Source organism: Blastococcus sp. TF02-09 (assembly GCF_003319105.1).
Taxonomy (GTDB): domain Bacteria; phylum Actinomycetota; class Actinomycetes; order Mycobacteriales; family Geodermatophilaceae; genus Blastococcus.
In genome coordinates this window covers 1-57,035 of record NZ_QOHH01000001.1, presented here as the reverse complement: position 1 = coordinate 57,035, position 57,035 = coordinate 1, and the positions used below count along the sequence as shown (strand labels likewise).

General features: G+C 73.0%; 52 protein-coding genes and 2 pseudogenes (1 of these 54 running past the window's edge). 20 read left to right on the top strand and 34 right to left on the bottom strand.

Annotated features, from left to right (window positions below; all coding sequences use genetic code 11):
- Window positions 1–337, top strand: the 3' portion of a protein-coding gene (locus tag DQ239_RS00265) for an MmcQ/YjbR family DNA-binding protein (protein WP_113832275.1). 164 nt of this gene lie to the left of the window's left edge; 337 of the gene's 501 nt are visible here — the last part of the coding sequence; the start codon falls outside the window, past its left edge; the stop codon is at window positions 335–337.
- 206 nt (window positions 338–543) lie between these two features.
- On the opposite strand, the gene DQ239_RS00260 is transcribed toward DQ239_RS00265, so the two are convergent.
- The 3 genes from DQ239_RS00260 to DQ239_RS00250 all read right to left on the bottom strand — a co-directional run bounded on the left by DQ239_RS00260 (window position 544) and on the right by DQ239_RS00250 (window position 2,566).
- Complete coding sequence (locus DQ239_RS00260; RefSeq protein ID WP_113832274.1) at window positions 544–1,164, bottom strand: gamma carbonic anhydrase family protein; 621 nt, start codon at window positions 1,162–1,164, stop codon at window positions 544–546.
- A gap of 314 nt (window positions 1,165–1,478) precedes the next feature.
- Window positions 1,479–1,925 (bottom strand): GNAT family N-acetyltransferase, encoded by a 447-nt coding sequence (locus DQ239_RS00255; protein ID WP_233488580.1) that lies wholly within the window; start codon window positions 1,923–1,925, stop codon window positions 1,479–1,481.
- A gap of 188 nt (window positions 1,926–2,113) precedes the next feature.
- Window positions 2,114–2,566 (bottom strand): GNAT family N-acetyltransferase, encoded by a 453-nt coding sequence (locus DQ239_RS00250; RefSeq protein ID WP_199582414.1) that lies wholly within the window; start codon window positions 2,564–2,566, stop codon window positions 2,114–2,116.
- 365 nt (window positions 2,567–2,931) lie between these two features.
- Between DQ239_RS00250 and DQ239_RS00245 the strand changes: the two genes are divergently transcribed.
- A complete protein-coding gene (locus tag DQ239_RS00245; protein ID WP_113832272.1) occupies window positions 2,932–4,326 on the top strand; it encodes a PLP-dependent aminotransferase family protein in 1,395 nt (464 codons plus the stop codon).
- Window positions 4,327–4,519: 193 nt separating this feature from the next.
- On the opposite strand, the gene DQ239_RS00240 is transcribed toward DQ239_RS00245, so the two are convergent.
- From DQ239_RS00240 to DQ239_RS00225, 4 genes are all read right to left on the bottom strand, one after another.
- Complete coding sequence (locus DQ239_RS00240; RefSeq protein WP_113832271.1) at window positions 4,520–5,764, bottom strand: FAD-dependent oxidoreductase; 1,245 nt, start codon at window positions 5,762–5,764, stop codon at window positions 4,520–4,522.
- Window positions 5,765–5,855: 91 nt separating this feature from the next.
- The gene (locus DQ239_RS00235; RefSeq protein WP_113832270.1) at window positions 5,856–7,124 is read right to left on the bottom strand and encodes a cytochrome P450; all 1,269 of its coding nucleotides are present in this window, start codon (window positions 7,122–7,124) and stop codon (window positions 5,856–5,858) included.
- Window positions 7,111–7,335: a ferredoxin gene (locus DQ239_RS00230; RefSeq protein WP_113832269.1), complete on the bottom strand. Its 225-nt coding sequence runs from the start codon at window positions 7,333–7,335 to the stop codon at window positions 7,111–7,113. The genes DQ239_RS00235 and DQ239_RS00230 overlap by 14 nt, the downstream gene beginning before the upstream one ends.
- On the bottom strand, window positions 7,332–7,943 hold the full coding sequence (locus tag DQ239_RS00225; protein WP_233488578.1) for a TetR/AcrR family transcriptional regulator: 612 nt from the start codon (window positions 7,941–7,943) through the stop codon (window positions 7,332–7,334). Before DQ239_RS00225 ends, DQ239_RS00230 begins: the two co-directional genes overlap by 4 nt.
- Window positions 7,944–8,067: 124 nt before the next feature.
- Here DQ239_RS00225 and DQ239_RS00220 point away from each other — a divergent pair, with 124 nt between their 5' ends.
- Window positions 8,068–8,919, top strand: a complete 852-nt coding sequence (locus tag DQ239_RS00220; protein ID WP_113832268.1) for an acyl-CoA thioesterase domain-containing protein — start codon at window positions 8,068–8,070, stop codon at window positions 8,917–8,919.
- 15 nt (window positions 8,920–8,934) lie between these two features.
- Here the strand turns inward: DQ239_RS00220 and DQ239_RS00215 are convergent, their stop codons facing one another.
- Entirely contained in the window at window positions 8,935–10,491 is a 1,557-nt protein-coding gene (locus tag DQ239_RS00215; protein ID WP_113832267.1) for an MFS transporter, read from the bottom strand.
- Window positions 10,492–10,609: 118 nt separating this feature from the next.
- Here DQ239_RS00215 and DQ239_RS00210 point away from each other — a divergent pair, with 118 nt between their 5' ends.
- The gene (locus DQ239_RS00210) at window positions 10,610–11,470 is read left to right on the top strand and encodes a MaoC family dehydratase (RefSeq protein ID WP_113832266.1); all 861 of its coding nucleotides are present in this window, start codon (window positions 10,610–10,612) and stop codon (window positions 11,468–11,470) included.
- A 7-nt stretch (window positions 11,471–11,477) separates the two neighbouring features.
- On the opposite strand, the gene DQ239_RS00205 is transcribed toward DQ239_RS00210, so the two are convergent.
- From DQ239_RS00205 to DQ239_RS00190, 4 genes are all read right to left on the bottom strand, one after another.
- A complete protein-coding gene (locus DQ239_RS00205) occupies window positions 11,478–12,200 on the bottom strand; it encodes a TetR/AcrR family transcriptional regulator (protein WP_113832265.1) in 723 nt (240 codons plus the stop codon).
- 102 nt (window positions 12,201–12,302) lie between these two features.
- Window positions 12,303–13,457, bottom strand: coding sequence for a thiolase (locus tag DQ239_RS00200; RefSeq protein WP_113832264.1), 1,155 nt, complete (start codon window positions 13,455–13,457; stop codon window positions 12,303–12,305).
- The gene (locus DQ239_RS00195) at window positions 13,454–13,873 is read right to left on the bottom strand and encodes a Zn-ribbon domain-containing OB-fold protein (RefSeq protein WP_113832263.1); all 420 of its coding nucleotides are present in this window, start codon (window positions 13,871–13,873) and stop codon (window positions 13,454–13,456) included. Before DQ239_RS00195 ends, DQ239_RS00200 begins: the two co-directional genes overlap by 4 nt.
- Before the next feature lie 14 nt (window positions 13,874–13,887).
- Complete coding sequence (locus DQ239_RS00190; RefSeq protein ID WP_113832262.1) at window positions 13,888–14,697, bottom strand: MBL fold metallo-hydrolase; 810 nt, start codon at window positions 14,695–14,697, stop codon at window positions 13,888–13,890.
- A gap of 221 nt (window positions 14,698–14,918) precedes the next feature.
- Here DQ239_RS00190 and DQ239_RS00185 point away from each other — a divergent pair, with 221 nt between their 5' ends.
- Window positions 14,919–17,627: a SpoIIE family protein phosphatase gene (locus DQ239_RS00185; protein WP_233488576.1), complete on the top strand. Its 2,709-nt coding sequence runs from the start codon at window positions 14,919–14,921 to the stop codon at window positions 17,625–17,627.
- A 10-nt stretch (window positions 17,628–17,637) separates the two neighbouring features.
- On the opposite strand, the gene DQ239_RS00180 is transcribed toward DQ239_RS00185, so the two are convergent.
- Window positions 17,638–18,879 (bottom strand): 3-deoxy-7-phosphoheptulonate synthase, encoded by a 1,242-nt coding sequence (locus DQ239_RS00180; RefSeq protein WP_233488575.1) that lies wholly within the window; start codon window positions 18,877–18,879, stop codon window positions 17,638–17,640.
- A 146-nt stretch (window positions 18,880–19,025) separates the two neighbouring features.
- On the bottom strand, window positions 19,026–20,705 hold the full coding sequence (locus DQ239_RS00175; protein ID WP_113832260.1) for an AMP-binding protein: 1,680 nt from the start codon (window positions 20,703–20,705) through the stop codon (window positions 19,026–19,028).
- A 485-nt stretch (window positions 20,706–21,190) separates the two neighbouring features.
- On the opposite strand from DQ239_RS00175, the gene DQ239_RS00170 reads away from it, so the two are divergent.
- From DQ239_RS00170 to msrA, 3 genes are all read left to right on the top strand, one after another.
- The gene (locus tag DQ239_RS00170; RefSeq protein ID WP_113832642.1) at window positions 21,191–21,406 is read left to right on the top strand and encodes a helix-turn-helix domain-containing protein; all 216 of its coding nucleotides are present in this window, start codon (window positions 21,191–21,193) and stop codon (window positions 21,404–21,406) included.
- Window positions 21,407–21,651: 245 nt separating this feature from the next.
- Complete coding sequence (locus DQ239_RS00165) at window positions 21,652–23,778, top strand: SpoIIE family protein phosphatase (protein WP_233488574.1); 2,127 nt, start codon at window positions 21,652–21,654, stop codon at window positions 23,776–23,778.
- 64 nt (window positions 23,779–23,842) lie between these two features.
- Window positions 23,843–24,355, top strand: coding sequence for a peptide-methionine (S)-S-oxide reductase MsrA (gene msrA / locus DQ239_RS20750; RefSeq protein WP_113832258.1), 513 nt, complete (start codon window positions 23,843–23,845; stop codon window positions 24,353–24,355).
- Between the two features lie 574 nt (window positions 24,356–24,929).
- On the opposite strand, the pseudogene DQ239_RS00155 reads toward msrA, so the two are convergent.
- From DQ239_RS00155 to DQ239_RS00140, 4 genes and pseudogenes are all read right to left on the bottom strand, one after another.
- Window positions 24,930–26,786, bottom strand: a pseudogene (locus DQ239_RS00155) (SpoIIE family protein phosphatase); the annotation flags it as partial.
- A gap of 69 nt (window positions 26,787–26,855) precedes the next feature.
- Window positions 26,856–27,818 (bottom strand): DMT family transporter, encoded by a 963-nt coding sequence (locus tag DQ239_RS00150; RefSeq protein WP_113832256.1) that lies wholly within the window; start codon window positions 27,816–27,818, stop codon window positions 26,856–26,858.
- A gap of 25 nt (window positions 27,819–27,843) precedes the next feature.
- The gene (locus tag DQ239_RS00145; protein WP_113832255.1) at window positions 27,844–28,608 is read right to left on the bottom strand and encodes a crotonase/enoyl-CoA hydratase family protein; all 765 of its coding nucleotides are present in this window, start codon (window positions 28,606–28,608) and stop codon (window positions 27,844–27,846) included.
- A 104-nt stretch (window positions 28,609–28,712) separates the two neighbouring features.
- Window positions 28,713–29,486 carry an SDR family NAD(P)-dependent oxidoreductase gene (locus tag DQ239_RS00140; protein ID WP_113832641.1) on the bottom strand — a complete coding sequence of 258 codons (774 nt, stop codon included), beginning with the start codon at window positions 29,484–29,486 and terminating at the stop codon, window positions 28,713–28,715.
- Between the two features lie 174 nt (window positions 29,487–29,660).
- Here DQ239_RS00140 and DQ239_RS00135 point away from each other — a divergent pair, with 174 nt between their 5' ends.
- The gene (locus tag DQ239_RS00135; RefSeq protein ID WP_158544743.1) at window positions 29,661–30,260 is read left to right on the top strand and encodes a TetR/AcrR family transcriptional regulator; all 600 of its coding nucleotides are present in this window, start codon (window positions 29,661–29,663) and stop codon (window positions 30,258–30,260) included.
- On the opposite strand, the gene DQ239_RS00130 is transcribed toward DQ239_RS00135, so the two are convergent.
- From DQ239_RS00130 to DQ239_RS00120, 3 genes are all read right to left on the bottom strand, one after another.
- On the bottom strand, window positions 30,247–30,999 hold the full coding sequence (locus DQ239_RS00130; protein ID WP_158544742.1) for a glycerophosphodiester phosphodiesterase: 753 nt from the start codon (window positions 30,997–30,999) through the stop codon (window positions 30,247–30,249). The genes DQ239_RS00135 and DQ239_RS00130 overlap by 14 nt on opposite strands.
- A 238-nt stretch (window positions 31,000–31,237) precedes the next feature.
- Window positions 31,238–32,335 carry a zinc-binding alcohol dehydrogenase gene (locus DQ239_RS00125; RefSeq protein ID WP_199582408.1) on the bottom strand — a complete coding sequence of 366 codons (1,098 nt, stop codon included), beginning with the start codon at window positions 32,333–32,335 and terminating at the stop codon, window positions 31,238–31,240.
- Window positions 32,332–33,291, bottom strand: coding sequence for a Gfo/Idh/MocA family oxidoreductase (locus DQ239_RS00120; protein WP_113832251.1), 960 nt, complete (start codon window positions 33,289–33,291; stop codon window positions 32,332–32,334). Before DQ239_RS00120 ends, DQ239_RS00125 begins: the two co-directional genes overlap by 4 nt.
- Before the next feature lie 131 nt (window positions 33,292–33,422).
- On the opposite strand from DQ239_RS00120, the gene DQ239_RS00115 reads away from it, so the two are divergent.
- The 4 genes from DQ239_RS00115 to DQ239_RS20210 are packed head-to-tail and all read left to right on the top strand — an operon-like array spanning window position 33,423 to window position 36,581.
- Complete coding sequence (locus tag DQ239_RS00115; protein WP_113832250.1) at window positions 33,423–34,400, top strand: glucosyl-3-phosphoglycerate synthase; 978 nt, start codon at window positions 33,423–33,425, stop codon at window positions 34,398–34,400.
- Window positions 34,397–35,659 carry a glycosyltransferase gene (locus DQ239_RS00110; RefSeq protein ID WP_113832249.1) on the top strand — a complete coding sequence of 421 codons (1,263 nt, stop codon included), beginning with the start codon at window positions 34,397–34,399 and terminating at the stop codon, window positions 35,657–35,659. Before DQ239_RS00115 ends, DQ239_RS00110 begins: the two co-directional genes overlap by 4 nt.
- Window positions 35,656–36,375, top strand: a complete 720-nt coding sequence (locus tag DQ239_RS00105) for a type 1 glutamine amidotransferase domain-containing protein (protein ID WP_113832248.1) — start codon at window positions 35,656–35,658, stop codon at window positions 36,373–36,375. The genes DQ239_RS00110 and DQ239_RS00105 overlap by 4 nt, the downstream gene beginning before the upstream one ends.
- 20 nt (window positions 36,376–36,395) lie before the next feature.
- Window positions 36,396–36,581 carry a hypothetical protein gene (locus DQ239_RS20210; RefSeq protein ID WP_113832247.1) on the top strand — a complete coding sequence of 62 codons (186 nt, stop codon included), beginning with the start codon at window positions 36,396–36,398 and terminating at the stop codon, window positions 36,579–36,581.
- A 15-nt stretch (window positions 36,582–36,596) separates the two neighbouring features.
- Here DQ239_RS20210 and DQ239_RS00095 read toward each other — a convergent pair whose 3' ends face one another.
- Entirely contained in the window at window positions 36,597–37,700 is a 1,104-nt protein-coding gene (locus DQ239_RS00095) for an alpha/beta hydrolase fold domain-containing protein (RefSeq protein WP_158544741.1), read from the bottom strand.
- 148 nt (window positions 37,701–37,848) lie between these two features.
- Here DQ239_RS00095 and DQ239_RS00090 point away from each other — a divergent pair, with 148 nt between their 5' ends.
- Window positions 37,849–38,538, top strand: a complete 690-nt coding sequence (locus DQ239_RS00090) for a hypothetical protein (protein WP_158544740.1) — start codon at window positions 37,849–37,851, stop codon at window positions 38,536–38,538.
- A 39-nt stretch (window positions 38,539–38,577) separates the two neighbouring features.
- Here DQ239_RS00090 and DQ239_RS00085 read toward each other — a convergent pair whose 3' ends face one another.
- Genes DQ239_RS00085 through DQ239_RS00075 form a run of 3 tightly spaced genes read right to left on the bottom strand, consistent with a single transcriptional unit; the run spans window position 38,578 to window position 40,771 of the window.
- Window positions 38,578–39,333: an amino acid ABC transporter ATP-binding protein gene (locus DQ239_RS00085; RefSeq protein WP_113832244.1), complete on the bottom strand. Its 756-nt coding sequence runs from the start codon at window positions 39,331–39,333 to the stop codon at window positions 38,578–38,580.
- Window positions 39,330–39,998: an amino acid ABC transporter permease gene (locus tag DQ239_RS00080; protein ID WP_113832243.1), complete on the bottom strand. Its 669-nt coding sequence runs from the start codon at window positions 39,996–39,998 to the stop codon at window positions 39,330–39,332. The genes DQ239_RS00085 and DQ239_RS00080 overlap by 4 nt, the downstream gene beginning before the upstream one ends.
- A complete protein-coding gene (locus DQ239_RS00075; RefSeq protein WP_113832242.1) occupies window positions 39,995–40,771 on the bottom strand; it encodes an amino acid ABC transporter substrate-binding protein in 777 nt (258 codons plus the stop codon). The genes DQ239_RS00080 and DQ239_RS00075 overlap by 4 nt, the downstream gene beginning before the upstream one ends.
- A gap of 189 nt (window positions 40,772–40,960) precedes the next feature.
- Here DQ239_RS00075 and DQ239_RS00070 point away from each other — a divergent pair, with 189 nt between their 5' ends.
- The 3 genes from DQ239_RS00070 to DQ239_RS20060 all read left to right on the top strand — a co-directional run bounded on the left by DQ239_RS00070 (window position 40,961) and on the right by DQ239_RS20060 (window position 45,018).
- Entirely contained in the window at window positions 40,961–42,697 is a 1,737-nt protein-coding gene (locus tag DQ239_RS00070) for a DUF429 domain-containing protein (RefSeq protein ID WP_113832241.1), read from the top strand.
- A gap of 55 nt (window positions 42,698–42,752) precedes the next feature.
- Window positions 42,753–42,908: a Zn-dependent oxidoreductase gene (locus DQ239_RS00065; RefSeq protein ID WP_113832240.1), complete on the top strand. Its 156-nt coding sequence runs from the start codon at window positions 42,753–42,755 to the stop codon at window positions 42,906–42,908.
- Window positions 42,909–44,076: 1,168 nt separating this feature from the next.
- On the top strand, window positions 44,077–45,018 hold the full coding sequence (locus tag DQ239_RS20060; RefSeq protein WP_147251925.1) for a hypothetical protein: 942 nt from the start codon (window positions 44,077–44,079) through the stop codon (window positions 45,016–45,018).
- A gap of 39 nt (window positions 45,019–45,057) precedes the next feature.
- Here the strand turns inward: DQ239_RS20060 and DQ239_RS00060 are convergent, their stop codons facing one another.
- Complete coding sequence (locus DQ239_RS00060) at window positions 45,058–45,900, bottom strand: Fic family protein (protein WP_158544739.1); 843 nt, start codon at window positions 45,898–45,900, stop codon at window positions 45,058–45,060.
- Window positions 45,897–46,112: a hypothetical protein gene (locus DQ239_RS00055; protein ID WP_113832238.1), complete on the bottom strand. Its 216-nt coding sequence runs from the start codon at window positions 46,110–46,112 to the stop codon at window positions 45,897–45,899. The genes DQ239_RS00060 and DQ239_RS00055 overlap by 4 nt, the downstream gene beginning before the upstream one ends.
- Window positions 46,113–46,657: 545 nt before the next feature.
- Between DQ239_RS00055 and DQ239_RS00050 the strand changes: the two genes are divergently transcribed.
- Together DQ239_RS00050 and DQ239_RS00045 are read left to right on the top strand one after the other, a co-directional pair.
- Window positions 46,658–47,128, top strand: coding sequence for a hypothetical protein (locus tag DQ239_RS00050; RefSeq protein WP_113832237.1), 471 nt, complete (start codon window positions 46,658–46,660; stop codon window positions 47,126–47,128).
- Between the two features lie 757 nt (window positions 47,129–47,885).
- Window positions 47,886–48,857, top strand: a complete 972-nt coding sequence (locus tag DQ239_RS00045; RefSeq protein WP_113832236.1) for an NADPH:quinone oxidoreductase family protein — start codon at window positions 47,886–47,888, stop codon at window positions 48,855–48,857.
- 48 nt (window positions 48,858–48,905) lie between these two features.
- On the opposite strand, the gene DQ239_RS00040 is transcribed toward DQ239_RS00045, so the two are convergent.
- The 7 genes and pseudogenes from DQ239_RS00040 to DQ239_RS00010 form a co-directional block, all read right to left on the bottom strand.
- Window positions 48,906–49,862 carry a VWA domain-containing protein gene (locus DQ239_RS00040; RefSeq protein ID WP_113832235.1) on the bottom strand — a complete coding sequence of 319 codons (957 nt, stop codon included), beginning with the start codon at window positions 49,860–49,862 and terminating at the stop codon, window positions 48,906–48,908.
- A complete protein-coding gene (locus tag DQ239_RS00035; protein WP_113832234.1) occupies window positions 49,859–50,875 on the bottom strand; it encodes a DUF58 domain-containing protein in 1,017 nt (338 codons plus the stop codon). The genes DQ239_RS00040 and DQ239_RS00035 overlap by 4 nt, the downstream gene beginning before the upstream one ends.
- Window positions 50,876–51,120: 245 nt before the next feature.
- Window positions 51,121–52,032, bottom strand: a pseudogene (locus DQ239_RS00030) (MoxR family ATPase); the annotation flags it as partial.
- Window positions 52,033–52,378: 346 nt separating this feature from the next.
- Complete coding sequence (locus DQ239_RS00025) at window positions 52,379–53,767, bottom strand: C40 family peptidase (RefSeq protein ID WP_113832232.1); 1,389 nt, start codon at window positions 53,765–53,767, stop codon at window positions 52,379–52,381.
- 225 nt (window positions 53,768–53,992) lie between these two features.
- Window positions 53,993–55,528, bottom strand: coding sequence for a long-chain-fatty-acid--CoA ligase (locus tag DQ239_RS00020; RefSeq protein ID WP_113832231.1), 1,536 nt, complete (start codon window positions 55,526–55,528; stop codon window positions 53,993–53,995).
- A gap of 136 nt (window positions 55,529–55,664) precedes the next feature.
- A complete protein-coding gene (locus DQ239_RS00015) occupies window positions 55,665–55,982 on the bottom strand; it encodes a hypothetical protein (protein WP_113832230.1) in 318 nt (105 codons plus the stop codon).
- The gene (locus tag DQ239_RS00010) at window positions 55,979–56,734 is read right to left on the bottom strand and encodes a Sir2 family NAD-dependent protein deacetylase (RefSeq protein WP_113832640.1); all 756 of its coding nucleotides are present in this window, start codon (window positions 56,732–56,734) and stop codon (window positions 55,979–55,981) included. The genes DQ239_RS00015 and DQ239_RS00010 overlap by 4 nt, the downstream gene beginning before the upstream one ends.
- Window positions 56,735–56,851: 117 nt before the next feature.
- Between DQ239_RS00010 and DQ239_RS00005 the strand changes: the two genes are divergently transcribed.
- Window positions 56,852–57,035 (top strand): hypothetical protein (locus DQ239_RS00005; RefSeq protein WP_147251923.1); only part of this gene is annotated, 184 nt, incomplete at its 3' end.

Below are 57,035 nucleotides of genomic sequence, written 5' to 3'. Positions count from 1 at the left end.
CGGCCACGAGCAGCACGACACGGCGGCGATCGTCCTGCTCGACGAGCACGAACGTGAGGCCGTCCTCGAGACCCCACGGTTCTTCGTGCCCGCCTATCTGGGTCCCTACGGGTGGGTCGGTGTGGACCTGGACGAGGCGGCGGACTGGGACGAGGTCGGCGAGCTGCTCGACACGTCCTACCGGCTCACCGCGGGGCCGCAGCGGGTCGCCGCGCTGGACGCCGGTCAGCGGGCCGGGTCGGCCGAGCCGGTCCGGCCGCCGGTCAGGTCCCGCCGGACGAGAATCTCGCCATCCTCGTCGACGTCACCAAGGGGCACCAAGCCGAGCCAGTGGTAGAACCCGGCCGGCCCGCTCACGCCGCACGATCCCTCGGAGAGGCCGTCACGGCTGGCCCGGCGGTCCCGTAGGGGATGAGCTAGCGGGACGGCATGCTGTGCGCTGTCGCGCGAAGGCCGGCTTCGGGTGTTCCGAGCCCAGAGTGCGGCGCCCTCGCCGGAGGCGGCTACAGCATCCTCGATCGCGGCCGGCGTCCGCGATGTCGCTCATGGAAGTACTTCGTCGTCCGCGTGCCGTCCGAGCCCACGGGCGTACTTGCGCATGATGTCGCTCATCCCTTCCGTATTGCGGTCGACCTGAAATGCGGTGCGAGGGAAGTCGAGCGGCTTCTGCAGGGCCCAGATCTCGTCGTGGCGGTCGGGTGGGTAACAGGTGGCCGGGTCGCCGACGGCGACCCACGAAATCGGTACTGTCTCCCCTTGGGGGATGCGGGTATTGATGTGGACGACAGCGTTGATTCGCAACTCGGTATCTGCCTCGATGCAGGCGCCGTTGAGCACGGTCACGCCGCGAGCGATGTAGGCGCGGTCCCGCACCTCGCATCCCGAGAGGTAGGCATGCGGACCGACGAGCACGTCGTCGCCCAGCGAGAGAGGTGAACCGGGGGTGCCGCGCAGCACGGCCCCCTCCATGACAATGCAGCCGTTCCCAAGGGTCACCGGCCCGCCTTCGGCGGTGAGCACAGCCCCGTAAAGGACGCGGCAGCCCGGCCCGACGCTCACGTCCCCGGACAACACGACGTTGGGCGCGACGTAGGCCGTGGAATCAACAGCCGGGGTGCCACCTCGGTGCCTGACGTGCACTGTGAGCCTCCAGATCTCGGGCATGGTGAGCGGATGGGCGCCTCGGAAGAGGCAGGACAGCGCCTCAGGTCGGGGCGGGTATGCCTGTATTTTGAACCGCGCCGGGACTTATGAAGGCTTGGAAATGCCCTCGGCTCGGTCATGTTTCAAACGACTCGTCACAAGGCTGCGGCGCTCGGTGCGAGCATGAGCGGTTGAGTCCGGCCGCCGGTACGAGCCGGGCGTTCCGCGGGCTGGACCGCTGGGAAACAACCCGACGACCCATCGCGGGGCTGACCGCCAATGTCGAGGAGGGTTCCTCTGCGGGACGGCAGTCGAGGTCTCGTGTTTGCTTGTAGTCAGGACGGTGGTGGCAGGACCGCAGGGCGGGCGCCGGGCCGCTCCATGAGCGTGGAGCCTGGCGGAGCGAAGCCGAAGTCGGCGTATAGGCCGTGGGCGTCAGCGGTGTGCAGCAGCCATCGGAAACCCCGGCCTGCGCCGCGTTCGATCATGGCGTTCACCAACCGGCGGCCTAGCCCACGTTTCCGGTGCTCTGGTAGGACGAAGACGTCTGCCAGGTAAGCGAAGGCAACCCCGTCGGATATCGCACGGGCGAATCCGACCATGTCCTGTCCCCGGTAGGCCCCGACAACTCGCCAGGCGCCGCGGACCTGGCGGGCGACGTCGTCGCGTGTGCGCCAGCGGCCCCAGTAGGCCGCACTCGAGAGGAAGTGCCACACGACGTCGAGGTCGACGCGGGCGGGGTTGTCGTCGATGGCGTAGTCCGCCGACAGTGGCTGCTGCACGTCTGTACCTCGCTGCTTCGTGGCGCTCAGCGGCCGGCGCCCGAGGGCGCGAAGATCGCCTCGCACAATTGGGTCTGGGTCCGTTGCGCCGCCATCGTCGGCTGACGAGCCCCGAGGTGCCTCGGGGATTGCCCTGGCGCCTGTCGTTAGCTGGGCCGATTGCGGCGTCACTCGATCGCGGAAAGCCTTCATGCCGATTGGTGGAGCGGCTTCCAGAATCGGGCACCTCGGTCGCACACGTCCTCGTACCCGACGTGGCGGTAGACGGTGTGGGCTTGCTCGCGACTGCGGTGGCTGGTCACCTCCATCCCGTCGCACTTCCATTCTCGGGCAGCCGTCTCCGCGGCCTTGAGCAGAGCACTGCCGACCCCGGTGCCGCGGGCGGACTCGGTGACGACCAGGCTCTCGATGCGCGCCCAGCGTCCGTCTCGCTCCAGATAGGGAACGGCATGCACCGACAGACAGCCCACGACCTGTTGATTTGCTGTGGTGGCCACCAGCACTCGGCTGTGCCGATCACCCAGCCAGGTCGCCAGGCGCTCGCGCACGCGCTCCGGCGTACTCGGATACCCAAGCTCGCCGAGCAGAGCGGCGACCCGCTCGGCGTCGCCAGCTTCGACCTCACGGATTAACGTGACCACGGCTCTGTTCCTCCCGCTGCGGTGACCGACGTCCGTGCCGCGGACCTGACTGGATCGGACTTCGGGTCCTTGCGACACGGTGTCGGCGAGGGGAGGACCACGGGCTATGGGGTGGGCTCGGTGGTGATGCGTCCGGTGGGTCCGCCGCGCGCTGGCGCTGCGCCCGGCCCGAGGTGAGGTGGCCGGCGGCCAGCACCGTCGCGGCGACGGTTCGTCTCACGGTCGCCAAGGTTCGGCCGAGCTCGCGGACGGCGACCTGCGTCGTGGGAAGGCTCGAAGTAGGAGCCGGTACACCCACAAAGCCACGAGTCGAACCAGGCGGTAGCAGTGAACGCTGACAGCCAGTAGCACTACCATTAGCTGACATGGTTGACGGTAGCAGCAGTACCGCTCGGGTCGCTGCGGACCTGCGCAACCGGGCCGCAGCGACGCAGCCGGGTACTCGTCTGCCATCCTCTCGAGCGCTCATGGCGCAATTCGGCGTCGGCCCGGGCACCGTCGCGCGGGCCGTCGGCCGCCTGATAGCGGAGGGCGTCCTCGTCACCGAACCCGGGCGGGGCACCTTTGTGGCTCACCGGCTCAGCTCGGCGTCGCGACAGGCGCATTCAGACACCGACTGGCAGACCGTGGCTCTCGGGGAGGCTCCGGTCGACGGCCGGGACGTGGCCGCCCTCAACCAGCCTGCGGCCCCGGGCGTGCTCGTGCTTTCCACGGGCTACCCGTCGGCTGACCTGCAGCCGCTGGCCGCCCTCACCGCAGCTGCCGTGCGCGCCGCGCGCCGGCCCGGCGGGTGGGCGCTCGCCCCTGCCGCAGGGCTGCCCGAGCTGCGCTCCCTGCTTGCCGCAGCAGTGGGTGCCGACCCCGGTGACGTTCTCGTAATCCCCGGCGGGCAAGCCGGGCTATCCACGGCGATGCGCGCGCTCGCCCCGCCGGGCGCGCCGGTACTGGTCGAAGTCCCGACCTACCTCGGCGCGCTCGCTGCCGCGCGAGCCGCGGGACTACATCCCCTCCCGGTGCCTACCGACGCCGGCGGGTTGCGCGCAGACTTGCTGCCCGCAGCATTCGCGACCACCGGCGCGCGGCTGCTCTACGTCCAGCCCACCTACGCCAACCCAAACGGCACGGTGCTCGAACCTGAACGGCGCCAACAGATCCTTGCCGCCGCGCGCGACGCAGGGGCGTTCGTCCTCGAGGACGACTGGGCGCGATACCTGGCCCTCGACGCGCCCGCCCCACCACCCCTCCTCCACGATGACGTCGACGGGCACGTGGTGCACCTGTCTTCGATGTCCAAAGCCGCCGCCCCCAGCCTGCGCATCGGCGCGCTCGTCGCCCGCGGCCCCGCCGCCGCCCGCCTTGCCACGGTGCGGCTCGTCGACGACTTCGGCGTGGCCCGCCCTCTGCAAGAAACCGCCCTGCAACTCCTCGGCGCCCCCGCGTGGCCGCGACATCTCAATCAGCTCACCACGGCGCTACGCCGACGGCGGGACCACCTCAGCGCCGAGCTGTACCGGCACCTACCGCAGCTGTTACCGCCCGTCCTGCCGCGCGGCGGCCTGCATCTGTGGTCGCGGCTGCCACCCGACGTCGACGACGCCGAACTAACAGCCCGCGCCCGCGCCCACAATTTGCTCATCGGAGCGGGACGGCCCTACTTCGTCACCGAACCGCCCGCACCCCACTTGCGCCTGACCTACGCCGGCGCCAACGAGGAGCAGCTCACTGCGGGGGTGCGACGCCTCAGAGAACTCATCCCGTAAGCCGAACGCCGACCGGTGACAGCAGGCGCGGCGTGCCACTCAAACCATGACGTCCCGATAGACCCGCCCGGTGATCTTTCCGGAGACGGGACGTCATACGGACAAGTCGCCGCAGACCAACCGAGGTCGGCAGCGGAGTGCGGCACGATCCGGACTCGGGGCGGTTCTCGCCGGGCTCTCGCCAGTCAGCGAATCAGCGGGCGGCCGGCGCCGGGGGCTTGGCGGGGAGGGCCTTGATCTGCTCGACGAACTGCTCGAAGTCGACGTCGCCCGCCGTCAGCGCCCGGCGGCTGGTGACCAGTGACTTGGGCCAGTTCACCGTCACCGAGCCGATCAGCCGGCCGTCGTCGTCGGAGTAGAGGACCGCCGCCCGCGCCGGGTCGGACCCCAGGTCACCGACGACCTCGTACCGCCCACCGCGCGCGGCATGCCCGACGATCTGGAGCTTCCAGTCGTACTGGTCGCTCCACACGTACTCGAGCGGGCTGTAGGGCTGCAGGTCGTCGGGGTGCACCATGTTGTGCGCGACCGCGGCGGCCTGCTCGACGGCGTTCGTCCAGTGCTCGAGGCGCACGTCGGCCGGGTAGCGCGGGTCCTGCCAGCGGGCGACGTCGCCCACCGCCCAGACCCGCTCGGAGTCCACCGCCCGGCAGTACCGGTCGCAGACGACGCCGTTGTCGACCAGCAGCCCCGAGTCGGCCAGCCACCCGTCGTTGGGCACCGCCCCGATGCCGACGAGCACCGTGGCCGCACTCAGCGTCGACCCGTCGGTGAGCCGCACGGCCAGGTTGCCGGCGCTGCCGTCGATGCCCTCGACGCCGACGCCGAAGCGCGTGTCCACGCCGTGCCTGCGGTGCAGCTCCTCCAGCGGTCGGCCGACCTCGGGGCCGACCAGCCGGGCCAGCGGCGTCGCCAGCGGGTCGACGACGGTGACGGCGTGCCCGAGCGTGCGGATGGTGGCGGCCGCCTCGGCACCCACGACACCACCGCCCACGACGACGACCGCTCCCCCGGTGGCGAGGTCCGCCCGGAGCGCGTCGACGTCGGCCAGGGTGCGGATGACGTGCACACCGGAGTCCGCGGGCCACGGTGAGGGCCGGGCGGCGGCCCCCGTGGCGACGACGATGTGGTCGAAGTCCAGCGCCGTGCCGTCGGCGAGCAGCACCTGCCGCGCCGCGACGTCGAGGCGCACGGCCGCGACCCCCAGTCGCAGCTCGATCTCCGCGCTCGCCGCCGCCTCCGGGGTGATCAGCGCGAGCCGGTCGAGCTCCCACTCCCCCGCCAGGTACTGCTTGGACAGCGGCGGCTTGTCGTAGGGCTCGTGCGGCTCCTCACCGACGAGGACGATCCGGCCGGCGAAGCCCTCGCGGCGCAGGGCCTGCGCGGTGCGCACCCCGCCGGTCGACGAGCCGACGACGACGACGGTCTCCGTGGTCACGGGTGGAACCCACTCTCTGGTGCAGGGCGGCGCTGGACGTGCCGGAGCCCCGGCGTCCGTGAGAGCACGACCCGCCGGGGCTCCGAGTACATCAGCCGATGGTGATCGGCAGCATCCGGGGACCACGGATCTGCCCGGTCGACCAGCGCATGGGCGCGCCCTCGGCCAGGGAGAACTCCGGGATCCGGTCCAGCCACACGTCGAGGGCGACGCGCAGCTCCATGCGGGCGAGGTGCGAGCCCGCGCAGCGGTGGATACCCAGGCCGAACGCGGCGTGCCGGTTGACCTCGCGGTCGATGACGACCTCGTCGGCCCGCTCGAACTTCTCCGGGTCGCGGTTCGCGGCCGGGAAGGGCAGAAGGACCCAGTCCTCCTTCTTCATCTCGACGCCACCGAGCTCGACGTCCTCCTTGACCAGGCGGGCCATGGTCACGGGGGCGTAGGCCCGGAGGAACTCCTCCACCGCTGTCGCGCGCAGGGCCGGCTCCTCCACGAGGCGCTTGCGGTCCTCGGGGTTCTTCGCCAGGTGCCACAGCGAGGCGCCGATGGCGCTCCACGTGGTGTCGATGCCGGCGATGAGCAGCAGCGCCATCGTCCCCACCACGTGCTGCGGGGCCAGCTTCTGGCCGTAGAGCTCGGCGTTGATGAGGTAGGTCGTCAGGTCGTCGCGCGGGTTGTCGATGTGGTCGCGGACCTGCTCCAGCAGGTAGGTGAAGAGCACCTCGGTCGAGGCCTCGCGCTCCTCCGGCGAGCGGTTGATGCCCTCGAGCGCGTTCTCCACGAACACCTTGAACCTCGGGGTGTCCTCGGTCGGGAAGCCGAGCATGTCGGCGATGACCCGGATCGGGATGTGCATCGCGTACTCGGTGGCGGCGTCGACGAGGTCGCGGCCCTCGAAGGCGTTGATCAGCGAGTGGCAGAACTCCCGGGTGGTGACCTCCTGCTTCGCGACGTTCGCCTTGGTGAACGCCGGCAGCAGCAGCTTCCGGGCGTCGTGGTGGAATGGCGGGTCGGACGAGATCGGGGGCACACCGCCGACGGGAGCCAGATCCAGCGGGGGCCGGTAGTTGCCCACGATGATGGCGCGCGAGGTGAAGTGCTCGGTGTCGTAGGCGATCGCCTGGACGTCCTCGTACCTCGTCGGCAGCCACGCGCCACCGAACCGCTCGGTGTGCGCGATCGGGCAGCGGCCACGCAGGTCGTCCCAGATCTCGTGGGCGTTCTCCGCGTACTGCTCGTCCATGTGCGAGAAGTCGGTGGCCCAGTCGGAGACCGGGCCGTCCATCACCTCGAACCGGGTGAGCTCGGCGGGATCAGCCTTCTGGAACGGCGAGTCGGTGAACCTGTCATCGACGGTCATTCAGTGCCTCCTCAAGGACGAGAACAGCGGACTCGGGGCAGTTGGCTGCCGCGAGACGGATGTCGCCCTCGCGACCCTCGGGCACGATGCCGTCGGCCGTGAGCGCGGTGAGCGTGGCGTAGCCCTCGTCGTCCTCGCCGAAGAGGTCGGGGGCGAGGTCGTAGCAGCGACCGTGCCCCTGGCACAGCTGCGCGTCGATCTGGACCTTCATGTGCGGATTCCCATCTGTTCCTCGGTACGGGCGATGCTCGTCACGACCCGGGACAGCAGCGCCGTCCACTCCTCGTCGCCGACGTCGTGCAGATCAGGGGTGAGCAGGGTGCTGCCGATGGCCAGCGCCGTCGCCAGGTGGGCGATGGCCCGGGCGGACACGGTCGCGTCGATCTCGCCGCGCAGCTGTGCCTGCTCGATCAGGCCGGTCATCCACTCGGCCCGCTCGCGGACGTAGCCGGTCATCGACGCGGCGACCTCCGGGTCGCGCCGGACGGCGATGAGCGCCTCGATGACCAGGTAGCGGTCGGCGTCCGGCCGCTCGGTCAGGCCGACACCGGTGCGCATGAGCATGTCGACGATCGAGCGCCGGGGGTCGGCCGCGACCATGTCCTCCAGCGGACGGCGGCCGTGCGTGCGCAGTGCTCCGACGAGGAGCTCGGCCTTCGACGTGAAGTAGGCGTAGAGGGCGCTGTTGCTCAGCCCCGCCTCCGAGGCGATGTCGGCGACGCGCGTGCCGTCGTACCCCCGGCGGGCGAACACGTCGGCGGCGGCACGCAGCAGGCGCTGCCGTGTCCGTGCGCCCGTCGCGCCCGCGATGCGTCCCACGCCACGAATTGAATAGTGATTCACTTAACAGGTCAAGAGGGTGGGCGTGAAGGGGTCGAAGTTTCGTGCAGGGTGAGGAGATGCAGGTCAGCGGCGAGCTCGAGCCGGACGTCGTCCGCGACGGCTGGGCGGGTGTGCTGCGGATCTCCCCCACCGGGGACGACGGGTTCCGCGCCGGCCCGCGGCGCCGGTCGCCCGAGCGCTCCTTCGGCGGCGCGGTCGTCGCGCAGTCGCTGCTGGCCGCCGGCGCCACCGTCGACCCGGGCCGGGCCGCGCACTCCTGCACGCCTACTTCCTGCGCGCCGGCGAGGCGTCGGCGCCCACCGGTCTCCGGGTCGAGCGGGTGCGCGACGGCGGGTCGTACAGCACCCGCCGGGTCACCGCCGAGCAGTCCGGCCGGGCCATCCTCGAGCTGACCGCATCCTTCCAGGTGGCCGAGGCCGGCTTCACGCACCAGGTCCCGCAGCTGCTCGCCCCGGAGCCAGAGTCGCTGCCCACCGCCCAGGAGGCCGCCGCCGAGATCGACGGCCCGCTGCGCGAGTGGTTCGAGCAGCTGACCCGGCGGCACCCGTTCGACATCCGCTTCGACGGCGAGCTCCCCCGCGTCGCGGCGTCCCGGGGCGAGCCGGCGCCGCCGCAGCAGCGGTTCTGGATGCGCTCCCTGGAACCGCTGCCCGACCAGCCGCTGGTGCACGCGGCCGCGCTGGCCTACGCCTCGGACATGCTCATGCTCTCCACCTCGCTGGCGCCGCACGCCCGCGCGGTGGGCGCGCCCGACGTGGCCGCGGCCAGCCTCGACCACGCCGTGTGGCTGCACTCCCCCGCGCGGGCCGACGAGTGGCTCTGCTTCGAGCAGGAGAGCACCTGGGCCGCCGGCGGTCGCTGCCACTGCTCCGGGCGGCTGTTCGACCGGGCCGGCCGGCTGGTCATGACCGTCGCGCAGGAGGGCATGGTCCGCCCGCTCGGCCCGCGCTGAGGACGGCCGCAGCTCTCAGGCGCGCCGCACCGCCCGGCGGGCACCCAGCGAGCAGACGATGGCCCCGAGGCAGACCAGCAGCAGGGTGACCGCCGTCCACCGGTAGCCGGTCAGCAGGTCGGCGAGGCCGGCGTCGGAGACCTCGGAGATGGTCCCGGAGAAGACGTAGCGCCGGAGCTCCCGCGGCAGCGGGCTGGTGAGCACGGTGAGGATCACCGCGGTGCCCAGGACCGCGCCGGTGTTCTGCAGCATCAGCCGCATGCCGTTGGCGATGCCGAGCCGCTCGCTGGGCATCGTGGCCAGCAGCACCTGGGTGTTGGACGGCATGAAGAAGCCGGAGCCCGCGCCGGTGAGGACCAGCCCGATCAGCACCGCGGCGTCGTTCACCTCGGACCCCAAGAGCAGCAGGACGCCCAGGCCGGCGGCGGTGGCGGCGTTGCCCAGCACGGTGAGGGTGTGCGCCTCGACCCACCGCTGGAAGAAGCCCGACGCCGCGGAGAAGATCAGCGCCGACACCGCCAGGGGCAGCACCTTGAGCCCCGCCGACAGCGCGTCCTCCCCACCCACGGCCTGCAGGTAGAGCGACACCAGCAGCACGACGCCGAAGTTGCTGATGGCGTTGAGGAACGAGGCGCTCAGCCCCCAGGAGAAGCTGCGGTCCTCGAACAGCCGGGTGTCCATCAGCGGGTCGCGCACCCGGCCCTCGACGAGCAGGAACGCCGGCAGCAGGACGGCGAAGGCAAGGAGGCCGCCCACGACGACGGGGTGCGACCAGCCCAGCGAGGTGACCTGCGAGAGGGCCACCAGACCGCAGCCCAGTCCCAGGAAGGCCAGCAGGTTGCCCGGGACGTCGAGGGCCAGCCGCTCGCCGGAGCGGGGTACCGGCGGCAGCGCCACGATCCCCCACACCAGGCAGCCGATGCCGACCGGCACGTTGGACCAGAACAGCCACTCGACGCCGACGTGCTCGGCCAGGAAGCCGCCGAGGGTCGGCCCGACGAGCTGGGCGACGGAGAACGAGGCCAGGTAGATGCCCATGCCCTGGCCGAGCCGGTGCCGCGGGAAGGCGCCGGTGACCAGGGCGGCGCTGTTGGTGAGCAGCATCGCCGCGCCCGCGGCCTGCAGCACCCGGCAGGCGACCAGCCACCACGCGTCCGGCGCGAACCCCGCGAGCAGGTTGCCCACGGTGAACACGGCCAGGCCGGTGAGGTACATCGACCGGCGTCCGAAGAGGTCGGCCAGCCGCCCGAAGGACACCATGAGCAGCGTCTGGGTGAGCATGAACGACAGCAGGATCCAGCTCGACGCCGTCGCCGAGGCGTCGTACTCCCGCGCCACCGCGGGCAGCGCCACGTTCAGGGCGCTGTTGGACATCCCCGAGAACATGCTCGCCAGGCCCACGACGGACAGCACCCGCCAGGCCTCGCGCATGACCGCCGGGTCGTCGGTGTCGCGGGCCGGCTCGGGATGCGGAACGGGGGGCAACGCCGGTTCGGGGCTGTCCGTCGCCGCCGAGGTGCCGACGACCGGTTGCTCGAGCCCGTCGGGCCGCGAGGCGGTCGACCAGGACATCCGCCCTCCCCACTGTCCCGGCAATACTAGAACAGGGCTCTAGAGCTGAGGACGGCGGTGCGGCATGCTGGCCGGGCGGCGCAGAGCAGCGCCAGGAGTCGAGGAGAGGCGTACCCCCATGCCACTGGACCCGTCGGCGATCGGTCGCGAGGGACCCGTCCACGAGCGGAGCTGGTCGTCCAAGGACGCCCTGCTCTACGCCGTCGGCGTCGGGGCCGGGCTCGGGAACCCCGCCCAGGAGCTGCCGTTCACCACGGAGAACAGCCACGGCGTGGAGCAGCAGGTGCTGCCCACCTTCGGCGTGCTGCTCGCCCAGGCCCCCGGGCCGGGCATCGGCGACTTCGACCGCACGATGCTGGTGCACGCCGAGCAGGCGATCCGGCTGCACCGGGTGCTGCCCGTGGAGGGCACCCTGCGCGCGCAGGCCCGCGTGCAGTCGATGGAGGGCAAGCGCAGCGGCGCCCTGGTCACGTCGTCGTCCACGGCGACCGACGCCGACGGCACACCGCTGATCACCACGCGCAGCTCGATCTTCATCCGGGGCGAGCAGGTCGAGTCCGGCGCGCCCGCGGCGGCCGACGACTGGACGCAGCCCGACCGGGAGCCGGACTGGGAGGTCACCCTGGCCACCCGGCCCGAGCAGGCGCTGCTGTACCGCCTCAACGGCGACCGCAACCCGCTGCACTCCGACCCGGCGTTCGCCGCGCGCGCGGGCTTCGAGCGGCCGATCCTGCACGGGCTCTGCACCTACGGGATCACCGGCCGCGCCCTGCTGATGTCGGCCATGGGCGGCGACCCGGGGCAGTTCCGCGCCATGTCCGGGCGGTTCAGCTCGCCGGTGCTGCCCGGCGATGAGCTGACCGTCCGCATCTGGCGCCAGGACGGCGGCCCCGAGGGCGCGCTGCTGTTCCGGACCCTGCGCGGCGACGGCACGGTCGTCATCGACCGCGGCCGGGCGGAGGTCGGCGCCCCCGAGTGACCTGCGGTCAGGCGCCGGCGATCGCCGTGCCGGCGCCTGGCTGCGGCAGCTCGTCCCGGGACGCGGAGTCCTCCGGGGCGGGAGCGTCCGGCTGGTCCAGGAGCTCGGCCTCCTCGGCGAGGACGCCGAGCCGCTCGATCATCTCCACGGCGGCGTCGACGATGGCCTCCGCCTCGCGGCGGGTGCGGCTGGCCATGACCTCGCGGCCGGCCTCCCCGATGACGGTGGTCAGTACGGAGACGGTGACCCGGCCGATGGCGTCGTCCCGTGCGCGCAGCAGCAGCGAGTTCTGCCGCAGCCACTCGTGGCCGCGGGTGCGCCGCATGAGCTCGAAGCCGGGCGGGCCGTCCTTGTCGACGAACAGGCTGCCCAGGCTGCGGCCCTCCCACGAACCACGCAGGAAGCCGCGGGCACCGGCGACGAACAGCGCCAGCGGGCGCTGCTCCCCCGCCCGCCGGGCGGCCGTGACCGCTTCGGCGGCGCGCTGCTCCTGGCTGCCCTGCCAGTCCTCCCAGAGGGCGAGGAACAGCTCGCTCTTGCCGCCGAAGTGGTGGTACAGGCTCCCGACGCTGGAGCCGGCCCGCTCGACGACGTCGGCGACGCTGGAGTCCGCGAAGCCGCGCTCGGCGAACACCTCGCGGGCGGCGTCGAGCAGCACCCGGCGGGTCTCGCCGGTGCGGCTCCACTTCCACGCACTGCGTCCGGCGACCGGACCGGCGTCGCGCGGCATCGGGCCTCCCTTCGGCGAGCTAGAACGAAGTTCTAGAACAGCGTAGGACACGGAGTGCGGATGCCGGCCACCCTCCGCAGCGGAGGGTGGCCGGCCCACGGCTCAGCGGGGTGACTTCCCCAGCACCAGGGTGGCGCCGGCCATGAACATGCCGCCGTTGCCCATGACGACGCTGCGCTCGACCCCGTCGACCTGCGCGGCCGCCTCGCCGCGGACCTGGCGCACGGCCTCCTGGATGGCGAACATGCCGTACATCCCGGTGTGGGTGTAGGACATGCCGCCGCCGTTGGTGTTCATCGGCAGGCGACCGCCCGGCGAGGTGTTGCCCTCGGCCACGAAGGCACCGGCCTCGCCGCGCCCCACGAAGCCGGCATCCTCGAGGCCGTAGATCGGCACGTGGGCGAAGGCGTCGTAGATCATCAGGTGGTCGACGTCGGAGTGGCCGATGCCGGCCTCCGCGAACGCCGCCGCGCTCGAGCGCTTGAAGGCGCCGAACGAGGTGAGGTCGGGCATCTGGCTCACCATCGGCGAGTCCGCGGCCTCGCCGGCACCGAGCAGGTGCACGAGCGGCTTGTCGTACCCGCGGGCCTCCGCCTTCTCCCGCGTGGTGACCACGAGCGCGCCACCGCCGTCGGTGACCAGGCAGCACATGAGCAGGGTGAACGGCCAGGCGATCATCTTGGAGTTCAGGACGTCGTCGACGGTGACGAGGTCCTGCATGAGCGCCCGCGGGTTCTTGTTCGCCCAGCGGCGCTGCGCGACGGCGACCTCGGCGAGCTGCTCGAGGGTCGTGCCGGTCTCCTTCATGTACCGCAGTGCGGTGAGCGTGAAGGAGGTCGGCGGCCCGAAGACGCCGTAGGGCGCCTCGAACTGGCCCTGCAGCGACTGCGGGCTGCGCCCCCAGGCCGGCGCGTCCACCCGCGACCGGCCGGACTCGCCGTGCGTGATCAGGACGGTCTCGGCCAGCCCGGCGCGGATGGCGCCGGCGGCGTGCCGCACGTGGAAGAGGAACGACGTCCCGCCCACGCCGGTGCCGTCGAGCCAGCGCGCCTCGATGCCCATGGCGTGGCCGATGGCCACCGGGCCCGGCGTCTGGACGGTGGCGATGCCGTCGATGTCCGCGGGGGTCAGGCCCGCGTCGGCCAGCGCGTTGCGGGCGCCCTCGAGGTGCAGGCTCAGCGTCGACAGGTGCGGCAGCTTGCCGAGCTGGTCGGTCTCGGCGGCACCGATGATGACGATGTCGTCCTTGGCGCTCATGCGGCACTCCCGGCAGGGGCGAAGAGCGGCAGGTGGACGTCGCCGCGCGGCTCGAAGACCACCCGCAGCGGCATGTCCAGCGGGAGCTGCTCGGGGTCGGCCTCGACCTGGACGAGGTTGGTCATCATCCGGACGCCCTCGGGGAGCTCCACGATCGCGATGACGTAGGGCACCTCCTCGGCGAACCCGGGGGCGGCCCGGTGGCTGATGACGTAGGAGTGCAGCGTCGCGGTGCCGTCGCTGACGACCCACTCGAGCTCGGTCGAGGAGCAGTGCGGGCACGCGGGCCGCGGGTAGAAGACGTGCTTCCCGCAGGACGTGCACCGCTGGATCCGCAGCTCCCCGGCGGCGCAGCCCTCCCAGAAGGGCAGGGTCTCCGGGGTGGGGACGGGGGCGGGCTTCGTGGGTGGCGGCACCGGCGTGGCTCTCCTCAGCTCGGAACGGGGTCGGGATCGGTCTGCACGTGGGCGAGCACCGCCTCCACGGAGATCCGCGCGGCGACGCGCAGCTCAGGATGCAGGTCGGGATAGAGGTGGTCCACCAGGTCGTCGGGGTCCTCGATCCCCGAGGCGACCGCGTCCACGACCTGGTCCACCCGGCGCAGCCGGGCCGCGCGCCGCCGCTCGATCTGGGCCAGCGGGTCGGGCAGGGCCGGCCCGTGGCCGGGGAGGATCACCGAGCCCGGGGCGGCGAGCACCTCGCTCAGCCGGTCCAGGCTGTCGAAGAACTGGCCCAGCCGCCCGGGCTTCACGATCGGCGAGCCGCCACCGAGGACGGTGTCCCCGGTGAGGACGCTGCCCTCGTCGGGGAGCAGGAAGCAGAGGGAGTCGCCGGTGTGGCCGGGGGTGTGGAGCACCCGGACGGTCAGGGCGCCGACCCGGAGGACGTCGTCGTCGCGGAGCGGCTCGTCGGTGAGGCGGTGGTGGGCCGCCCGCACGGGCGCGCCGGTGACCGCGGCCAGCCGGGGCGCCAGCTCGGCGTGGTCGGGGTGGGCGTGGGAGACGAGGACGGCGACGACGCGGCGCTCCCCCGCGGCGGCCAGGATCGCGGCGAGATGGTCGTCGTCGTCCGGACCCGGATCCAGCACGGCGCAGACGTCATCGCCCGGCTCGGCCAGGACCCAGGTGTTGGTGCCCTCGAAGGTCCACGCGCCCGCGTTGGGCGCCAGGACGAGGGTGGCGCGGTCGGTGGCCGGCGACGGGACGCCAGGGCGCGGGGGCGCGGTGTCCCGGGTCCACACGTCGAGCGCCTCCTAGATCGCGGTTCTAGAATCAGCCTCGCACCCTAGACCATGCGGTCGGCTCCCCCGGTCCGCTCTCCCGGCCGCTGCGCGCGCCCCCGGACGCGCCCGGTCACCACGCCGCCTGGACGCGCGGATTCGTCGTGCAGGATCATGGACGCAGCGGCGGTTGCCGCCGTCCGACGCGGGAGTGCGGACCCGGATCGACGGTGGGAGGCGTGGTGGGTGCCAGACGGCCCGGGCCCTCCGCTCCCGTCCCGGGATCCGGGCCGGTCGACGGCTCTGCTGCCGACGCGGCGCGGACGCTGCTCGCCGAGGGCCGCCTGGCCGCCGTCCGGCAGCTGCACGCCGACGAGTCGGTGCCCGCCGCACTGCAGGGGCTGGTCGAGGTCGCGTGCCGCCTGCTGGGCGCGCCGTCAGGGCAGGTGTCCCTGCTGTCCGAGGTCCAACTGGTCGCCGCCGGGACGGGCGCGGCGGCGGCCTCCGTGGGCACCACCGGGCCGCTCGACGACTCGCTGTGCACCCTCACCGCGGCCGACAGAGAGCCCCTGGCCCTGTCCGACGCCCGGCTCGACCCGCGGGCGGCCGCCCTCGGTCCGGTGACCGGCGGAACGGTCCGGGCCTATCTCGGCGTCCCCCTGCACGACGCCGACGGCGAGGTGCTCGGCTCGCTGTGCGTCTTCGCGCCGGAGCCCCGCGACTGGGCGCCCGGCGACGTCGCCACCCTCGAGCTGCTCGCGCGGGCCGTGGTCAACGAGCTGACGATCGCCGGCCGGATGGTCGACGCCGAGGCCGAGCGGCTGCGCTGGACGCTGGCGGTGGACGCCGCCGGGGTGGGCAGCTTCGACTACGACCCCGTCAGCGGACAGCTGGCCTGGGACGCCCGGCTGCAGGAGCTGTTCGGGTACACCGAGGGCGAGTTCGACTCGACGCTCGACGCGTTCAACGCACGGCTGCACCCCGACGACGTGGAACGCGTGGCGCAGGCCATCGAGGCCACGGTCCGGGGCGACGGGGACCTCGACGTGGAGTACCGGGTGCTGCTGCCCGACGGCAGCGCCCGGTGGCTGCAGGGACGCGGCAAGACGCTGCGCGACGAGAACGGGACCGGCGTCCGCCTGCTGGGGGCGGCGTACGACACCACCGACGTCCACGAGCCGCGCACCAGCCGGTTGCTCGAGGCGATGCCGTCGGGCTTCCTGTCGCTGGACACCGAGTGGCGGTTCACCGTCCTCAACACCGCGGCCGAACGGCTGCTCGGCCACCACCGGGACGAGCTCCTCGGCCGGACGATCTGGGAGGCGTTCCCGGGCACGGTCGGCAACGAGTTCGAGGAGGCCTACCGCACCGCGGTGGCCACCCGAACGCCGCGGACGATCGAGGCGTTCTACCCCGCGCCGCTGAACACCTGGTACGAGGTGCTGTGCTGGCCCACGCCCGACGGGTTGTCGCTCTACTTCTCCGACATCACCGCCCGCAAGGCAGCGGCCGCCGAGGCGCAGGCGGCGTCCGCCCGCCTCGCGCTCCTCGCCGAGGTCAACAGCGCCCTGCTCGCCGCTGACGACGTCCCGGCCGAGGTCGCCGCGCTCCCCCGCCGGCTCGTCCCGCTGCTGGCCGACACCTGCTTCGTCACGCTGCTGCAGGACGACGGCCGCCCCCTGGACGTCGGCTCCTGGCACGCCGACCCGGCCCGCCGCGAGGCGCTCGAGCAGTACGTGGCCCGCCGCCTCGACGCCATGCCGACGGGCTCGCCCGTCGCCCGGGTGCTCGCCACCGGCCAGCCGGTGCGCAGCGACGCCGACGAGATCCTGGCGCTGCTGGCGCCCGGCCCGGTTCGCGAGCTGTTCGACGAGCTGGCCAGCCGGGAGGGTCTGGCGCTGCCCATCCACGGCCGCGGGCGGCTGGTCGGGGTCCTGTCGCTGTTCTCGGACGCCGGGCGGGCGCGCGGTGCCGACGACGAGGCGACGGCCCAGGAGATCGCGTACCGGATCGGCCTGGCGCTGGAGAACGCCCGGATGGCCCGGGCGCAGTCGCAGATCGCCGAAGGGCTGCAGCGCAACCTGCTCACCCCGCCGCCGGAGCGCGACCGGGTGCAGATCGTGGTGCGGTACGTGCCGGCGAGCGAGTCCGCCCGGGTCGGCGGCGACTGGTACGACGCGTTCCCGCAGCCGGGCGGCTCCACGATGCTGGTCATCGGCGACGTCGTCGGGCACGACGTGGAGGCCGCCGCGGCGATGGGCCAGCTGCGCAGCCTGCTCCGGGGCATCGCCACCTACGGCGGGGACGGGCCGGCGGAGGTGCTGCACGGCCTGGACGCCTCGATGGACCTGCTCGGCACCCGCACCCTGGCGACCGCCGCCGTCGCCCGCCTCGACACCGGCGACGACGGCGCGACCCGGCTCGTGTGGGCGAACGCCGGGCACCTCCCGCCGCTCGTGCTGCACGCCGACGGCCGGACGGAGTTCCTCGCCGGCGGGCGGCCCGACCTCCTCCTGGGCGTCGAGCCCGGTGCGCGACGGACCGAGCACGTCCGCGTGCTGGCCGAGGGCAGCACGGTGCTGCTGTACACCGACGGCCTGGTCGAGCGGCGCAGCAGCGACCTCGACGCGGGCCTGCAGCGGTTGCGGGCGGCGGTCGGGGACCTGGCGGGGAGCACGCTCGACGAGCTGTGCGACGGCGTCATCGAGCGGCTCGTCGAGGGCCGACCGGAGGACGACGTCGCGCTGGTCGCCATCCGGCTGCACGGCCCGGGCATGGCCGGCCGACCGGCCGGGCACAGCTCGCCGGTGCGCGAGATGGACCCGAAGGACCCCAGCACCCTCTACAGCGAGGGGCCGGTGGCCGCCGAGCCGCCCGACGACGACGTGCCGGAGACCTCGCCCGTGCCCGACTCGGGCGGGGTCGGGCCGGGCCCGGACGACCTGGACTGATCGGCCCCCGTCAGGCGGTGCCGCGGCGGGCGCGCACCGCCTCGGCGAGCTTGGCGAGCATCACCTCGGTGGTGGCGAGGTCGACGCAGGCATCGGTCACGCTGCATCCGTAGACGAGGCGTTCGGGGTGCCGCTGGTCGAGGTCCTGCCGGCCCTCGACCAGGTTGCTCTCGACCATCACTCCCCGGATGGCCCGCTCCCCGCCGGCGATCTGCCCGGCGAGGTCCCGGACGACCTCGATCTGGCGGCGGTGGTCCTTCTGGCTGTTGCCGTGCGAGGCGTCGACCACGACCACCTCCGGCAACCCCCGGGCGGCGAGCTTCTGCCGGGTCGCGGCGATGTGCGCGGCGGAGTAGTTGGGGCCCGCCTTGTCCCCGCGCAGGATGACGTGGCCGCTGTCGTTGCCCGTCGTCGACAGCTGGGCGCTCACGCCGTGCGCGTCGACGCCGAGGAACTCGTGCGGGGCGCGGGCCGCCACGACCGCCTGGATCGCGGCGTCGATGCTGCCCTCGGGCGAGTTCTTGAAGCCGATGACCGAGGAGAAGCCCGACACCCGCTCCCGCGCCGTCTGGTCGGTGACGTTGCGGGCACCGACGCCGTTGTAGGTGACCAGCCCGTTGACGTACTGCGGGGTGAGGGCGTTGAGCGGCTCGGCGGCCACCGGGACGCCGAGGCCGGTGATGCGGCACATCAGCATGCGGGTGGCCACCAGGCCGACGCTGATCCGGCTGGACCCGTCGAGGAAGGGGTCGTACGCGAAGCCCTTCCAGTCCACCTCGGTGCGCGGCTTCTCGGTGTAGGTGCGCATGAGGATCTCGAGATCGGCGCCGTGCCGCTCGCGCATGCGGGCGAGGAACTCCGCGTACTCGAGCGCCGCAGCCGGGTCGTGGATCGAGCAGGGCCCGGCGATGACCGCGAGCCGGTCGTCGGCGCCGGCCAGCACGCCGGTCACCGCGCGGCGGGCGGCCCGGGTCGTGGCGACCGACGCCCCGGACAGCGGGACGACGGAGGCGACCGCCGCCGGGGTGACGACGACGCTGAGCCCGGTGATCCGGGCGTTGACCAGGTCCCCGAGGTCGACCGGTGGCACGTCCGCCAGGCCCAGCTCGCGCTGGACGCCGGGCAGCAGCTCGGCGAGGGCCGCGTCGATGCGGGCGTTGACCTGCGTCTGCACGTCGACGAGCAGCTCCGCGATCCGGGTCGCCTCGGCCAGGATCCGGTCCGGGGAGACGGCGAGCTCCTGCGTCGTCACGGGGTCCTCCTGCTCGTCGACGGTGGCGCGGTCCGGCCCGCACAGCATCGTCCCGCGCCCGTCCGGCGGGCATCCCGGTGGGGTGCCGACGAGCGCGCCCCCCGCCGGAACTCCGGCGAGGGGCGCGATCCGTCCGGTGCGGCAGGTCAGGCCTGCTGCGGCTCCAGCTCCCCGCGCAGCTCCCGCTTGAGGAACTTGCCGGCCGGGTTGCGCGGCAGCGCGGTGGTGCGGATGTCGATCACGGTCGGGATCTTGAACGCGGCCAGCCGCTCGCCCAGGAAACCGACCAGTTCGTCCTTGGTGAGCGAGGCGCCGTCGTTGAGCACGATCACCGTGGCGACCTCCTCGCCGAGCCGCTCGTGGGGCACGCCGAGCACGGCGGCCTCCATCACGGCCGGGTGCTCGTAGATGGCGGCCTCGACCTCGGCGCAGTACACGTTCTCGCCGCCGCGCAGGACCATGTCCTTGAGCCGGTCGTCGACGTACACGAGGCCCTCGTCGTCGAGGTGTCCGATGTCGCCGGTGCGCAGCCAGCCGTCGACGATGGTCTCCGCGGTGGCGTCGGGACGGTTCCAGTACCCCCGGATGAGGTTGACCCCGCGGAACCAGATCTCGCCCCGCTCGCCCACCGGCAGCACCTCGAAGGTGGAGGGGTCGCGGATCTCGGCCTGCATGGGCAGCGGCACCCGGCCGGCGGCCATCGGCTTGTCCAGCGCGTCCTGCCCGGCGAGGCTCGGACCGAGCGCGTTGGTCTCGGTCATGCCGTAGGAGAAGCCCGGGCTCGCGGCCTTGAAGGCGTTGTCAATGTTGGCGATCAGCGCGGGCGGCGTCGGGGCACCGCCACCGCCCACCGACAGCAGGCTCGAGGTGTCGTACTCCGTGAACCGGGGGTGCTGCAGCATGTCGATGCTCTGCGTCGGCACCCCCACGAAGGCGGCGAGCTTCTCGCTCTCGATGAGCCGGAGCGCCTCCTCCGGGTCCCACTTGTACATGATCGCGAGCTTCCGGCCGGCGACCAGCGAGCCCAGCATCACGGCGACGCAGCCGGTGACGTGGAAGAGCGGGACCGCGAGGATCGCGCCACCGGGCGGGGCGTCGGGGTCCTCCGGGGGCGTGACCAGCGCGGCGATCATGCCGCGGGCCAGGAAGCCCATCACCGTGTTCACGAGCGCGCGCTGCGTGGAGACGGCGCCCTTGGGTCGGCCGGTCGTGCCCGACGTGTAGAGGATCGTCGCGTCGTCCTCCGGATCCACCACCACGTCGGGCAGCGCGGCGCCGGCGACGACGACGTCCTCCCACCGGTCCGCGCCCTCGACCGGGGCGGAGGCCCGGACCACGACGATCCGGGCGCCCAGCCGCCGGGCGGAAGCCGCGGCCAGCGTCGCCCGCTGCTCGTCGGCGACGACGACGGTGGCCCCGGAGTCCTCGAGGGCGAAGTCCAGCTCGTCCTCGGTCCACCAGGCGTTCATCGAGACGCTGATCGCACCGATGGACAGGACGGCGATGAAGGCCTCGACCCACTCGGGGAAGTTGCGCATCGCGATCGCGACGCGGTCGCCCTTCTGCACGCCGTAGCGCTCGACCAGGGTGGCGGCGAAGGCGTCCGCCTCGGCGAAGGTCTCGGCGAAGCTGCGGCGCTCGTCCCCGAAGACGAGGTACGGCGCGTCCCCGTGGGCACGGCAGAGCGCGAAGATCTCCCGCATGCTGGGAGGGGCGTGCGTGAAGACCTCGTAGGTGACGCCATCAGGCCGGGTCCACGGCGCGAGCTCGAACATCTGCCCCGGGCTGGTGACCTGCGCCACAGCCTCCTGGTGACTCAACGACACGGAAGACGCCTCCTCGGCGGTTGTGCGACGGGATCGCCGAGCAGTGACCTCGGCAACATCCGAGACACTTTCATGCTCGAAGCATTCCGGGCAACAATCGCGCGGGCGGAGGGGCCCGGCACGATCGCGGCCCACGGCTCGCCCGGAACGCAGCGCACGGTCAACATCTGCCGAAGCGGACCGGTCCGTCTCGTCCCGTCTCCCCCTCGCGCGCTGCTCCCCATCCACTTACTTTCGGTAGCAGCACGGGCGCACAACGTCGCCGATGCGCTGCCTCCGCCACCGCGGACCACACCGAGGAGTACGACGTGTCCCTTCCCCAGCGTTCCGCCGCCCCCGCTCTCTCTGCCACTCCCACCCGCCCTCACCATGCCGGCTTCGGCCAGCGTCCCGTCCACCGCTCCGCCGCCCCGGGCGCGCGCCCGGCGGTCCAGCACCCGATGGCCGGCCGCCCCGTCGGTCTCCGCCCCGAGGCCGGCCAGCCGATGGCCGCCGCCCCGGTCGCCCAGCGCCCCGCACCCCGCACGGTCTCGTTCCTGACCGTCACCGAGGTCGCCGCGATCATGCGGGTCTCGAAGATGACGGTCTACCGCCTGGTCCACGGCGGTGAGCTCTCCGCCGTCCGCGTCGGCCGCTCCTTCCGCGTCCCCGAGCCGGCCGTGCGCGAGTACCTCGCCGGCGCTCGCACCGACGTCGCCTGACGCTCCGCCGTCCCTCGGGACGGCCGCACCGGCAGGGCCGACCGGACGGCGCACCCGCCGCCGTCCGGCGCCCGCGGTTCCCACGGCACGGCCGTGTACACGCCGGGCGGGTCGGTGTCCTCGCTCACCTTCCTCGCCGGAAAGGTTGTGCACAACGGTCCCGGTTCGGGAGAATGGAGCCGGGCTCTTCCGGCCGAGGCGCTCGGTGCTCCGCCCCATCGGACGGAACGGCGAGGAAGGCTGCTGTGAGCGACTCCGTGCACCCCGCCGTCGTCGACGAGCGCGAGGCCGACCGGCTCCGGGGCGAGCTGGCGATCGCGGCGGCCGGGATCGGCACGTTCGACTGGGACCTCGTCACCGGCCGGCTGGCCTGGGACCCCCGGCTGATCGAGATGTTCGGCTACGACGCCGACACCTTCGACAGCACCATCCACGGCTTCAACGAACGGCTGCACCCCGACGACGTCGACCGCGTCACCCAGGCGCTCCAGGTCACGATTGAGACCGGACGGGACTTCGCCGCCACCTACCGCGTGCGGCTGCCCACCGGCGACACCCGCTGGATCTCCGCGCGCGGCCGGAGGCTGGTCGGCCCCGACGGGACGCCGGTGCGCCTGCTCGGCGCGGCGTACGACGTCACCGACCAGCGGGACACCGAGGCCCAGGTGACCCGGGTCCTGGAGGCCATGCCCGCCGGCTTCTACTCCCTGGACCGCGAGTGGCGGTTCACCCACGTCAACGCCGCCGCCGAGAAGCTCCTCCTGCGCACCCGCGACGAGCTGCTGGGCCGGGTGCTCTGGGACGAGTTCCCCGCTGCCGTGGACTCCGTGTTCGACGAGGGCTACCGGCGCGCGGTGGCCACCGGCCAGCAGGTGTCCTTCCCCGCCTACTACCCCCCTCCCCTGGACGGCTGGTACGAGGTGCGCGCCTGGCCGAGCCCCGAGGGGCTGTCGGTGTACTTCCTCGACATCACCGCCCGGCGCCGCGAGGAGGAGCGGGCCGGGCAGGTCGCGACGCGCCTGGCGCTGCTGGCCGAGGTGACCGAGCAGCTCGCCGGCAGCATGCAGCCCGAGCGCACCGTCGCGCTGCTCGCCCAGCTCGTGGCTCCCGCGCTGGCCGACTTCTGCATCGTGACCCTCGTCGACGACCCGCAGTTCCGCCTCGGGCGTGGCGTCCGCGACGCCGGCTGGTGGCACGCCGACGACGCGATGCGGGAGACGCTGGCGCAGTACTCCGCGGCGCGCCTCCCGGCGCTGCGGGAGCAGTCGTACCTCTTCCGGGCGCTCAGCACCGGCGAGCCGGTGGTCGTGGAGCAGGACGCCACGCGGGCCATCCGCGACGTCCTGCACCTCGGCCTCGCCCACCGGCTGATCGGTGAGCTGGCACCGGAGTCGCTGGCGGTGCTCCCGCTGCACGGGCGCGGACGCACGGTGGGCCTGCTGAGCCTGTTCAACGGACCGGGGCGCGGCGCCCTCTCCCCCGCCGAGCTCACGACCGCGGTCGAGGTCGCCGGCCGCGCCGGCCTCGCGCTGGACAACGCCCGCCTCTACAGCCAGCAGCGGGCCCTCGCCGAGCAGCTCCAGCGCAGCTTCCTCACCGAGCCGCCCGAGCCCGACCACGCCGAGATCGTCGTCCGGTACCTGCCCGCCGCGACGTCCGCCGCCGTCGGCGGGGACTGGTACGACGCGTTCCTGCAGCCCGACGGGGCCACCATGCTCGTCATCGGTGACGTCGCCGGGCACGACACCGCCGCCGCCGCCACCATGGGCCAGCTCCGCAGCCTGCTGCGCGGCATCGCGACGTCCCACGACGAGGCCGGCCCCGCGGCCGTGCTGTCGAAGCTGGACGCCTCCATGTCGCTGCTGCGGGTGGGCACCCTGGCCACGGCCGCGGTCGCCCGCTTCGAGCAGGACCAGGGGGAACTCGAGCGGGGGGTCACCCGCATGCGCTGGTCCAGTGCGGGGCACCTGCCACCGGTCGCCATCGGCCCCGACGGGACGGTCACCGTCCTCGACATCCCCGGTCCACCGGAGCTGCTGCTGGGGGTCGACCCGGGCTCCGGGCGCACCGAGACGGTGGTGACCCTGGACCGCGGCACGACCGTGCTCATGTACACCGACGGGCTGATCGAGCGCCGCGACTCCGACATCGACGCCGGCATCGAGCGCCTGGTCGCCGCGCTGGCCGGTCTCCACGACCTGCCGCTCCAGGAGCTGTGCGACCGCGTCGTCGCGCGCATGATCGGCGGCCGGCCCGACGACGACGTGGCGCTCGTGGCCGTCCGCCTCCACCGGCAGGATCTTCCCCGTCCCGGGACGGCCGGCCCGCGGATCCCGCAGCTGCCCGTCCCGCGGGCCCCGGGGGCGGAGTGACCGGGGGAAGCGGTGGGCACCTCGCGGTGTTCACCGGACGTGCTCGACACGAAGGAGGCACGACGTGACCACTGAGACCGCGATCCTCGCCGGCGGTTGCTTCTGGGGGGCGCAGGAGCTGCTGCGCAAGCGGCCCGGAGTGATCTCGACCCGGGTCGGCTACTCCGGCGGGGACACCCCGAACGCCACCTACCGGAACCACGGTGACCACGCGGAGGCGGTCGAGATCGTCTTCGACCCCGACGTCATCTCGTTCCGCGAGCTGCTCGAGTTCTTCTTCCAGATCCACGACCCGTCGACGAAGAACCGGCAGGGCAACGACATCGGCCGCAGCTACCGCTCGGCGATCTTCCACACCAGTGACGAGCAGCGGCAGGTCGCGCTCGACACCATCGCCGACGTCGACGCCTCCGGCCTCTGGCCCGGGAAGGTCGTCACCGAGGTGGAGCCCGCCGGCCCGTTCTGGCAGGCCGAGGAGGAGCACCAGGACTACCTGCAGAAGATCCCGTTCGGCTACACGTGCCACTACGTGCGGCCGGACTGGGTCCTGCCGCGGCGCGCGCAGCAGCCCGCGTAGGAGCAGGCGACGAGGGGGGCGGGGAACCGACGGGTTCCCCGCCCCTCTCGCGTGCGGTCAGCGGGGCTTGGCCAGGCAGGCCCAGACGAGCTTGCGCTCGGGCTCGTAGTGGACGCCGTGCTCGACGGTGAGGTCGGCGATCACGTACAGCCCGTATCCGCCCTGGCCCGCGGGCCGCTCCCTGGCCGGGGTCGGCGCACGGTCGGGCGCGCCGTCGGTGACGATGACGATCCACCGTCCGTCGTCGTCCCCGATGTGCAGGCTGGACGGCGGCGAGCCGTGCCGCAGCGCGTTCGACGTGAGCTCGTCGATGACCAGGACGGCCTGGCCGACGGCGTCCTCGATGGGCACGGGCACGTCGTCCTCCCGCGCGAAGTCCAGTGAGGACAGCAGGAACTCCTGCACCTGCCGACGGACGGTGCTGAGGGCGCGCAGCGACCCCAGCTGCAGGGAGAGCCGGGTGGTGGTCGTCGCCGGGACGGGGCTGTCGCCGTGCCAGGACGCGTACGCGGCGGCGTAGTCCGCCGGGGTCCGGGGCTCCCCGCTCACGTGCCTGCCCCCTGGTCCGGACGGCGACGAGGGCGACGTCGTCGGACGGGCGCCCGTCGACGAGCCGGTCGAGGAGCTGGTCGCAGAGCTCCTCCAGCGGGAGGCCCACCAGCTCGGCGGCCAGCCGGTGCAGCCGCTCGACGCCGGCATCGAGGTCGCTGCCGGGCCGCTCGACCAGCCCGTCGGTGTACAGCAGCACGGTGGACCCCGGGAGCAGCTCCACCACGATCTCTCCGCGGGTGCTGGTCCGGTCGACGCCCAGCATGAGCCGGCCGCGCGGGGCGGGGACGGGAACGAGGCCACCGGCCGCGTCGAGGACGACCGGAGGCGGGTGCCCGGCGCCGGCCCACCGCAGCCGGGTGACGCCGCACGCCCGCTCCCCCTGGGCGCGTTCCAGCCGGCCGACGCCGACGGTGGCGTAGGTCTGCAGCCCGAGCTGGTCGATGGCCGCGTCCAGCGTGTCGAGCACCTGCCCGGGGCCGGGCGCGCCGGCCACCGCGATCCCGCGGAGCAGGCTGCGCAGCTGGCCCATGGTCGCCGCCGCGGCGATGTCGTGGCCGACGACGTCCCCGATGACCAGGTTGACGGCGCCGTCCGCCTGCTCGAATGTGTCGTACCAGTCCCCACCCACCTGACCGGCGTCCGTCGCGGGCAGGTACCGGACGGCGATCTGGCAGTGCTCGGTCCGGACGGGCCGGCTGAGCATGCTGCGCTGCAGCTGCTCGGCGAGCCGGCGGTTGCGCTCCGCCGAGCGTCGCTCGCGGGTCAGCGACTCGATCCGGTCCAGGGCCTGGGCGCACTGGGCGGCGAAGGCCTGCACCAGGTCGAGCTCGTCGGCCGAGAACGTCCGCTCCACCCTCCAGCCGGCCAGCAGCGACCCGAGCACCCGGCCGCCGACGGACAGCGGGACAGTGACCCAGGAGCGGTGGACGGACTCCCGGAAGGCGTCGGCCAGGCCCGGTGACCAGGCCTCCGCCTGGGCCAGGTCCTCCAGCACCAGGGTCTCGCCGGTGCGTGCCACCCAGGCGGCGGGCAGCCGGGTGTCCAGGTCGATGGTGGCGAACCGGCGCTGCGCCCCTGCTCCGAGGGAGGGCGTCATCGTCAGCCGCACGGACCGTTCGGCGCCGTGCCGGAGCGCGATCGCCCCGCCGTCCGCACCGATCGCCAGACCCTCATCGGCGAGGATGCCGGCGACGTCCGCGACGGACTCCGCCGCCGCGAGCTGCAGCACCACCTGGGCCATGGCCGCGAGCCGGCTGGTCGCCGCCTCGCGGGACGCGACCACGGCCTGGAGCTCCTGGGTGCGGGCGAAGAGGTCGGCCTCCAGCAGGTCGAGGCGCGCCCAGCCGCCGTCGTCCCTGCCCTCGGCGAGCCGCTCGCGCTCGGCCAGGTACTCCGAGACGTCCTCCACGCGCTGCAGCACCAGGCGGGTCCGGCCGTCGGGCCCCGGGACGGGCGCGCTGATCAGCGACCAGGCCCGGTCGACGGGGCGGCCGGTCGCCTGGTCCAGCACCTGGTACCGGAACAGCGGCATGAGATCGGGCCGGCCGGTGTCGCGCGCCCGCTCGAAGGACAGCTGCAGCGGGTTGGCCCCGGTGTCGTCCAGCGTCTCGGGAGCCGGCGGGAAGGCGTCGAAGACGTAGCAGCCGATCAACTCGTCGCGGGTGCGGCCGAGCAGCTCCAGGTACGCGGGGTTCGCCTCGACGATGGTCAGGTCCGGGGACATGACCAGGTAGGCGGTCGGGAGGGCGGCGAAGATCGCCGCGAACTCCTCGGCGGTGACGACGTCCCCGCCGTCCACGTCCGTCGACCCCGCCACGAGGGCGCCACCTCCGTACAGCGACGTGCCACGGAAGGTGGCGCACGACAGGACCGTCCCCATCATGCGGCATGCCCCCGCCGATCGCTGCCGACGGCCACGGTGCGGACTCCTGCGTCGCCCCCGGTCCGGTCAGCGGACCGGTGCGCCGACCGGATCGGGGACGACGGCGGTCGCCGGCTCCGCCGGCCGCTCCCCCAGGCGGACGAGCACGATCCCGGCCAGGACGACGATGCCGCCGACGAGCTGCACCGTCCCCGGCCGCTGGGCCAGCGCCAGCCAGGCGAACACCACCGCGAAGAGCACCTCGCCCAGCCCCACGAAGGAGCTGAGCCGCGAGCCCAGCAGACGCACGGCGGCGATCCCGGAGGCGTAGGCGAACGCCGCCGCCAGCAGCGACAGCCCGAGGACCGGGACCAGCCAGCTGGTGGGCCGCCCGGCGAACTCGACGTCGGACGCCACCGTCCGCCAGGGCACGGCACCGAGCAGCGCGGCCGCGCCGAGCAGCAGCGCGCCCACGACCAGGCCCGCCCAGGCGCTGACCAGCGGCGGGAGCGCGCCCTCGGTCCGGGCCGAGAGCACGAAGTAGGCCGCCAGCCCCAGTGCGGCCACCAGCCCCCAGACGACGCCGACCGGGTCGAGCTCCGCACCGCTGGCGACGTCGAGCACCAGCACCAGCCCGGCGATCGCGACGGCCACCCCGGCCGCGGTGACCGCGCTGGGCCGATGGCCGAGCCGGGCCCACGTCCACAGCACCACGAGCAGGACGGCGGAGTACTCCAGCAGCAGGGCCACGCCGACCGACAGCCGGGCCACCGCAGAGAAGTAGGCGAGCTGGGGCAGCGCGACGGCGAGCACCCCGAACGCCAGGACGGCGCCGGCGTTGGCCCGCAGCAGCGACCACCGTCCCCGCAGCTGGAGGGCCGCGGGGACGGTCAGCGCGAGCGCCGCGACGCCCATCCGCACGACGACGGCGGCCCCGGCGCTCCACCCGACGTCGAGCAGTCCGGCGGCGAAGACACCGGACGTGCCGAACGCGGCGGCCGACAGCACCGCCAGCAGCAGCCCGAGCAGTCCCGTCCGACGATTCCCCACGTCGGGCGACCCTAGGAGGGGTCGGTCAGCGGTTCTTCCACTGGGGCGCGCGCTTCTCCGCGAAGGCGGTCGACCCCTCGCGCGCGTCCTCGCTGGCGAAGACCGGCGCGATGATCGTGGCCTGCTCCTCCCAGCCCTGCCGGAACGTCCAGTCGGGGGCCGAGCGCGCGATCTGCTTGGTGGCCGCCACGGCGAGCGGCCCGTTCGCGGCGACGACGGCGGCCAGGGCGAGCGCTCCCTCGAGGGCCTCACCCGGCGCCGTCACGCGGTTGACCAGGCCGACCTCCGCGGCGCGGGGCGCGCTGATCGGGTCGCCGGTGAGGAGGAGCTCCAGGGCGATCGCCTGCGGGATGCGCCGGGGCAGGGCGAGGGCGGCACCGCCGGCGGCCACCAGGGAGCGCTTCACCTCGGGCACGCCGAACCGGGAGTCCTCGGCGGCGACGATGAGGTCGCAGGCCAGCAGCAGCTCGAAGCCACCGGCCAGGGCCCAGCCCTCGACCGCGCCGATGAGCGGCTTGCGGGGCGGGGTCTCGGTGATCCCGCACAGCCCGCGGCCCGGGATGCTCGGGGTCTCACCGCGCAGGAAGGCCTTGAGGTCCATGCCGGAGGAGAAGGTGCCGCCCGCGCCGGTGAGGACGCCGACCCGCAGGTCGTCGGACGAGTCGAGCTCGTCGGCCGCCGCCGCGACCGCGTCGGCCACCGCCTTGTTGAGCGCGTTGCGCGCCTCCGGCCGGTTGATGGTGATGATCAGGACGCCGTCCCGGCGGTCCAGGAGCACCTCGTCGGACACAGCCATCTCCTTCGGTGGGTCGGTCGGTTCCGCGTCGTCGCGGGGGGCGTGCGGTCGTGCGGGTGCCGGCCGGGGGCGCCATCGCTGCGCCCCCGGCCGGGACGTCACTTGGGCTGCAGGCGGGCCCCACCGTCGAGGCGGATCAGCTCGGCGTTCATGTAGCTGTTGGCCAGCACCTCGACCGCGAGGGTGGCGAACTCCTCGGAGTAGCCCAGGCGCTTGGGGAAGAGCACGTCGCGCTTGAGCTTGTCCTTGAACGCCTCCGACGCCTCGCCCGTGCCGTAGATCGGCGTGTCGATGAGGCCGGGCGCGATGGTGTTGACGCGCACGCCGATGGCGGAGAGGTCGCGGGCGATCGGCAGCGTCATGGAGACGACGGCGCCCTTGGAGGCCGAGTAGGCAGCCTGCCCGATCTGGCCGTCGAGCGCGGCGACGGAGGCGGTGTTGAGGATGGAGCCCCGCTCGCCGTCCTCCAGCGGCTCCTCCTGGGCCATGGCGGTGCCGACGATGCGGATGCAGTCGAAGGTGCCGATGGTGTTGATCTCGAGGACCCGGCGGAAGGTGGCGAGGTCGAACGCCGTCTCGTAGCCGCCGCGGCCGACGGTCCGGCTGGCCGAACCGATGCCGGCGCAGTTCACCAGCACCCGCACCGGGCCGATCGTCTTGGCCAGCTCGGTGGCGGCGATGATGTCGTCGGTCTTGGTGACGTCGACGTGGGCGAACGCGCCGTCGATCTCGGTGGCGAGGGCGTTGCCCTTGTCGTCGGCGATGTCGGCGACGACGACCTTGGCACCCCGGGCGGCGAGGGCGCGAGCGGTGGCCGCCCCCAGTCCGGACGCGCCTCCGGTGACGATCGCGGACACATTCTCGAGCTGCACGGGGACTCCCTGGTTCGGACGACGGCTGTGGCGACGGGCGGCGGTGCCGGCCTCCGGCTCGCGGGCCGCCGGCACGTCGCTCCGGTGTGCAAGCTAGCCAGCCCGGGTTCTTTCTTGCAACGCTGTGTCGCAGAAAAGATGGGACGGCGCCGCTCTCCGTGCGACGCTGCCCGGGTGGGCGGGACGACGAGCCGCGGACGGCCGCGGGGGCTGAGCGAGCGGGTGCGCCAGGAGGTGCACGCCGCCGTCCGCCGTCTCCTGGTCGCCGAGGGCTACGCCGCGCTGCGCCTGGACGACGTCGCCGCCGCCGCAGGCGTGCACAAGTCCACGCTCTACCGCCAGTGGGCGACCAAGGCCCAGCTCGTGCAGGACGTGCTGCTCACCGGGGAGCTCGAGCACTACCCGCGGGTCGACGAGGGCAGCCTGGCCGCCGACATCGAGGCGCTCGTCCGCGGCCTGGTCCGGCTGTTCCGCGACCCGACCACCGTGGCGTTCGTGCAGACGCGGGCCGCGGCCGACGACCCGGCGCTGCGCTCCGGGCTGCACGAGCTGGCCCGTCAGGACACCGACTTCGTCCGGCTGCCGTTCGAGCGGGCGATCGCCCGCGGCGAGCTCCCGGCCGACGCCGACGTCGGCATGCTGGTCGAGCTCCTGGTCGCGCCGCTGCTCGCGCGGGTGGCCGTCACCGGGCAAGCGGTGGACGACGAGTTCGGCCGTCGGCTGGCGACCACCTTCCTCGCCCTGGCCGCCTCCCACTCCACTAGCCGGCCCTGAGCGCCACCAGGGCCTCCGGCAGGTCGTCCACCACCACGGCGTCCGTCCCCGCCGACACCAGGAACCGGGCCGACGCGACCTCCGGGCACCAGACCAGCAGCTGGCGGCCGCACCGGTGGAGCACGGCCAGCAGGCCCCCCAGGACGTCGGGGTCGATCTCGCCGTCGGCCCCGCTCCCCCGCAGCGATCCGACGTGCAGCGCCAGCACCTCGACGTCCATGTGCACGCACGCCGCCACGGCCATCTCCACCGGGAACCGGTACCAGGTCAGCAGCCCGAGGGGCACCCGCGGCACCGCCGCGCGCAGGAAGCACAGGGCCGACGGGTCGAACGACGAGACCATCAGCGGCCGCCGCGCCACCTCCGCGGCCACGACCGGCGCCAGCAGGCCCGCGGTGGTGCGCTCGGGCGGCCGGAGGGAGTCCCCCATCGAGGACTTGAGGTCCAGGTTAAGCCCCACGTGCGGCGGCAGCGCGTCCAGCAGCGCGCCCAGCCGCAGCGTGCCCCGGCGGTCGGCCTCCGCCGCCGCGACGTCCTCGAGCCGGGTGTCGTCCGGGTAGGCGGCGTCGTGCGCCACCACGAGGACGTCGTCGCCCAGCCGCCGGACGTCGGCCTCCAGCCATCGCGCGCCGCTGCGCACCGCGGCGGCGAAGGAGCCGAGCGTGTTCTGCTGGTGGCCGGCGACGACGCCGCAGCCGAGCCCGCGGTGCCCGATGACCGCCGACCCCACCCCGAACACGTCCGGATGGGCAGGGCCGCGGGATCGTGCGTGCGCTCGGGCCGCCACTCCCCCATGATGCCCCCGCTCGCCGCCCGTGACGTCGGTACGACTGCCGATGTCCGGGCGCTGCCGCAATGGGCAGTCCTGCCGATCGACGGTGCCCGCCGGCTCCGGTCTCCTGGTCGCCTCGGGCGCCACGAGGCGCGGCACGGACCGAGGTCGCGCGGTGGCACGGGAGGGAGGCCCGGTGACCCCCTCACGCCTTCCGGACGCGCAGCGCTGCCGTGATCACGTGCCGGCGCCGCGCGTTGAGGTCGGCGAACAGCCGGGGCGCCTCGTCGAACGGGACGACGTCGGTCACCAATGCCTCCCGGATCCTCGGCCCGTGCACGTCGAGCAGGGCGAGCGTCTCCGCCGAGAGGCGACGGCGGTCCCAGCGGTGCGCCAGCCCGCGCGGCACCCGGCCGATCTGGGCGCACCGGAGCGACAGCCCGTTGTGGTGGAACTCCTCGCCGAGGGCCACGTCGTCCGCGCCGCCGGTGTAGAACGCCAGGTCCACCACGGTGCCCTGGGGGCGGAGGCAGCGCAGCGCGGTGGCCAGCGCCGCGCCGGTGCCCCGGCACTGGAACACCACGTCGGCGCCGTGGTCGCCCGGTCCGTGCCGCCACCGAGTCTTGAGCTCGCGCGCCGGGTCGGCGGTGTCGTCGACGGCGTCGAGGCCGAGCGCGACCGCGGCCGCGCGACGCTCCGGCGTCGGATCCACGACGACGACCTCCGCCGCACCGTGCAGCTGCGCCAGCACCCCGACCAGCAGGCCGATCGGCCCGCCGCCCGTCACCACCACCAGCCGGCCGCCCGCCCCGTCCCGGAGCTCGCTGCCTCCGGCGTCCGCGGCGGCGTGCAGCAGACCGTTGACGCAGATGGGCCCGAGGTGGGCCGCGTAGATGCCCAGCAGCGGGTCCAGTGCCGGGGGCAGCGGCACGACGTGCTGGGTCAGCGGATCCCCGTGCACGGCCGTCGCGTGGCCGTAGGCCATGGCCACCAGGGCGCCCTCGGGCACCGCACGGGTCCGGCTGTCGGTCACCCGGGCGACCTCCATGTAGCCCAGCCGCCGCACCGGGAAGGAGTCGGTGGGCCGGTCGCGGTCGAACAGCCCCAGCTCGGCGTCCCAGCCGGCGCGGAGGTACGGGCTGGTCCCGCGGTACCAGGTGAGCTCGGTGCCGGCCGAGACCCCGCTGACCAGCGTCTCGCCGAGGAACCGGCCCTCCGGGAGCGGGGGCAGGAGGGACTCCTCGACCTCGAGCTGCCCGGCCCGGGGCACCACGAGCGTGCGGACCGGCACCCCGCTGCTCATCGGTCGCCCACGCGGACGGTGCGCCCGGTGCGGGCGGCCTCGGAGACCGCCCAGGCCAGCCGGTGCGTGCGCAGCGCCTCGGCCACGTCGACGACCCCGGGTGCCGCGCCGCCGCCGGAGAGCACGTCCACGAAGGCCCGGTCCACGGCCGTCCGGGCATCGACCTCCGGCTCGGCGCGCACCTCGCCGTCGCGGGTGCGCACGCGGACCGCCGTCTCGGTGAGCTCGACCTCGACGCCGTCGCCGATCAGCTGCAGCCCGGCAGCGGCCGGCGCGGGGAGCACGCAGGAGACGCTGACCGTGCCCACGCCGCCGGAGGCCAGACGGAGCACCGCCACGCTCGCGTCGGGCACGTCCCGTCCGCCGGCCGACGACAACGCGGACGCGCCGGTCACCTCGACCACCTCCCCGGCGAGCACCCGGACGAGGTCGAGGACGTGGGTCGCCTGTTCCACGACCTGGCCGCCGGACCCGTCCAGCCGGCTCCACCAGGCCGGTGGCGGGGTCGTGCCCCACCACCGGGCGTCCACGAGGCGGACCGCGGTGTCGCCGAGCGCCGCGCGGGCCCGGCCGACGGTGTCCAGGTGCCGCCAGTGGTACCCCGTCGCCGTGGGGAGCCCGGCCTCCGCGACCGCCGCGGCCACGTGCTCGGCGACGCGCAGGTCCGCCGCCAGGGGCTTCTCGACGAAGAACGGCATCCCGGCGCGCACGAGCGACAGGTCCAGGTCCCCGTGCGCGAACGGCGGCACGCACAGCCAGACGGCGTCCAGCCCGAGGGACAGCAGCCCCTGCAGGTCGGCGACGTCCCGCGTCCCCACCTCGTCGGCCAGCGCCTCGGCGGCTGCCGCCACGGGGTCGCAGACGGCGACGAGGTCGACGTCGTCGAAGCCGGTCAGCGTGCGGGCGTGCCGGGCACCGACACCACCCGCCCCGACCAGGCCCACCCGGACGGTCACGAGAAAGAGGTGCCTTCGGCGATCGTCACCGTTCCGATCCTGCCCTCCGGACCGCATCCTCGGGGAAGCGCGACGCGTCCCCGTTGCCGGCATGCGGCGACCCGGTCGTCGCCCGACCGGAAGGACAGCGCATGCGCGTCGACGTCTCCCAGTGGCTGCGCCGCCGGACCTACACCGCCTCCGACTACTCCGCGGCCCGGCTGGCCGCCGCCAAGCGGGCGCAGGGCCGGACGGTGAGCGTCGTGCTCCCCGCGCTGAACGAGGAGCGCACGGTGGGCGCGATCGTGGCGACGATCCACCGCGAGCTGGTGCACCGGCACGCGCTGGTGGACGAGCTCGTCGTGGCGGACAGCGGGTCGACCGACCGGACGGCGGAGACCGCCAGGCGTGCCGGGGCCCGGGTGGTGCGGGTCGACGACGTCCTGCCCGAGCGCGGCCACGTCGCCGGCAAGGGCGAGGCGCTGTGGAAGTCGCTGCACGTGACCGACGGCGACCTCGTGGTCTTCATCGACTCCGACCTGATCTCCTTCGACCCGCAGTTCGTGGTCGGCCTGCTCGGACCCCTCCTCGACGACCCCACCGTCGGCTACGTCAAGGGGCTCTACGACCGGCCGCTGGCCACCACCGAGGGGCTGGTGCCCAGCGGCGGCGGGCGGGTGACCGAGCTGACCGCCCGGCCGCTGCTGGCGGCGCTGTGGCCGCAGCTGTCCGGCTTCGTCCAGCCGCTGTCGGGCGAGTACGCCGGCCGGCGCGACCTGCTGGAGCAGGTGCCCTTCGTCTCGCACTACGGCGTGGAGTTCGGTCTGCTGGTCGACCTGGCCGAGCTGGCCGGGGTGGACGCCCTCGCGCAGGTCGACCTCGGCACGCGGCAGCACTCGCACCAGCCCGACGCCGCGCTGGGCCGCATGGCCGGCCAGATCGTGCAGACCGCGCTGGCCCGCTGCCACGGCGTCGCGGTGCCCAGCGACCAGCTGGTCCAGTACGTGCGGACCGACGGCGGGATCGAGGGCGTGACCTGGGACGTCGGCGTCGTCGAGCGGCCACCCATGCGGACCGTCCCCGCCTATGCCGCCCGCCGTGCCGCCCGCACCCCCGGCTGGTCGGCGTGAAGATCCTGATGGACGCCGGTCCGTGGCTGGCGGTCCCGCCCCGGGGCTACGGCGGGCTGGAGACCGTCGTCGCCACGCTGACCACGGAGCTGCGCCGCCGCGGTCACGACGTCGTCCTCGCGACCGTCGGGGACAGCGAGCAGGACGCCGACGGCCGGGTGTCGGCCTACCCCGAGGGGCAGTTCGCCCGCCTGGCGGCGCCCTATCCGGAGGTGGTCGGGACCGCGCACGCGCACGCGCAGGTCGTCGTCGAGGAGATCGCCCGGCACGCCGCCGCCGGCCGGCCGTTCGACCTGGTCCACACCCACCTGGAGGTGGTCGGCCCCGCGGTGCTCGGCGCCCTGGGCGACGCCGCTCCGCCCGTCCTGCACACGCTGCACTGGGACCTGCACCGCAACGCCGACTTCTACGCCGTTTTCGACGGGCACGGGCGGGTCTTCTTCGCCGGCGTCTCGGACTCCCAGATCGCGCGCGGGCCGGCCCGGCTCCGCCGTCAGACCCTGGGCTCCGTACCGCTGTCGGTGCCCATCCCCGACGGCGCGCCGGCGGCACCGGAGGAGCGGACCGACTCCGTGCTGGTGCTGTCCCGGCTGTGCGAGACCAAGGGCATCGACGTCGCGGTGCGGGCGTGCCGCGCGGCGGGGGTGCCGCTGGTGCTGGCCGGACCGGTCGGCGGCCAGCCGGACCGCGCCGCCCTGGAGGCCGCCCTCGCGGACCCGGCCAGCCCGGTGCGCGGCTATCCCGACGTGCGCTGGTTCCTCGAGCACGTCGACCCGCACCTCGACGGGCACGCGGTCCGGTGGATCGGCAGCGTGGCCGGGAGCCGCAAGGCGGAGCTGCTCCGGCGGTCGCGGGCAGTGCTCTTCCCCATCCGCTGGGAGGAGCCGGGCGGCACCGCGGTCTGCGAGGCGCTGGCTGCCGGGACGCCGGTCGTGGCCATGGCCCGCGGGTGCCTCCCCTCGCTCGTCCAGCACGAGGTCACCGGATTCCTGGCCGAGGACGAGGCGGAGTTCACCGCGGCGCTGGGCCGGCTGGCCGAGCTGGATCCCGCGGCCTGCGCGGCGGCCGCCCGCCACCGGTTCAGCCCCGGCGTCATGGCCCGCGGCTACGAACGGCTCTACGCCGAGCTCCTGACCCGGACCGCCGGCAGGGCTCGGCACGCCGTGGCGGACGGGGCCGGGCCGGTCCCGACGGCACGGCGCGAGCTGACGGAACGGGGCCCGCAGCGGCCCCTCGACGGAAGGGAATCGACGAGATGAGCACCAGACGGAAGCTCAAGGGACGCCGGATCGCCGCCCTGGCAGCCGACGGCTTCGAGAAGGTCGAGCTGGTCGTCCCGATGCGGGCCCTGGAGGCAGCGGGTGCCCGGGTCGACGTCGTGTCGCTGCGACGGGGACGGATCCGCGGGGTGAACCTGCACATGCCCGCCACCCGGGTGCACGTGGACCGGACCGTGGAGAAGGCCGATCCCGCCGACTACGACGGGCTGCTGCTGCCCGGCGGGTTCATCAATCCCGACCTGCTCCGGCAGTCCGCTCCGGCGCGCGAGTTCGTCCGCGCGTTCGCCACGGCCGGCAAGCCGATCGCCAGCCTCTGCCACGGGCCGTGGGTGCTCGCCTCGGCGGGCCTCCTGGAGGGACGGACCCTCACCTCCTGGCCCGGGATCCGCGACGACCTGGTGAACGCCGGGGCGACCTGGCTCGACCAGGAACTCGTGCAGGACGGGAACCTCACCACGAGCCGAGGGCCCCAGGACATGGCCGCCTTCGTCCCCGGGATCCTCGACGCCTTCGCCGCGACCTCACCGCAGCCGGTGCGGACGGCGACGCGGCGCGAGTCCGACCGGCAGCCCGACAAGCCCGTCGGCTGGGCCATCGGGGCACTGCGCTGGTCGCCGAAGCCGTCGGCCGTCGCGGTGGCGGGCGTCGGCCTGGCCGCTGCCGCCCTCCTGCGCGCCCCGGCCGCGAAGCACTGACGACGGGACGGCGGACGGACATGGACGGCGAGAGCATCCACCCGCGGGACGACGAGGTGGACATCCGGCTCCCGGACGATCCGCGGGTACCGCGGCCCGAGGACGCCGACCCGACGAAGAGCAAAGAACTCGGCGGAGCGGCTCCGGCCGTGGGCCCCGGCCCTTCGTCGAGCACGGACCCGCCGGCGGCGCATGACGAGGGCTGATCCTGCGTCCGTCGCTCACAGCGTGTCGGCGAACCCCCGGATGTCGCGCACCGCCGCCTTGTAGGCCTCGGGCACCGCCGCGCGGAAGGACATGTCCGCCGCGTGGGTGAGGCCCAGGTTCACCCGGCCGACCACGGGCACCCCGGCCCGCTGCAGCAGCCGGAAGTACGCGATGCCCTCGTCGCGCAACGGGTCGAGCTCGTTGACCGTGATCACGTGCGGCGGCAGACCCGTGACGTCGTCCTCGGTGGCGAAGTAGGGCCAGGCCAGCGGGTTCTCCGCGTGCTCGCCGGTCGGGTCGTAGAGCGCCACGAGCGTGTCCATCATCTGGCAGTTGATGTAGTGCCCGTCGTTCTCCACCATCGACGGCAGCTCGCGCAGCTTGCGCTCACGGCTCCAGCCGTAGCCGCCGCTGATGTACGGGACCATCGCGTAGACGCCGTCGACGCGGTCCAGCCGCTCCTCCCGCTTGGCCTTCAGCACGGTCGCCAGCACGAGGTTGGCGCCGCCGGACTCCCCCTGCAGCACGATCCGGGTGATGCCGAGGTCGGCGCGGTGCGCGTGCACCCAGTCCAATGCGGAGCTGCAGTCGTCGAGCCCCGCCGGGAACGGGTTCGTCCCCTGCTCGGTCCAGGCGTTCCGGAAGCCGACGGTGACCACGACCATGCCGGTCAGCGCGAGGTCCTCGCTCCAGCGGCGGTGCACCACGTTGTGGGCCTCCAGGATCGTCATGCCGCCGCCGTGGATGTAGACCAGGCACGGCAGCGGGCCCTCGACGCCGGCCGGGCGGAACACATGCAGCGGGATCTCGTTGCCGTCGACCCCGGTGACCGTCTCCCGGCGGTAGTCGACGTCGGCGCGCACCTCGTCGGGCCAGTCGCTGGGCAGCGCGGCGTACAGCCCCTCGAACGCGGCGTGCGAGGCGCCGACCATCTCGGCGATCGCCTCCGGCGGGGACGTGCGGTCGACCGGTGGTGGGGCGGCGTGCCCGTCCAGCTGGAACGCCGCGAACGTGGCCCGGAGACCGGGGTGCAGCCGCGGGTCGGTGCGGAGCTCGACGTCGGGGTCGGCCAGCCGCCCCTCCTGCCGCGCCGTGGACTCGTGCGTCATCTCGGCCATGGGTCTCTCCGATGCGCGGGTTCCGGAGGTGAGGCGCAGCAATGTCGTCCCGGTCACCGCCGGTGTCAAGGAGTCCGGGAGCGCCCGTGCTGCGGAGTCCAAGAGAGGGACCAGCAGCGTGCAAGTGGCTGCCGCCAGGGTTCCGGCCATGACGACCTCCCTGGAGACCCAGTCCCCCGCCCGTCGCGCGCCGCAGGGGTGGCGGTTCGCCCTGCTCGCCTCCGGAGCCGCGCTGCTCGCCGGCGGCCCGATGCACCCCGACTCCGACGCGTCCGGATCGGTGCGCGAGGAACTGGCGACGATGACCGCCGACGACATGTGGGTGCCCGGGCACACGCTCGTGGTGGCCGGCACCGTGCTGCTCGCCGTCGGCCTGTGGCTGGCGCGCCGCCACGGGGTCTGGCCACCGGCAGCCGCGCTCCCCCTCGCCGTCGCCGTCGGAGCGCTCTCCCTCTACGCGGTCGAGACGGTCGTCCACCTCGCCGCCGTCGTCGACAGCGACGCGCTGCACGCCGGCCACGACGCCCCGGTCGCCTTCACCCACCTGGGCCTCGCCGCCGTGCTGTACCCCGTCAGCGGCCTGGCCGTCGTGTACCTCGCCGCGACCCTGGCCCGGCTCCAGATCGGGCTGCGTCGCGTCGTGGCGCTCGTCGGCGTCGTGGGCGGGCTGGCGCACGCCGTGGTGGTGCCGCTGACGTTCCTGTCGCCCGACACCGGGTTCACGCCGCTCTTCGCCGTCGCGGGCGTGCTGCTGGCGCTCTGGGCGGCGGGCACCGGAGCGGCCGGCGCGCGCGCCGAGCAGACCGCCGCCCCCGAGGAGCTCGCCGCCGTCCGTTGACCGTCGACATCGGTCCAGGCGGCGCCCGGGAACGCGGTGCTAGAGCGGGTCGAGCAGGCGCTGCAGGAACTGGCGGGTGCGGGGCTCGCGCGGGTCGACGAGAACCTCCGACGGCGGGCCCTGCTCGACCACCACGCCGCCGTCGAGGAAGAGCACCTGGTCGGCCACCTGCCGGGCGAAGCGCATCTCGTGGGTCACCACGACCATCGTCCAGCCCTCGGCGGCCAGCGACTGCATCACCTGCAGCACCTCGCCGACCAGCTCCGGGTCCAGCGCGCTGGTCGGCTCGTCGAACAGCACCACCTTCGGCCGGGTGGCCAGCGCGCGGGCGATGCCGACCCGCTGCTGCTGTCCCCCGGACAGCTGGACCGGGAAGGCGTCGGCCTTGTCGGCAAGCCCCACGCGGGCGAGCAGCTCCCGGGCCTCCTGCTGCGCCTCGGCGCGCGGCCGGCCCTGCGCGAACACCGGCCCCGAGGTCACGTTGTCCAGCACCGTCATGTGCGGGAAGAGGTTGTGCGCCTGGAAGACCATGCCGCTCTGCCCGCGCAGCCGGGCCACCGCGCGGGCGTCGGGCCGGGTCGCCCAGTCGACGGCGACGTCGCCGACCCGGACCGTGCCGACCTCGGGATGCTCCAACCCGTTGAGGCTGCGCAGCACCGTCGTCTTGCCCGAGCCGGAGGGCCCGATCAGGCAGGTGACCGACCCGGCCGGCACCACCACGTCGATGCCGCGCAGCACGCGGTTGGCGCCGAAGGACTTCTCGAGCCCGCGGGCCTCGAGCAGCGGGGCGGTCATGCGGCCACGTGCCGCGACAGCCGGGTCTCCAACCGGGTCTGGCCGAAGGAGAGCACGAGGCACACCACCCAGTAGTAGACGGCGGCGACGCCGTAGAGCGTGAAGTACTCGAACGTCTGCCCCGCGATGATCTGGGCCTGACGCAGCAGCTCGGTGACGGTGACGACCGCGACCAGCGAGGTGTCCTTGACCAGCGAGATGAGCGTGTTGCTCAGCGAGGGGACGGCGATGCGGGCGGCCTGCGGCAGCACCACGCGGCGGAGCGTGGTCACCCGGCTCATCCCGACGGTCATCGCCGCCTCCCACTGCCCGCGCGGCACCGCGAGGATGGCACCGCGCACCGCCTCGGAGGCGTAGGCCCCCACGTTGAGGGTCAGGCCCAGGATCGCGGCCGGCCACGGGTCGAACTTGATGCCGAGTTCGGGCAGGCCGAAGAAGATGATGAACAGCTGGAGCAGCAGCGGGGTGCCGCGGATGACCGAGACGTAGGCCCGGGCGGGCGCCGAGATCAGGCGGTTGCCCGACAGCCGCATGAGCGCGACGAGCACGGCCAGGGTCAGCCCCAGCACGAAGCTGATCGCCGTCAGCGGCAGCGTCCCGCGCAGCAGCTCCCGGGCCAGCGGCCAAAGGCTGCTCCGGACCAGGTCCCAGTCGATCGCGCTCACTCCGCGCTGACGTCCTCGCCGAAGTACTTCTCCGACAGCTCCGCCAGGGTGCCGTCGGCACGCAGCGACTCCAGGGCCTCGTTCACGCGGCTCTGCAGATCCGCCTCGTCCTTGCGGAACGCGAAGGCCGACTCGCTCTGCTCGCCGATCTCGGTGGCGATCTTGACGTCCTCGTCACCGGTGGTCTTCTGGTACTCCAGGAAGGCCAGGCTGTCGTTGATGGTGACGTCGACCCGCTCCTGCTTGAGCAGCGTGATGGCCTGGGTGAAGCCCTCCACGGCCTCGATCCGCGCGCCGGCCTGGGTGGCGATCTCGGCGAAGTTGCTGGTCGTCGACTGGGCGCTGGTCTTGCCCTCGACGTCGGCCGGCGAGCTGATGCTGTCGTCGTCGGCCCGGGTGATCACGACGCCCTCGGAGTAGGTGTACGGGGTGGAGAAGAGGTACTTCTCCTCGCGCTCCGGGTTGACGCCGATCTGGTTGGCGATGACGTCGTACCGGTCGGCCTCGAGCCCGGCGAAGATCGCGTCGAACTGCGTCTCGCTGAACTCGACCTCCATGCCCAGCTCGTCGCCGACGGCCCGAGCCACCTCGACGTCGTAGCCGGTCAGCTCGTTGTTCTCCGGGTCGTGGAAGGAGAAGGGCGCGTAGGTGCCCTCGGTCGCGACGCGGAGCACGTCCTCGGAGCCGCCGCCCCCCGCGGAGTCGGAGTCCTCGCCGCAGGACGTCAGCAGCAGGGCGGTGGCGAGAGCGATCAGGGGCAGGCGGGTGCGCACGGCGGGCTCCGGTTCAGGGGGTCGAGGCGGTGGGTGTCCGGCAGGTCGGTCTCCTGCCACGAGGAGGAACCGCTCCCACCCGGAAGCATTCCGCCGGGTCTCCGGCCGCACAACACGACCGCCCGGACCTCATCGACCTCCGGGGCCCCGGTGAGCCGGAGCAGCGCCCCTGCCGGGCAAGCTGATCCTGTGCAGCACATCGGGATCGACCTCGCCTGGGGGCTCAGGCAACCCACCGGCCTCGCCGTGCTGGACGACGCCGGCCGGCTGGTGCACGTCAGCGCGGTGCGCACCGACGAGGAGATCGAGACCGCGTTGGCCCCGTTCGCCGCCGGCCCGTGCATCGTGGCGATCGACGCCCCGCTGGTGGTCACCAACGCCACCGGGAACCGGGCCGCAGAGCGGGCGCTCAACGCCGACTTCGCGAGGTTCGAGGCCGGAGCGCACCCGACGAACACCGGCAAGGCCGAGTTCACCGATGGTGACACCCGCGGCGGGCGGATCGGCCGGCGCTTGAAGCTGGACCTCGACCCCCGCTCGGGGCGCGACCGCCGGGCGATCGAGGTCTACCCGCACGCGGCGACGGTGGCGCTGTTCCGGTTGGGCCGCACGCTGAAGTACAAGAACAAGCCGGGCCGCACGCTCGAGCAGATGCGCGCGGAGCTGCTGCTGCTCGTCGACCTGCTGGGTGCGGTGGCCGAGCTCGACCTCGGTGAACGGTTCGCCGCGCTGCGCCGGCAGGTGCAGGCCGCCACCCGCAAGAGCGAGCTGCGGGTGGCGGAGGACCAGGTCGACGCCGTGGTGTGCGCCTACGTGGGATGGATCGCCGTCCACCGCCCGGACGAGGTGACCACCTACGGTGACGCGGCCGGCGGCGCCATCGTGACCCCGACCCTGCCGCCGGATCTGCAGCCCGGCCCCCGGGTCGCCGCACCCGCGCCCGACCCGGTGCAGCAGGCCATCCAGGCGTACGCCGACGGCCGCCCCGAGACCGTGGTCGCCGGGGCGCAGGCGCTCGCGCTCGTCACCGGGTTGCTCGACGACGCCGGGATCAACTACCTGTCGGTGACCGGGCGGACCAAGACCATCGCCTCGTTCGCGGAGAAGGCGGCGCGCACGGTCGACGGCGTGCCTGCCTATCCGGACCCGGCGCGCGACATCACCGACCAGATCGGCGTGCGGGTGATCACCTACGTGCAGAGCGACGTGGAGGCCGTCGCCGAGCTGCTGGCCGAGCAGGTGCGGGTGATCGACGACCGCGACATGGGGCGGCGCACCGCGCAGCAGGGCCGGTTCGGTTACTCCAGCCGGCACCTGCTGATCGGCGTGGACCCGGGCCGGGCGGCCGAGCTGCCGGAGTTGGTCGGGCGCGTGGTGCAGGTGCAGGTGCGCACGGTGCTGCAGCACGCCTGGGCCGAGTTCGAGCACGACATCCGCTACAAGGGCACGGTGCCGGACGAGCACGCCTCCGAGTTCGACCGCCGGTTCACCCTGGCCGCCGGGTTGCTGGAGCTGGCCGATCAGGAGTTCACCGCGATCCGCGAGCGCCTGCGGGCACCGGTTCCCGCCGACGAGGCCGACGACGTGGACCCCGACGACCCTCGGATCGCGCCCCGGGAGCTGGCCGCGTTCCTGGCCGGGCAGTACTCCGACGCCGGATGGTCGCGCCCGGATCACTACAGCTGGATCTCCGGCCTGCTGCTCGAACTGGGCGTGACCAGCCTGGTGGAGCTGGGCGAGGTGCTGCGCGGCGTCGACGACAGCGCCATCACCGCCCGGATGGACTACCGCTATCCCCCGGGTGCCGTGCGCCGGCTGGACGACACGCTGCTGGCCGGCTTCGGGCAGCGGTACGTGGACCTGCACGGCAACGCGCACCGGCGGGCCGCGCTGACCACCCGGCTGCAGCGGCTCGCCGGCGGCTGACCGGAGGGCCGGCCGGAACGACCGTCGGACGTAAGCAGGTCCTAGCCTCACCCCCATGCGCGCAGTCCAGATCACCGAGTTCGGTGGCCCCGAGGTCCTGACCGTCGTCGACGTCCACGAGCCGGAGACCGGCCCCGGCCGGACCCTGCACGACGTCTCGGCCGCCGGCATCAACTACGCCGACACCCACCACCCACGGCGTGCGCACTAGACCTCCCGAGGCCCCCGCTCGCTGAACGGTGCATGGCGCCGTGCGCAGGTCCGCCGTGGCGAGGTCCCTCAAGCCCCAGGTCCAAGCCGACGGCGTCTGCCGCTTTGATCACGCGCCAGGGACTGGTGAGGTCCATGGCGCACCCTCGCCGCCCACTGACTCCTTCAGGCCCAGGAGCCGTCGAGCCACGCGCGCAGGGAGTGCTCACTACATAGCCACTTCGTTCCGATGCGATTGCCCGGCAGCTCTCCGCAAGCCATCGCACGCACGACCTCGACTCGCTCGACTCCCAGAAGCAGCGCCACATGATCGGCGCTGAGGATCTTGAGCTCCGTGGGAGCCGAAGAGGCAGGGGCCTGCGGCGCACCTAGCCGAGGCTGTGCCTGGCGCCCGTCGTGATCTGCACCGCCCGACGGCGAACGGACAGGCTCCGTCGCGGGCACCTTACGGACGCCATGGTCGCCACTCGGCGGCTCCGTCGCGGGCACCTTGCGGACGCCTTGGTCGCCACTCGGCGGCTTCGTCGAGTCAGCCCCAGCCGCATCGGCCCGGTCGTCTGATTTCAGCGGCGCAGACAGGTTTGCCTTAGCAGGGCCCGCAGGTCGTAGGACGAACACAAGGAGCCCGAGGACCCCGATCGTCCACAGGACAAGAGCTTCGAGCGGGCCGCCGGCCAAGCCCCCAGCTATCGCCATCCACGCGAGTGCGACGGCTCCGACAGACCACGGTGACCGCATCAGCCTCCTTGTCTGGACTGCCCACGGTGCCCAAGCGCTGGATCGAGGCAAGTCTGCCGCCGAACCCCAGCATCGATCGTGAGTTGGGAGCGTGTCGCTGGACCTGGGTGGCTCTATGCTCGCAGCCCAACCGATCGGCGGTGAGCGGCATGCAGCGTGCGTCTTACCTCGTTCAGGCAACGCGCTCGGAGAAGGCATCATGACGTTCTTCGGCACCGGCGGAGGTCACGACTGGGTCACCCTGCAGTCAGGACCCAGTGCCGGGAAGGTCTTCAGTTGCCCCACGTGCCAGAGAGTCGGTCGCGCCCCGCGGGCGCCTCAGTGCCTCGGATCCGAAAAACATCCCCATAGCCCCGTTAAGGCGAGGATCGCCTCCGAGCGAGACGCAAGCCGGATCGATCCCGGCGACCCGCCCGTCTATCGGTGACCCGGTGGCGGCAGAAGCACTTGCGGGCCGGGCGTCGTCGCGCTTCCTGTTCGTCACGCTCGTGCCCAATGCGCTTCTTGCGCTGGTTGTAGGGACCCTGCTGGCGGCGGGCGCGCCCAACCAGAGCCCCTCGCTGTCAAGAGCGCGGGACGTCCTTGGCGCCCTGTCGATTGGCGACGCTATTGGCATCGCATCCCTACTCGTCATAGCGGCTGTCGCTGTTCACCCGATCCAATACCCGCTGATCCAACTACTGGAGGGGTATTGGCACCCCCTGCCTTGGGGGTCGATCCTCTCGGAGGCTGCTGCTCAACGATACGAGAGGAAGTACTTCGCACTCAGAGCGGCGGAGCGAGAGGCCGATCCGTCCACTAGGAGCGGCTTTGCCACGGCGTCGGCGGCCACCGCAGGGCTCCTTTGGCTGCCAGACGACGAAGTGAAGCTCCTGCCTACTTCTCTCGGGAACACCCTACGAGCAGGCGAAGAGCGGGCTGGAGCCAGGTATGGACTGGACATCTCGTTAGTGATGCCCCGTCTTGTCCCGCTGATCGCTCCGGACATTCGCGAAAGACTCGCTGACCGTCGAAATCAATTGGATGCCGCTGCGAGACTGTGCGTCGCCAACTTAGTTGCCGTCGTCGTCTCGGCGGCACTCCTGCTTCCTACTGGCGACTGGCTCTATGTGCCACTCCTCTTGTTTGGCGTCGCATGGATTTGCTACCGCGCTTCCGTCGCCGCAGCGCAAGGCTACTGCGTGGAGATGGCTGCCGCCGTGGACTTGTACCACAGGCAGCTATGGCATGCGCTTGCGCTACAACCGCCATTGAACTTGAAGCAGGAGCGAGACCGCGCAGAGATCATCAACGCTTATTTGCGTGGCGAAGAGATCGGTGACAACGCGGCGCGATCCATAACTTGGAACGACCCCACGACACGGGGCCAGTGACGTCCGGGTGTTGACCGAGCCACCGGAGGGTGTCCGACCTTAGTCCTCGCCGCGAACCTGTGCCGCCGGCGGAAAGTAATCCTTCGAGTAGCCCCATGCCCGCCACCACCCGTCATCGCACGCCACCACGGTGAGCACGTAAACCTCGTCCAGCGGGGCGTCGCCGACGGCCTGCATCGTGTACCCAGTGCCGCGCATGAAACGCACGTACGCGATTTCGTCGGGCGCGTCATCACACGGGTAGACGTTCTGCATCATCGACCACCCGTCCAAGTCCTGAGCTGTCTGCTCGAAATCCCAGGCCTGCGGGGACCAGGTGAGGCGCTGCAGAGCCACCGGGTACTTGTCCTGTTGCAGCAGAGCCGACCACCACATGAAGGCGGCACCGAGTGGCGTCTCCGGAGTCGGCTCTCCCTCGGGGAAGAAGGCGGCCAGAGCATCCTCCGAAGAAGCGATCACCAGCGGCGGCGGCATTTCAGCTTCTAGGACGCTCGTCACGCGTTTGTGCGCTTGAACCGCCAGCCACTCGGCCGCCTTCGCGACGGTGCGGTCGCTCCACGCGCTGACCGCCACAGCCATGACGAACGCCTCCGCCTCAATGTCCGAGATGTCCCGCAGCTCCATCCCGTTCAGCTCGAGGAAGACGACGGTGGACAACCAGGCAGCTCGCTTGTTGCCGTCCTGGAAGCACTGGGTGCTCGCGATGCCGTGCAGCAGAGCCGCGGCCTTGTCCACGAGATGCGGGAAGGCGTCCTCGTCGCCGACGCCGGCCTGGCATCGTGCTACCGCGCCTTCGAGGGTCGACCTGTCGACAATCGCGACCGGCTCACCGGCGAGAGCGTGGAGTTCGATGACCCGATCAACGTCGAGGTAGACGGTCACTCCGCGAGGCGCTTGAGCAGGCTCCCCCAGCGAGCCGCGGCACGCTCCCCAGCCACACGAACCTCGTCCGCTGTGGCCACACGGTCAGCAAGCACCGACTTGGCCGAGTCAGCAGCCTCGACATTCGCGTCCCCGCGGTGTTGGAGCTTGGCCGCCCGGTTCGCTTGGCGGGCGCGCACGACGTCCTTGCGCGTGCGGGGTTTGGTGGCCATCCATCGACTGTACGGCGGTTAACCCTCGTCAACCAGACAGCGCGCGACAGCGATCCCCCGGCCGGGTCACCCAGAGTGGGCCGCTTTGGGACGCTCGGCGGCTAGGGGGCGGATGACGTCGCCATGAGTTCGGACTCCGGGCCGCAAGCCATCTACGGCCCAGGGTCACGGCATGCGCGCAGTGCAGATCACCCGCTTCGGCGGCCCGGAAGTCCTCGATGTCGTTGACCTGCCCGACCCCACCCCCGGCGAGGGCCAGCAGCTCTACGAGTCAGCTCCGCAGGAGTCAACTTTGCCGACACCGCGCCGACCACACTCCGACAGCCCGGGCTCCCAGTCCGCCCCGGTCCGCAACAACGGGCCACTGACCGCGGTTGGCGCGACACGTTCTCAAGGCTTGATGGCTAGGAAGTTCGGATCTCCATAGACTAACGTCGCCTGCGAATAGTCGAAATGGAGATCAGTTGCCACCCTCATACGACCCGAACGACTGGATAAAGAGCAACATTGAGAGTCTACCCGTGGTGCCACGACAGGTCCAACGGATGTTCTTCAGTGAGTTGATCGTCCGCGACCCAGAGACGCGAAACTACTTTTCGCGACAGGCCAGCGAGCGGACCGATATCGCGAAGATGATGGTCCTCTCGGACCGCGCCTGGGTACGCACTGACGAGTGGACCGGCCTCGCCGGGTGGTCAATCATCGCAGGAATGGCATGGGAGGCTGCCGCGGATCTTCCGGCGGAAGCAACCATTCCGGCCAGCGTCGTCACTGGCGCTCTAGCTCAGTTCAAGCGTTTCGTCCCACTCAGCCGAGAGCAACGCGACGTCATCATCGCTTGGCGAGTTTGGTTGGGTCACAAGAGCATCTACACGACGACTGTCGGCGCAAGCGGCATCGCCGAGATAGACAAGCGCCGGGCTATCAATACGAGCCCCATCGACGACGTGCTGTACGAACTCAAGAAGAAGGGCGTCATCGATGAGAAGCCCAGTGGGTGGCATGTCGTCAGGTGAATCGATAGGGGTGGGAAACCGAAAAAGCTCGGCCGTGACCGAGTAAAGAGTGAACTGCGCGGATTCCCGACCCCCGCCCGGCAGTGCTGTGGTTAGTGCTGTGCGCCACGAGTCGCCACCCGGTCGAAATCGCAAGAAAGGCTGCTGAGTACGCTGCCCGGGGCGCCGCCGCCTGCAAGCCACTAGCCGGCGACTGGTGCTCATCGAACGCGTTGAAGGACCACTCGAAGTCACCGTGGTACAACTCTTTCACCAAAACCGCTCAGGTCCGTCGCGAAGCCAGAATCTCACCTCATGCGCGCCGTGCAGATCACCCGGTTCAGTCGCCCGGCGTCTTGGACCTGGTCGCCCTGGCCGACCCAGTCCCGGGCGAAGATCAGCGAAGAGCGAGGGGAGCTCTAAGCGTTGGCGCTTGCCGCTTGCCGCTTGCCGCTTGACCTGATGACCTTCACCGCCGCCGTCAGCCCGTTCGAGAATGAACTCGACTCCGCGACCGACCTCGCCGAGCGGCTCGACCTTTACCCAAGCCGCGCGGCCAGCCAGGACCGCGAGCAGCCGGGAGGTCGTCCAGGCACCCCCCCATAGCGGTTTCCGATCTTGTCGGCCTCGCCGCCTGGCCGTGGGCTCATGACACCCCCCTGTCGACGACTGCTAGCCGCTCCGCCTAGTCGAAGAAGGACTCGAAAGGCCACTGATCAGGTCCAGCGGGCAGTCGGGCGGTCGACCGTGGAAGCACCACAACCCTAAGGTCCATCGCATGCGTGCCGTGCAGATCACCCGCTTCGGCGGTCCCGAGGTCCTCGAAATCGTCGACCTTCCCGATCCCACTCCGGGCCCAGGCCACCAGCTCTACGAGGTGAGCTCCGCCGGAGTTAACTTCGCAGACACCCACCAGATCGAGAACTCCTACCTCGCGGCGCAGCAGCTGCCGCTGATCCCCGGGGCGGAGTTCGTCGGCACCCCGGTCGGCGGCGGGCAGCGGGTGGTCGGGCTGCTCGACGGCGGCGGCTACGCCGAGCGGGTGGCGGCCAACGACCGGCTCACCTGGGCCGTGCCGGACGGCGTGACCGACGAGCAGGCGCTGTCGCTGGTCCTCCAGGGGACCACCGCCTGGCACCTGCTGCGCACCAGCGCGCACCTGGCCGAGGGCGAGTCCGTCGTCGTCATCGCCGGCGCCGGGGGCGTCGGCTCGCTGGCCGTGCAGCTGGCCCGCCGCTGGGGCGCCGGTCGGGTCATCGCCACCGCCTCCAGCCCCGAGAAGCGGGCGCTCACCGAGGAGCTCGGCGCGCACGCGACGGTCGACCCGGCACTGGCCGACGACGACCCGAAGCAGTTCGCCGCGGCCCTCCGCGAGGCCAACGAGGGCAGGCCGGTCGACATCGTGCTCGAGATGACCGGCGGCAACGTCTTCTCCGGGTCGCTCTCGGCGCTGGCCCCGTTCGGCCGGCTGGTCACCTACGGCATGGCCGCCCGCCAGGAGACGCCGGCGGTGCCCCCGGGCGCGCTCATGCAGCGGAGCCGCGCCGTCATCGGGTTCTGGCTGGCGCACTGCATGGCCCGCCCCGACATGCTCGACGCCGCGATGACCGACCTGCTCGCGATGACCGCCGACGGGTCGCTGAAGCCGGTCGCCGGTGGGCGGTACCCGCTGTCCAACGCGCGCGACGCCCACCAGGACCTGCTTGCCCGCCGCACCACCGGCAAGCTCGTCCTCGACCCCACCCGCTGAGCCTGCTTCTCCGCGGAAAAGCGGCCTGCCTTTCCGCGGAGAAGCAGGTCACACCAGGCGGTTGGTCCAGAGCAGGCTGAGGACGGCGCCGACGATCAGCACCAGGACGCCGACCCGCACGAACCGCGGGCTGATGTCCTGCGGCTCGGTGGTGTACCCGATCTGGCTGCCCAGGTCGGCGTACACCTCCTCGAGCTCCTCGGCGCTGGCCGCCTCGCTGTAGCTGCCCCCGGTCTCGTCCGCGATCCGCTCGAGCGTGGCCCGGTCGACGGGCACCGGCACCGTGTCGCCGTCCAGGTCGAGCGTGCCGTAGTCGGTGCCGAACGCGATGGTCGAGACCGGGATGGACACGTCCTTGGCCGCGTCGATCGCCTGGGTCTCGTCGCGGCCCACCGTCGGGTAGCCGTCGGAGAGCAGCACGATGCGGGCCGGAGGCGCCTCCTCCCCGGACTGCTCCAGCGAGGACTGGAAGTTCTGGATCGCCGACAGCGAGGTGAAGATCGCCTCGCCGATCGCCGTCGACTCGGCCAGCTCCAGGTTGTCGATCGCGCCGCGCACCTGCTCGCGGTCGGTCGTCGGCGGCACCAGCGACGTCGCGGTGCCGGCGAAGGTCACCAGCCCGAGGTTGATGCGCTCGGGCAGGACGTCGACGAACTCCTTCGCCGCCTTCTGCATCGCCTGGAAACGGCTCGGCTCGACGTCGCGGGCCTCCATCGACAGCGAGACGTCGACGGCCATGATCACCGTCGCCCGCTCGCGCGGCACCCGCACCTCGGTGCTCGGCTGGGCCAGCGAGACCACCAGCGTCGCGATGCCCAGCGCCACCAGCCCGAAGGCCACGTGCCGGCGCCAGCCCGGCCGCTTGGGCACCAGCGACCCGAGCAGCGCCACGTTGGTGAAGCGGGCGGCGTAGGCCTTCCGGCGCAGCTGCAGGACGACGTAGTACGCCACCAGCGCCGCGACCACCAGCAGGCCGAGCAGCCACAGGGGTGCCTGGAAGGTCATCGCGACGCTCCTCCGCTCCCGGCCCGGCGGCGCTCGCCGACGAACCGGACGACGTCCATGAGCCAGTCGCGGTCGGTGCGCAGCCGCAGGTGCCCCGCACCGGCCCGGCGCAGCCCGGCGGCGATCCGGGCCCGCTCGGCGGCCGCCCCCTCCGCGAAGCGCGCCCGGAACGCGGCGTCGCCGGTGGGCACCTCCAGGGTCTGCCCGCTCTCCGGGTCGACGACGGTCAGCAGGCCCACGTCGGGCAGCTCCAGCTCGCGCGGGTCGACCACCTCGATGGCCAGCAGCTCGTGCCGGGTGCCCAGCGCGCGCAGCGGCCGCTCCCAGTCGCTGTCGCCGAGGAAGTCCGAGATCACCACGACCAGCCCGCGGCGGCGCTCCGGCCGGCGCAGCGTCTCCAGCGCGGCGGCGAGGTCACCCCGGCGGCCGCCCTGCGCGCGGGGGGTGGCCACGACGGAGCGCAGCAGGCGCTCGGCGGCGATCCGGCCCGGGAGCGCGGGGTGGCGATCGACCCGCTCCCCCGTCGTCACGACCGCGCCCAGGCGGTTGCCGCCGTGCACCGTGAGGTGCCCGACCGCGGCCAGCCCGGCGATGGCGAGGTCGCGCTTGAGGCAGTTCGCGGTGCCGAAGTCCAGGCTGGCCGACAGGTCGACCACCGCCCACGTCTCCAGCTCGCGGTCGGCGATCGTCTCCCGCACGTGCGGCACCTGCGTGCGCGCGGTGACCGGCCAGTCCATCCGGCGGACGTCGTCGCCCGGGTGGTAGGTGCGGGAGTCACCGGCCTCGGACCCGGACCCGGGCACCAGGCCCAGGTGGTCGCCCTGGAGCAGCCCGTCCAGGCGGCGCCGCACGGTCAGCTCCAGGCGGCGCAGCAGGACGTCGGCTGGGCCGTCGGTGAAGCGCGGGGGTGCGCCGCCGTCCCCGCCGCGACTGGCGCCGGCGTCGTGCAGCAGGAGGCCGGGGTGCGCGGAGCCCGCCGGGGAGGGCTCGGCGCCGCGGCGGCGCCGGATCACGCCGGGTGCGGCCCGTGCCCGTTGGCGCCCGGACCGCCGCCCATGCCCTGCCCCTGCCCCTGCCCGCCGTAGGCGGTCGAGCCCTGACCCGGTGCCCCCTGGCTCGGCCCGCCGTGGCCCGGACCGACCGGCATCGGCACGCCCTGCGGCGGGCCGTACTGCGGCACCTGCGGGCCGCCTCCGGAACCCGGCCCGAAGCCGCCGGCGTTCTGCCGGGGCGCCACCTGGGGCAGCGGCACCGTCTGCACGATGCGCTTCACGATGTGGTCGGCGGGCACGCCGTCGGCCAGGGCGTCGTAGGAGAGCACCAGGCGGTGGCGGAGCACGTCGGCGGTGATGTCGAGGACGTCCTGCGGCAGCACGTAGTCACGGCCCCGCACCAGCGCCAGCGCGCGGCTGGCCGCGATCAGCCCGAGCGACGCCCGGGGGCTCGCGCCGTAGGACACCCACGTCGCGACGTCCTCCATGCCGTGCTCGCGCGGCGTGCGCGTGGCGACCACCAGGCGGACGACGTAGTCGACCAGCGCGTGGTGCACGAACACCTGGGAGGCGGTCTGCTGCAGCCGGCGGAGCTCCTCGGGGCCGAGCACGGTCGCGGCGACAGGCGGCTCCGAGCCCATCCGGTAGATGATCTCCCGCTCCTCGTCGGGGCTCGGGTAGTCGACGAGCACCTTCATGAGGAAGCGATCGCGCTGCGCCTCGGGCAGCGGGTAGACGCCCTCGGACTCGATGGGGTTCTGGGTGGCCAGCACCAGGAAGGGGTCGGGCAGCGGGTGGGTGACCCCGCCGATGGACACCTGGCGCTCGGCCATGACCTCGAGCAGCGCCGACTGCACCTTCGCCGGGGCGCGGTTGATCTCGTCGGTGAGGACGAAGTTGGCGAACACCGGGCCGAGCTCGGTGTCGAACGCGTCCTGCCCCGACTTGTAGATGCGCGTGCCGATGATGTCGGCCGGCACCAGGTCCGGGGTGAACTGCAGGCGGGCGAACTTCCCGCCGACGGCGGTGGCCAGGGTCTCGACGGCGAGGGTCTTGGCCACGCCGGGGACACCCTCGAGGAGCACGTGCCCGCGGGCCAGGAGCGCGACGAGCATCCGCTCGACGAGGCGGTCCTGCCCGACGATGACCCGCTTGATCTCGAACAGGACCCGCTCCAGCCGGGCCGCGTCGGTGGCCGGCGGCACCGGAGTGCCGGCCTGCGCGGACGAGTTCTCGGTCGGCGTGCTGGCAGCGCTCGTCACGGGGCTCCCTGGTCGTGCCGGGCCGCGGCGCCCGGTTCGTGGGCGGCCGTCGACGAGGGCGGCAGAGCCGTCCCCGTCGACCAGTGTCCTACACCTTGCTAAACAGGAGCTGAACGCCGTCGGCGGTCCTCCGGAGAAGTGCGAACACCTCCGATGTGACGCGGCGAGACCGCTGCCCGAGAGCCTCCGGGCTGCTAGCCTGAGCGGTGCGTCGGGCAGCTCCCCCCGTGGCTGCCCGACGCCTCGTCTGCCGGCCCCGGCTTCAGGCCGAGGGCCGCACCGCTCCCGCGTAGTGGCCCCAGCGCATCGCCGTCGTCCGGACGGTCTTGCCGCTCTCCGGGGCCTCCAGGATCCGGTCGCCGCCGAGGTAGATGGCCACGTGGTGGATCGTCGAGGGCCGGCTCGGGTCGGTCGCCCAGAACACCAGGTCACCCGGGCGCAGCGCGGCGCGGCCGACCTTCGGCAGCTGGGCGTACTGGGCCCGGCTGTTGCGCGGGATCGCGATGCCGGCTCGCGCGTAGGCGTACTGGGTCAGCCCGCTGCAGTCGAAGCCGATCACGCCGCGGTCGGGGTCCTGACCGGGGCCGGGACCCCGCGACCCGCCGCCGCCCCAGGCGTAGGGGGTGCCGATGTAGCGCAGGCCGGCGTCGATCGCGGTCTGCGCCGCCGACGACGAACCGGGACCGGGCGCCGGAGCAGGAGCAGGGGCGGGCGCCGGGGCCGGTGCAGGAGCCGGGGCGGGCGCCGGGGCCGGGGCGGGCGCCGGTGCGGGGGCCGCGTCGGGGGCCGGCGCGGTCGGTGCCGGGGCCTCGGGCGCGGGCTGGTCGGCGACGGACGCCTCGGGCTGCACGGGCTGCCGGGCGGCGCGCTCGGCGGCGGCCCGCTCGGCGGCCTCCTTGGCTCCGACGAGGTCGGTCAGCTCCTGCTCCGCGGCCTCCATCTCGGCCTCGAGCGCGGTCTCCTGGGCGCGCACCTGCGTCTGCTGGGCGCGGGCGGAGATCTCGGCGTCCTGCGCGACGGCGAGCTCCTGCTCCGCCTGGTCCTTGAGCTCGTCGGCCTCGGCCACCGCGGTGCGGGCCACGATGTCGGCCTTCCGCGCCTTCTCCTGCAGCACGGTGACGGTCTCGAGGACGTCGGTGCGGTGCGAGCCGGCCGCCTCGAGCAGCGCAGCGCGCTCGATCAGCTGTGCCGGGGTGCCGGCGGTGAGCAGCGCGCTCGCGCCGGGGGCGGTGCTGCCCTCCATGTAGGTCCGGCGGGCGAAGGCGACGAGGTCGTCGCGGGCGACGCCGAGCTGCTCGGTCGTGCGGGCGGCGGTCGTCGCGGCGGCCCGGGCGTGCTTGCGCGCGGCCTCGGCGGCCTCCTCGGTGGCCTGGTACTGGTCGAGGGCGAACAACGCCTCCTCGCGGGCACTGTCGACGGCGGCCTGCGCGGCGGTCAGCTGCCCGTCGAGCTCACCGATCCGGGCGGCGATCGCGTCGGCCCGCGCCTGGGCGCTGGAGATCTCGCCGTCACTGGGTGCGCCGGGGGTCGCCTGGGCCGCGCCGGGCACCAGCCCGACGAGGAAGGTGGCGGCGATCGCCGTCCCACCCGCGCGGAGCGCTCCGCGGTGCCACGCCGGGCGGGCCGGGCTGTTCGGGGTACCGCTGTGCACGTCGCGACCTCTTCCGACTTCTCGACGAGAGGCACCCGGAGGGGTGCCGTCGGAAGGGGGATCGGTCGGCCGGACTTCGTCGTTGAGGGGCGTCTCACCCCGAGGGGTGAGACGCCCCGCTCAGGTGACGCCCGCTCGCTGCCGAGTGCGGGGTTGCTGTCGGCGACACGGCGGGACCCGCCGGCCGGAGCGTCAACAACCCCGCACTCGGCGAGGTGCCGCCCTTCAGTTCACCTGGCGCTCGGACCCCGCCCAGAAGGACTCACGGAGCTTGAACTTCTGGATCTTGCCGGTGGCGGTCCGGGCCAGCTCGTCACGGAACTCCACCCGCTTGGGGATCTTGTAGCCGGCGATCTTGCCGCGGCAGTGGGCGACGATGTCGGCCTCGGTGACCTGCTCACCCTCGGCGACCACCACGATCGCGGTCACCATCTCGCCCCACTTGTCGTCCGGGACGCCGATGACGGCGACCTCCGCGACGGCCGGGTGGCTGAACACGGCGTCCTCGACCTCGATCGACGACACGTTCTCGCCGCCGGTGATGATCACGTCCTTCTTGCGGTCGGAGATCGTCACGTAGCCGGCGTCGTCGATGCTGCCGCCGTCCCCGGTGTGGAACCAGCCCCCCTCCAGCGCCTCGGCCGAGGCGTCCGGGTTCTCCCAGTAGCCGGCCAGCACGGTGTTGCCCTGCGCCAGGACCTCGCCCGACTCGCTCACCGACATGCGGGTGCCCAGCGCGGGGACGCCGGCCCGGGCCAGCTTCTTGGCCCGCTCCTCCGGGGAGAGGTCGTCGTACTCGGCGCGCGGCCGGTTGATGGTGAGCAGCGGAGCGGTCTCGGTGAGGCCGTAGATCTGGTTGAACTCCCAGCCCAGCTCGGCCTCGACGCGGGCGATGGTCTTCGACGGCGGGGGCGCGCCGGCGACGACGATGCGGACCTTGTCGCGGCCGGGGATCGGGCCGTTCCAGTCGGCGGCCGCCTCGAGCACGGCGTTCCACACCGCGGGCGCCCCGGCCATGATCGTGACGCCGTGCTGCTCGACGCGGCGCAGGATCTCGGCGCCGTCCACCTTGCGCAGCACGACCTGCTGCGCGCCCAGGCCGGCCATCGTGTACGGCAGGCCCCAGCCGTTGCAGTGGAACATCGGGAGGGTGTGCAGGTAGACGTCGCGGTCGCTGACCTGCATGTGCATGCCGAACGTGACCGCGTTGACCCACAGGTTGCGGTGGGTCATCTGCACGCCCTTGGGCCGGGCGGTCGTGCCGGACGTGTAGTTGATGGTGGCCGTCGCGTCCTCGTCCGGCTCCGCCCACGCGCGCGGCTCGACGTCGTAGCGGAGCAGCTGCTCGTACTCCTCCCCCGTGCCGAAGCGGTGCTCCGCCGTCACGTTCTTGAGCGTCGACTCCAGCTCCGGGTCGACGAAGAGCACCCGCGCGCCGCAGTGCCCGACGATGTACTCGACCTCCTCCGGGGAGAGCCGGAAGTTGATCGGCACCGCCACGCGGCCCGACGAGGGGACGGCCAGCAGCACCTCCAGCAGCCGGGCGGCGTTGTGGCTGACGATCGCCACCCGCTCGCCCTCGCCGATGCCCAGCTCGTCGAGCGCGGCCTGCAGCGCCCGGCCGCGGCGGGCGACGTCCCGGTAGCTGACCTCGCCCAGGGACGGCGCGGGCTGGTTCGGCTCGTCGACGATGCCGACGCGGTCGCCGTAGACGAGCTCGGCCCGTTCGAGGAAGTCGCGGGTGGTCAAGGGCACGCGCATGCCGGCTCCCTGGGGTGCGTGGCCGGCCCGGCGCCGGCCGCTCGACGTGGTGGCCGTCACGCTAACCGGCAGCGCGGACGGCCACGAGGGAACCCGGCGTACGCGGCGGTGAGCATCAGGTGGACGACGAGCAGCCTCACGGCGCCGGCTTCGGCGGTCTGCCGCGCCAGACCAGGCTCTGCGCGTCCAGTTCGCGCAGCAGCGGGTCGCCCTCGGCGAGGACTCGCTCGGCCAGGTCTACCGCGGCGGCCAGCTGCTCGTCGTCCAGCTGGGCGAAGGCCGGCGAACGCCGCCGGTCGAGGACGTCGTACCAGCGACCGCCGACGGCGTGGTCGAGCACGATGCGGCCGAAGCAGTGGTCCTCGTGCACCACCCAGTGCCCGTCGCGCGCCCGGCGCGGCAGTTCGCCGAGCACCAGCTCGCGGTAGCGGGCGAGCAGCTCCGCGCGGCTCACCCGCCGACCAGCCGCGGCAGCGAGGTGCCGATCGGCTCGCGGACGACGAGGTCCGCGACGTCGTCGTAGGGGGTCTCCTCGGCGTTCACCACGACCAGCCGGGCACCCGAGCGGACGGCGACGTCGGCCAGCCCCGCGGCGGGCCACACCTGCAGCGACGTGCCGACGGCCAGGAGGACGTCGCAGTCGGCGGCAGCCGCGGTGCACGCCGCGACCACGCGCTCGTCGAGCAGCTCGCCGAAGTAGACGGTCGCGGTCTTGAGGATTCCGCCGCACACCCGGCAGGCCGGGTCCTCCTCTCCCCCGGCGACCCGGTCGAGCGCCGCCCGGATCGGCATCCGGTCGCCGCAGTCGGTGCAGACCACCTGGGCGACGGTGCCGTGGATCTCGTGCACCAAACCGGTGCTCGACCCCGCGGCCTGGTGCAGCCCGTCGATGTTCTGCGTCACCAGGGCCCGCAGGCGCCCCTGCCGCTCGAGGTCCACCAGCGCGCGGTGCCCGGCGTTGGGCTGCGGATCGGCGTCCTGCATCGCCTGGCGCAGCAGCCAGGAGCGACGGCGGATCTCCGGGTCGGCCAGGTAGTAGGAGAGCGTCACGAGCTTCTCGGCGTCCGGATCCCGCGTCCACACGCCCTGGGGGCCGCGGTAGTCGGGGATGCCGCTGTCGGTCGAGATGCCCGCACCGGTGAGCACGGTGATCCGCCGTGCCGCCGTCAGCCAGTCGGGCAGGGGCTCGGGGACGGCGCCGGTCACGCGCACCACGGTAAGGGTCGCCTCACCCGGTGGGTATTTGCATCGGCTGGGATGATCGGGAGCGGACGCGAGCGCGACGAACCAGTCGCGACGAACCAGCGAGGGGTAGGCGCAGAAGTGGCAGCCAGCAAGGACAGCTTCGGAGCCCGGTCGACTCTGTCGGTCGAGGGCACGGACTACGACATCTACCGACTCGACGCGGTGGAGGGCTCCGACAAGCTGCCCTTCAGCCTGAAGGTCCTCCTGGAGAACCTGCTGCGCACCGAGGACGGCGCGGACATCACCGCCGACCACATCCGCG

Coding starts and splice junctions, on each gene's coding strand:
- DQ239_RS00210 (WP_113832266.1), top strand. CDS start 10,610: ATGCCACTGGACCCGTCGGCGATCGGTCGCGAGGGACCCGTCCACGAG.
- DQ239_RS00055 (WP_113832238.1), bottom strand. CDS start 46,112: ATGGCCACCAAACCCCGCACGCGCAAGGACGTCGTGCGCGCCCGCCAA.
- DQ239_RS00020 (WP_113832231.1), bottom strand. CDS start 55,528: ATGCGCGTGCCCTTGACCACCCGCGACTTCCTCGAACGGGCCGAGCTC.
- DQ239_RS00170 (WP_113832642.1), top strand. CDS start 21,191: ATGGCCGCCGCCCCGGTCGCCCAGCGCCCCGCACCCCGCACGGTCTCG.
- DQ239_RS00260 (WP_113832274.1), bottom strand. CDS start 1,164: ATGCCCGAGATCTGGAGGCTCACAGTGCACGTCAGGCACCGAGGTGGC.
- DQ239_RS00085 (WP_113832244.1), bottom strand. CDS start 39,333: ATGACCGCCCCGCTGCTCGAGGCCCGCGGGCTCGAGAAGTCCTTCGGC.
- DQ239_RS00040 (WP_113832235.1), bottom strand. CDS start 49,862: ATGACCTTCCAGGCACCCCTGTGGCTGCTCGGCCTGCTGGTGGTCGCG.
- DQ239_RS00230 (WP_113832269.1), bottom strand. CDS start 7,335: ATGAAGGTCCAGATCGACGCGCAGCTGTGCCAGGGGCACGGTCGCTGC.
- DQ239_RS00200 (WP_113832264.1), bottom strand. CDS start 13,457: ATGAGCGCCAAGGACGACATCGTCATCATCGGTGCCGCCGAGACCGAC.
- DQ239_RS20210 (WP_113832247.1), top strand. CDS start 36,396: ATGGACGGCGAGAGCATCCACCCGCGGGACGACGAGGTGGACATCCGG.
- DQ239_RS00095 (WP_158544741.1), bottom strand. CDS start 37,700: ATGGCCGAGATGACGCACGAGTCCACGGCGCGGCAGGAGGGGCGGCTG.
- DQ239_RS00235 (WP_113832270.1), bottom strand. CDS start 7,124: ATGACCGTCGATGACAGGTTCACCGACTCGCCGTTCCAGAAGGCTGAT.
- DQ239_RS00045 (WP_113832236.1), top strand. CDS start 47,886: ATGCGTGCCGTGCAGATCACCCGCTTCGGCGGTCCCGAGGTCCTCGAA.
- DQ239_RS00125 (WP_199582408.1), bottom strand. CDS start 32,335: ATGAGCAGCGGGGTGCCGGTCCGCACGCTCGTGGTGCCCCGGGCCGGG.
- DQ239_RS00105 (WP_113832248.1), top strand. CDS start 35,656: ATGAGCACCAGACGGAAGCTCAAGGGACGCCGGATCGCCGCCCTGGCA.
- DQ239_RS00215 (WP_113832267.1), bottom strand. CDS start 10,491: ATGTCCTGGTCGACCGCCTCGCGGCCCGACGGGCTCGAGCAACCGGTC.
- DQ239_RS00245 (WP_113832272.1), top strand. CDS start 2,932: ATGGTTGACGGTAGCAGCAGTACCGCTCGGGTCGCTGCGGACCTGCGC.
- DQ239_RS00050 (WP_113832237.1), top strand. CDS start 46,658: ATGTTCTTCAGTGAGTTGATCGTCCGCGACCCAGAGACGCGAAACTAC.
- DQ239_RS00205 (WP_113832265.1), bottom strand. CDS start 12,200: ATGCCGCGCGACGCCGGTCCGGTCGCCGGACGCAGTGCGTGGAAGTGG.
- DQ239_RS00090 (WP_158544740.1), top strand. CDS start 37,849: ATGACGACCTCCCTGGAGACCCAGTCCCCCGCCCGTCGCGCGCCGCAG.
- DQ239_RS00115 (WP_113832250.1), top strand. CDS start 33,423: ATGCGCGTCGACGTCTCCCAGTGGCTGCGCCGCCGGACCTACACCGCC.
- DQ239_RS00065 (WP_113832240.1), top strand. CDS start 42,753: ATGCGCGCAGTCCAGATCACCGAGTTCGGTGGCCCCGAGGTCCTGACC.